The sequence below is a fragment of the Mycolicibacterium diernhoferi genome, from assembly GCF_019456655.1.
In the GTDB taxonomy this organism is placed as follows: Bacteria; Actinomycetota; Actinomycetes; order Mycobacteriales; family Mycobacteriaceae; genus Mycobacterium; species Mycobacterium diernhoferi.
Map to the genome: position 1 here is coordinate 4687086 of NZ_CP080332.1, position 56656 is coordinate 4743741.

The 56656-nt window shown below is 68.6% G+C and carries 58 protein-coding genes (1 of these 58 running past the window's edge); 21 read left to right on the forward strand and 37 right to left on the reverse strand.

Annotated features, from left to right (window positions below; genetic code table 11):
• Positions 1-944: the 3' portion of a PucR family transcriptional regulator gene (locus tag K0O62_RS22120; protein WP_073858791.1), read on the forward strand. The gene continues 259 nt to the left of window position 1, outside the view; the window shows 944 of its 1203 coding nt (coding positions 260-1203); the start codon falls outside the window, past its left edge; its stop codon occupies positions 942-944.
• A 21-nt stretch (positions 945-965) separates the two neighbouring features.
• Here the strand turns inward: K0O62_RS22120 and K0O62_RS22125 are convergent, their stop codons facing one another.
• Positions 966-1331: an Rv1152 family transcriptional regulator gene (locus tag K0O62_RS22125; RefSeq protein WP_205870769.1), complete on the reverse strand. Its 366-nt coding sequence runs from the start codon at positions 1329-1331 to the stop codon at positions 966-968.
• Positions 1332-1367: 36 nt separating this feature from the next.
• Between K0O62_RS22125 and K0O62_RS22130 the strand changes: the two genes are divergently transcribed.
• Positions 1368-2081: an NAD-dependent deacylase gene (locus K0O62_RS22130; RefSeq protein WP_205870768.1), complete on the forward strand. Its 714-nt coding sequence runs from the start codon at positions 1368-1370 to the stop codon at positions 2079-2081.
• Positions 2082-2084: 3 nt separating this feature from the next.
• On the opposite strand, the gene K0O62_RS22135 is transcribed toward K0O62_RS22130, so the two are convergent.
• From K0O62_RS22135 to K0O62_RS22145, 3 genes are read right to left on the reverse strand one after another with little or no spacing between them, the layout of a single operon-like run.
• Positions 2085-2714, reverse strand: a complete 630-nt coding sequence (locus K0O62_RS22135) for a class I SAM-dependent methyltransferase (RefSeq protein ID WP_073858789.1) — start codon at positions 2712-2714, stop codon at positions 2085-2087.
• The gene (locus K0O62_RS22140) at positions 2707-3408 is read right to left on the reverse strand and encodes a TetR/AcrR family transcriptional regulator (protein ID WP_073858788.1); all 702 of its coding nucleotides are present in this window, start codon (positions 3406-3408) and stop codon (positions 2707-2709) included. The genes K0O62_RS22135 and K0O62_RS22140 overlap by 8 nt, the downstream gene beginning before the upstream one ends.
• 1 nt (position 3409) lies before the next feature.
• Positions 3410-5710, reverse strand: coding sequence for an MMPL family transporter (locus K0O62_RS22145; RefSeq protein WP_073858787.1), 2301 nt, complete (start codon positions 5708-5710; stop codon positions 3410-3412).
• 524 nt (positions 5711-6234) lie between these two features.
• Between K0O62_RS22145 and K0O62_RS28920 the strand changes: the two genes are divergently transcribed.
• Positions 6235-6357: a hypothetical protein gene (locus K0O62_RS28920; RefSeq protein ID WP_087026186.1), complete on the forward strand. Its 123-nt coding sequence runs from the start codon at positions 6235-6237 to the stop codon at positions 6355-6357.
• A 129-nt stretch (positions 6358-6486) separates the two neighbouring features.
• Here K0O62_RS28920 and K0O62_RS22150 read toward each other — a convergent pair whose 3' ends face one another.
• Genes K0O62_RS22150 through K0O62_RS22160 form a run of 3 tightly spaced genes read right to left on the reverse strand, consistent with a single transcriptional unit; the run spans position 6487 to position 9378 of the window.
• Positions 6487-7488 (reverse strand): NAD(P)H-dependent flavin oxidoreductase, encoded by a 1002-nt coding sequence (locus K0O62_RS22150; protein WP_073858786.1) that lies wholly within the window; start codon positions 7486-7488, stop codon positions 6487-6489.
• Between the two features lie 8 nt (positions 7489-7496).
• Positions 7497-8252 (reverse strand): 3-hydroxyacyl-CoA dehydrogenase, encoded by a 756-nt coding sequence (locus K0O62_RS22155; protein ID WP_073858785.1) that lies wholly within the window; start codon positions 8250-8252, stop codon positions 7497-7499.
• 43 nt (positions 8253-8295) lie between these two features.
• Entirely contained in the window at positions 8296-9378 is a 1083-nt protein-coding gene (locus tag K0O62_RS22160) for a CaiB/BaiF CoA transferase family protein (protein WP_073858784.1), read from the reverse strand.
• Between the two features lie 135 nt (positions 9379-9513).
• Here K0O62_RS22160 and K0O62_RS22165 point away from each other — a divergent pair, with 135 nt between their 5' ends.
• A complete protein-coding gene (locus K0O62_RS22165; RefSeq protein ID WP_073858852.1) occupies positions 9514-10308 on the forward strand; it encodes an enoyl-CoA hydratase in 795 nt (264 codons plus the stop codon).
• A 65-nt stretch (positions 10309-10373) separates the two neighbouring features.
• Positions 10374-11639, forward strand: coding sequence for a tetracycline efflux MFS transporter Tet(V) (tet(V), locus tag K0O62_RS22170; RefSeq protein WP_073858783.1), 1266 nt, complete (start codon positions 10374-10376; stop codon positions 11637-11639).
• Here the strand turns inward: tet(V) and K0O62_RS22175 are convergent, their stop codons facing one another.
• The 4 genes from K0O62_RS22175 to K0O62_RS22190 are packed head-to-tail and all read right to left on the reverse strand — an operon-like array spanning position 11640 to position 14993.
• On the reverse strand, positions 11640-12335 hold the full coding sequence (locus tag K0O62_RS22175; protein ID WP_079244136.1) for a CPBP family intramembrane glutamic endopeptidase: 696 nt from the start codon (positions 12333-12335) through the stop codon (positions 11640-11642).
• Complete coding sequence (locus K0O62_RS22180) at positions 12332-13459, reverse strand: NAD(P)H-binding protein (RefSeq protein WP_073858781.1); 1128 nt, start codon at positions 13457-13459, stop codon at positions 12332-12334. Before K0O62_RS22180 ends, K0O62_RS22175 begins: the two co-directional genes overlap by 4 nt.
• Before the next feature lie 38 nt (positions 13460-13497).
• A complete protein-coding gene (locus K0O62_RS22185; RefSeq protein ID WP_205870605.1) occupies positions 13498-14019 on the reverse strand; it encodes a gamma carbonic anhydrase family protein in 522 nt (173 codons plus the stop codon).
• A gap of 5 nt (positions 14020-14024) precedes the next feature.
• The gene (locus tag K0O62_RS22190; RefSeq protein WP_073858780.1) at positions 14025-14993 is read right to left on the reverse strand and encodes a GlxA family transcriptional regulator; all 969 of its coding nucleotides are present in this window, start codon (positions 14991-14993) and stop codon (positions 14025-14027) included.
• Positions 14994-15075: 82 nt separating this feature from the next.
• On the opposite strand from K0O62_RS22190, the gene K0O62_RS22195 reads away from it, so the two are divergent.
• Entirely contained in the window at positions 15076-16335 is a 1260-nt protein-coding gene (locus tag K0O62_RS22195; RefSeq protein ID WP_073858779.1) for an MFS transporter, read from the forward strand.
• Positions 16336-16492: 157 nt separating this feature from the next.
• The gene (locus K0O62_RS22200) at positions 16493-17281 is read left to right on the forward strand and encodes a fasciclin domain-containing protein (RefSeq protein WP_079244137.1); all 789 of its coding nucleotides are present in this window, start codon (positions 16493-16495) and stop codon (positions 17279-17281) included.
• Between the two features lie 69 nt (positions 17282-17350).
• On the opposite strand, the gene K0O62_RS22205 is transcribed toward K0O62_RS22200, so the two are convergent.
• From K0O62_RS22205 to K0O62_RS22215, 3 genes are read right to left on the reverse strand one after another with little or no spacing between them, the layout of a single operon-like run.
• Positions 17351-18493: an acyl-CoA dehydrogenase family protein gene (locus K0O62_RS22205; protein ID WP_073858778.1), complete on the reverse strand. Its 1143-nt coding sequence runs from the start codon at positions 18491-18493 to the stop codon at positions 17351-17353.
• Positions 18494-18508: 15 nt separating this feature from the next.
• A complete protein-coding gene (locus K0O62_RS22210; protein WP_073858777.1) occupies positions 18509-19312 on the reverse strand; it encodes a crotonase/enoyl-CoA hydratase family protein in 804 nt (267 codons plus the stop codon).
• Positions 19309-20466 carry a thiolase family protein gene (locus tag K0O62_RS22215; protein ID WP_073858776.1) on the reverse strand — a complete coding sequence of 386 codons (1158 nt, stop codon included), beginning with the start codon at positions 20464-20466 and terminating at the stop codon, positions 19309-19311. The genes K0O62_RS22210 and K0O62_RS22215 overlap by 4 nt, the downstream gene beginning before the upstream one ends.
• A gap of 210 nt (positions 20467-20676) precedes the next feature.
• On the opposite strand from K0O62_RS22215, the gene K0O62_RS22220 reads away from it, so the two are divergent.
• The gene (locus K0O62_RS22220) at positions 20677-21474 is read left to right on the forward strand and encodes a FadR/GntR family transcriptional regulator (protein WP_073858775.1); all 798 of its coding nucleotides are present in this window, start codon (positions 20677-20679) and stop codon (positions 21472-21474) included.
• Positions 21475-21490: 16 nt separating this feature from the next.
• On the opposite strand, the gene K0O62_RS22225 is transcribed toward K0O62_RS22220, so the two are convergent.
• Positions 21491-23254 (reverse strand): DUF3556 domain-containing protein, encoded by a 1764-nt coding sequence (locus K0O62_RS22225; protein ID WP_073858774.1) that lies wholly within the window; start codon positions 23252-23254, stop codon positions 21491-21493.
• A gap of 54 nt (positions 23255-23308) precedes the next feature.
• Positions 23309-23824 (reverse strand): DoxX family protein, encoded by a 516-nt coding sequence (locus tag K0O62_RS22230; RefSeq protein ID WP_264002262.1) that lies wholly within the window; start codon positions 23822-23824, stop codon positions 23309-23311.
• A 67-nt stretch (positions 23825-23891) separates the two neighbouring features.
• Between K0O62_RS22230 and K0O62_RS22235 the strand changes: the two genes are divergently transcribed.
• The gene (locus K0O62_RS22235; protein WP_073858772.1) at positions 23892-24305 is read left to right on the forward strand and encodes a RidA family protein; all 414 of its coding nucleotides are present in this window, start codon (positions 23892-23894) and stop codon (positions 24303-24305) included.
• Positions 24306-24317: 12 nt separating this feature from the next.
• On the opposite strand, the gene K0O62_RS22240 is transcribed toward K0O62_RS22235, so the two are convergent.
• From K0O62_RS22240 to K0O62_RS22300, 13 genes are all read right to left on the reverse strand, one after another.
• On the reverse strand, positions 24318-25586 hold the full coding sequence (locus tag K0O62_RS22240; RefSeq protein WP_073858771.1) for a WS/DGAT domain-containing protein: 1269 nt from the start codon (positions 25584-25586) through the stop codon (positions 24318-24320).
• The gene (locus tag K0O62_RS22245) at positions 25576-26484 is read right to left on the reverse strand and encodes an alpha/beta fold hydrolase (protein WP_073858770.1); all 909 of its coding nucleotides are present in this window, start codon (positions 26482-26484) and stop codon (positions 25576-25578) included. The genes K0O62_RS22240 and K0O62_RS22245 overlap by 11 nt, the downstream gene beginning before the upstream one ends.
• A 4-nt stretch (positions 26485-26488) precedes the next feature.
• Complete coding sequence (locus K0O62_RS22250) at positions 26489-27163, reverse strand: hypothetical protein (protein ID WP_073858769.1); 675 nt, start codon at positions 27161-27163, stop codon at positions 26489-26491.
• Positions 27160-27831, reverse strand: coding sequence for an Rv1363c family protein (locus K0O62_RS22255; protein WP_073858768.1), 672 nt, complete (start codon positions 27829-27831; stop codon positions 27160-27162). The genes K0O62_RS22250 and K0O62_RS22255 overlap by 4 nt, the downstream gene beginning before the upstream one ends.
• Positions 27795-29261, reverse strand: coding sequence for an MCE family protein (locus tag K0O62_RS22260; RefSeq protein ID WP_073858767.1), 1467 nt, complete (start codon positions 29259-29261; stop codon positions 27795-27797). Before K0O62_RS22260 ends, K0O62_RS22255 begins: the two co-directional genes overlap by 37 nt.
• A gap of 1 nt (position 29262) precedes the next feature.
• On the reverse strand, positions 29263-30402 hold the full coding sequence (locus tag K0O62_RS22265; RefSeq protein WP_272939034.1) for an MCE family protein: 1140 nt from the start codon (positions 30400-30402) through the stop codon (positions 29263-29265).
• A 14-nt stretch (positions 30403-30416) separates the two neighbouring features.
• The gene (locus K0O62_RS22270) at positions 30417-31751 is read right to left on the reverse strand and encodes an MCE family protein (RefSeq protein ID WP_073858765.1); all 1335 of its coding nucleotides are present in this window, start codon (positions 31749-31751) and stop codon (positions 30417-30419) included.
• Positions 31748-33118, reverse strand: a complete 1371-nt coding sequence (locus K0O62_RS22275) for an MCE family protein (protein WP_073858764.1) — start codon at positions 33116-33118, stop codon at positions 31748-31750. Before K0O62_RS22275 ends, K0O62_RS22270 begins: the two co-directional genes overlap by 4 nt.
• Positions 33115-34146 carry a virulence factor Mce family protein gene (locus K0O62_RS22280; RefSeq protein ID WP_073858763.1) on the reverse strand — a complete coding sequence of 344 codons (1032 nt, stop codon included), beginning with the start codon at positions 34144-34146 and terminating at the stop codon, positions 33115-33117. Before K0O62_RS22280 ends, K0O62_RS22275 begins: the two co-directional genes overlap by 4 nt.
• A gap of 39 nt (positions 34147-34185) precedes the next feature.
• Positions 34186-35655, reverse strand: a complete 1470-nt coding sequence (locus K0O62_RS22285) for an MCE family protein (protein WP_073858762.1) — start codon at positions 35653-35655, stop codon at positions 34186-34188.
• Position 35656: 1 nt separating this feature from the next.
• Positions 35657-36487 (reverse strand): ABC transporter permease, encoded by an 831-nt coding sequence (locus tag K0O62_RS22290; protein WP_073858761.1) that lies wholly within the window; start codon positions 36485-36487, stop codon positions 35657-35659.
• An 8-nt stretch (positions 36488-36495) separates the two neighbouring features.
• On the reverse strand, positions 36496-37275 hold the full coding sequence (locus K0O62_RS22295; RefSeq protein WP_073858760.1) for an MlaE family ABC transporter permease: 780 nt from the start codon (positions 37273-37275) through the stop codon (positions 36496-36498).
• Positions 37276-37441: 166 nt separating this feature from the next.
• Positions 37442-38092, reverse strand: a complete 651-nt coding sequence (locus tag K0O62_RS22300) for a TetR/AcrR family transcriptional regulator (protein ID WP_234800252.1) — start codon at positions 38090-38092, stop codon at positions 37442-37444.
• A gap of 101 nt (positions 38093-38193) precedes the next feature.
• Here K0O62_RS22300 and K0O62_RS22305 point away from each other — a divergent pair, with 101 nt between their 5' ends.
• Positions 38194-39045, forward strand: a complete 852-nt coding sequence (locus tag K0O62_RS22305) for an alpha/beta fold hydrolase (protein WP_276035760.1) — start codon at positions 38194-38196, stop codon at positions 39043-39045.
• A complete protein-coding gene (locus K0O62_RS22310; protein WP_073858759.1) occupies positions 39042-41900 on the forward strand; it encodes an aminotransferase in 2859 nt (952 codons plus the stop codon). The genes K0O62_RS22305 and K0O62_RS22310 overlap by 4 nt, the downstream gene beginning before the upstream one ends.
• Positions 41901-41968: 68 nt before the next feature.
• Here the strand turns inward: K0O62_RS22310 and K0O62_RS22315 are convergent, their stop codons facing one another.
• On the reverse strand, positions 41969-42139 hold the full coding sequence (locus K0O62_RS22315; protein ID WP_097933598.1) for a hypothetical protein: 171 nt from the start codon (positions 42137-42139) through the stop codon (positions 41969-41971).
• Between the two features lie 27 nt (positions 42140-42166).
• On the opposite strand from K0O62_RS22315, the gene K0O62_RS22320 reads away from it, so the two are divergent.
• Genes K0O62_RS22320 through K0O62_RS22330 form a run of 3 tightly spaced genes read left to right on the forward strand, consistent with a single transcriptional unit; the run spans position 42167 to position 44310 of the window.
• The gene (locus tag K0O62_RS22320; RefSeq protein ID WP_073858758.1) at positions 42167-42874 is read left to right on the forward strand and encodes a guanylate cyclase; all 708 of its coding nucleotides are present in this window, start codon (positions 42167-42169) and stop codon (positions 42872-42874) included.
• Between the two features lie 27 nt (positions 42875-42901).
• Positions 42902-43558 carry a UdgX family uracil-DNA binding protein gene (locus tag K0O62_RS22325; protein WP_073858757.1) on the forward strand — a complete coding sequence of 219 codons (657 nt, stop codon included), beginning with the start codon at positions 42902-42904 and terminating at the stop codon, positions 43556-43558.
• A complete protein-coding gene (locus K0O62_RS22330) occupies positions 43558-44310 on the forward strand; it encodes a DUF72 domain-containing protein (RefSeq protein WP_073858756.1) in 753 nt (250 codons plus the stop codon). The genes K0O62_RS22325 and K0O62_RS22330 overlap by 1 nt, the downstream gene beginning before the upstream one ends.
• Positions 44311-44314: 4 nt before the next feature.
• On the opposite strand, the gene K0O62_RS22335 is transcribed toward K0O62_RS22330, so the two are convergent.
• From K0O62_RS22335 to K0O62_RS22345, 3 genes are read right to left on the reverse strand one after another with little or no spacing between them, the layout of a single operon-like run.
• Positions 44315-44866, reverse strand: coding sequence for a GNAT family N-acetyltransferase (locus tag K0O62_RS22335; RefSeq protein ID WP_097933596.1), 552 nt, complete (start codon positions 44864-44866; stop codon positions 44315-44317).
• Positions 44867-44889: 23 nt separating this feature from the next.
• A complete protein-coding gene (locus K0O62_RS22340) occupies positions 44890-45453 on the reverse strand; it encodes a dihydrofolate reductase family protein (RefSeq protein WP_073858754.1) in 564 nt (187 codons plus the stop codon).
• A 29-nt stretch (positions 45454-45482) separates the two neighbouring features.
• The gene (locus K0O62_RS22345) at positions 45483-46310 is read right to left on the reverse strand and encodes a TspO-related membrane protein (protein WP_097933594.1); all 828 of its coding nucleotides are present in this window, start codon (positions 46308-46310) and stop codon (positions 45483-45485) included.
• 136 nt (positions 46311-46446) lie between these two features.
• On the opposite strand from K0O62_RS22345, the gene K0O62_RS22350 reads away from it, so the two are divergent.
• A complete protein-coding gene (locus K0O62_RS22350; protein WP_073858847.1) occupies positions 46447-47073 on the forward strand; it encodes a LysE family translocator in 627 nt (208 codons plus the stop codon).
• Positions 47074-47167: 94 nt separating this feature from the next.
• Here K0O62_RS22350 and K0O62_RS22355 read toward each other — a convergent pair whose 3' ends face one another.
• Together K0O62_RS22355 and ychF are read right to left on the reverse strand one after the other, a co-directional pair.
• Entirely contained in the window at positions 47168-47524 is a 357-nt protein-coding gene (locus K0O62_RS22355; RefSeq protein ID WP_073858752.1) for a zinc ribbon domain-containing protein YjdM, read from the reverse strand.
• Complete coding sequence (gene ychF, locus K0O62_RS22360; protein WP_073858751.1) at positions 47517-48590, reverse strand: redox-regulated ATPase YchF; 1074 nt, start codon at positions 48588-48590, stop codon at positions 47517-47519. Before ychF ends, K0O62_RS22355 begins: the two co-directional genes overlap by 8 nt.
• Before the next feature lie 83 nt (positions 48591-48673).
• On the opposite strand from ychF, the gene K0O62_RS22365 reads away from it, so the two are divergent.
• Positions 48674-49840 (forward strand): DUF6542 domain-containing protein, encoded by a 1167-nt coding sequence (locus tag K0O62_RS22365; RefSeq protein WP_220045471.1) that lies wholly within the window; start codon positions 48674-48676, stop codon positions 49838-49840.
• An 11-nt stretch (positions 49841-49851) separates the two neighbouring features.
• Here the strand turns inward: K0O62_RS22365 and K0O62_RS22370 are convergent, their stop codons facing one another.
• Together K0O62_RS22370 and K0O62_RS22375 are read right to left on the reverse strand one after the other, a co-directional pair.
• Complete coding sequence (locus K0O62_RS22370) at positions 49852-51612, reverse strand: penicillin-binding transpeptidase domain-containing protein (protein ID WP_073857922.1); 1761 nt, start codon at positions 51610-51612, stop codon at positions 49852-49854.
• Between the two features lie 19 nt (positions 51613-51631).
• Positions 51632-52633: a 4-hydroxy-3-methylbut-2-enyl diphosphate reductase gene (locus K0O62_RS22375; protein WP_073857924.1), complete on the reverse strand. Its 1002-nt coding sequence runs from the start codon at positions 52631-52633 to the stop codon at positions 51632-51634.
• A 53-nt stretch (positions 52634-52686) separates the two neighbouring features.
• On the opposite strand from K0O62_RS22375, the gene K0O62_RS22380 reads away from it, so the two are divergent.
• From K0O62_RS22380 to K0O62_RS22400, 5 genes are all read left to right on the forward strand, one after another.
• The gene (locus K0O62_RS22380) at positions 52687-53307 is read left to right on the forward strand and encodes a lipid droplet-associated protein (RefSeq protein WP_073857927.1); all 621 of its coding nucleotides are present in this window, start codon (positions 52687-52689) and stop codon (positions 53305-53307) included.
• Positions 53304-54551, forward strand: coding sequence for an exodeoxyribonuclease VII large subunit (xseA, locus tag K0O62_RS22385; RefSeq protein ID WP_073857929.1), 1248 nt, complete (start codon positions 53304-53306; stop codon positions 54549-54551). The genes K0O62_RS22380 and xseA overlap by 4 nt, the downstream gene beginning before the upstream one ends.
• Positions 54538-54750 carry an exodeoxyribonuclease VII small subunit gene (locus K0O62_RS22390; RefSeq protein ID WP_073857931.1) on the forward strand — a complete coding sequence of 71 codons (213 nt, stop codon included), beginning with the start codon at positions 54538-54540 and terminating at the stop codon, positions 54748-54750. The genes xseA and K0O62_RS22390 overlap by 14 nt, the downstream gene beginning before the upstream one ends.
• Positions 54751-54821: 71 nt before the next feature.
• On the forward strand, positions 54822-55919 hold the full coding sequence (locus K0O62_RS22395) for a 3-beta-hydroxysteroid dehydrogenase (RefSeq protein ID WP_073857933.1): 1098 nt from the start codon (positions 54822-54824) through the stop codon (positions 55917-55919).
• 10 nt (positions 55920-55929) lie between these two features.
• On the forward strand, positions 55930-56649 hold the full coding sequence (locus K0O62_RS22400) for an alpha/beta fold hydrolase (RefSeq protein ID WP_073857935.1): 720 nt from the start codon (positions 55930-55932) through the stop codon (positions 56647-56649).
• Positions 56650-56656: the final 7 nt, after the last annotated feature.

Sequence of the window (56656 nt, forward strand, 5' to 3'; positions counted from 1 at the left end):
TCGCCCGCGAGCTGGTGCGCCGCGGTATCGATGCGTTCCCCCTCGACGCCTACCGGGTCGGCGAGGGTGTGGCCTGGCGCCGGCTGATGGAGATCGCCTTCGAGCTGACCAGCGACCCCGCCGAGTTGCACGACGTGCTGCAGACCTGCTCGCGCTCCATCAGCGCGTTCGTCGATGCGACGTTGGCCGGCATCGCCGCCCAGATCGAGCTGGAGCGCGACGAACTGACCCGCGGCAGCCTCGCCGAACGGCGCGAGACCGTCACGCTGCTACTGGAGGGCGCCCCGATCCCCCGGGACCGCGCCGAGCACCGGCTCGGCTACGCGCTGACCGGCAGTCACACCGCGGCCGTCATCTGGACCGACAGTCACGCCGGGGACCTGGCGAGGCTGGACAGGGCCGCCGAGGCGGTCGGCCGTGCCGGCGGCGGGCGACCGCTGAGTGTGCTGGCCAGCACCGCGACCCGCTGGGTGTGGACGCCCGGCGGTGTCGACAGCGACGCGGTGGCGGCCTCGATCGCGGTGTACCCCGATGTCCGGGTCGCCATCGGCACCGCCGGTGACGGGGTGGGCGGGTTCCGGCGCAGTCATGTCGAGGCCATCACCACCCAGCAGATGATGGCGCGGCTACATTCACCGCAGCAGCTCGCGCGGTTCACCGACGTCGAGATGGTCTCGCTGATCACCGCAGACCCCGACCGGGCAGGCGAATTCGTCGGTCGGGTACTGGGCGACTTCGCCGGAGCCGGGGCCGAATTGCAGGACGCGGTCAGGGTATTCGTGGCCAGTCAGTGCAATGCCTCGCGCGCGGCGGCCCGGCTCTACACACATCGCAACACCCTGCTGCGCCGGCTCACCCGCGCCGACGAACTGCTCCCCGCGCCGTTGGCCCAGTGCAGCGTCGACGTGGCGGTCGCGTTGGATGTGCTGCGCTGGACCGGGTAGCCGGTCAGTCGACGGCCGCTTTCAGTCGAACGCAGCGTCGAGGTAGCGCAGCGCCTCGGCCTTGCTCAGGCCCTGCGCCCGGGCCGTCTCGGCGAAGGCGTGCGCGGCGGCGGCCATCGCGTTCTCGGCAGGATCGACGCTGGCCACGAAAGTGCCGAACCGGCCTCGGGTTTCGAGGACGCCTGCGGTTTCCAGCTCGCGGTAGGCCCGGGCCACGGTGTTCACCGCGAGGCCGACCTGCCCGGCGAGATCCCGGACCGTCGGCAGCCGGGTGCCGGGCGTGAGTCGTCCGTCACGCACCCCATCGATGATCTGCGTGCGCAACTGTTCGAACAGCGGAGATCCGGCCTGGTGATCCAGCCGCACCCATTCCCCCAGACCGCCCACGTGCCCAGTATGTCGCACGCGCGATAGTTTGGTCAGGTGCGAGTGACGTTGCTGAGCGGCGCGGGCATGTCCGCCGAGAGCGGTGTGCCCACGTTCCGCGATGTCGAGACCGGTTTGTGGGCACACGTCGACCCCTACGAGATTTCCAGCAGTGACGGCTGGCAGCGGCACCCGGAGCGGGTGTGGGCCTGGTATCTGTGGCGGCACTACATGATGAGCGCCGTCGACCCGAACCCCGGCCATCTGGCGGTGGCCGCCTGGGAGGACTACGCCGAGGTGCACGTCGTCACCCAGAACGTGGACAACCTGCACGAACGGGCCGGTAGCAGCCGGGTGCACCACCTGCACGGCAGCCTGTTCGAGTTCCGCTGCGACCGGTGCCACACCCCGTACAGCGGCGAGCTGCCCGCCATGCCGGAACCGGTCGAGATGATCGATCCGCCGCGCTGTTCGTGCGGCGGGCTGATCCGGCCCAATGTGGTCTGGTTCGGCGAGGGTCTGCCCGATGACGCCTGGGATGCCTCGGTGCAGGCCGTGGCCAAGGCCGATGTGGTGATCGTGGTCGGTACGTCGTCGGTGGTCTACCCGGCCGCGGGTCTGCCGGAGGCCGCGCTGGCCAACGGCATCCCGGTCATCGAGGTGAACCCGCAGGAGACGCCGCTGTCGGCGGCTGCCACCGCCGTGGTGCGGGAATCCTCGGCGACCGCCCTGCCCGATCTGCTGCAGCGGCTGCCCAAGCTGCTGAGCTGACCCCTACGGCCGGCTGGCACGCCCGAGGGCGAACTCGGTGACCGGCAGCGGTACCCAGGCCGGGAAGGTCTGCGCGCGCCGGGCGGTGGCCACCGAGAAGCCGGCCGCGGCGATCGACGCTTCGGTGTTGCGGTGGGTGTGGCAGTTGCCGAGCAGCCGCGGCCACACCGTCGCGTCGGCCACCTTCTGCAGCGTCCCGCGCGCCCCGACGCCGGCCACATGCTCCAGATACCGCAGTTCGCCACCGGGTTTGAGTACCGAATAGAGCTGGCGCACAACACCGTCGGGATCATCGACCGAACACAGCACCAGCGAGCACACCACGGCGTCGAACGACTGATCTTCCTCGAAATCCTCGATCGCGGCGGTACTGACGGTCACCAGCACCGGCGCGGTGCGGGCGGCCTGGCGCGCCACCTCGGCGAGCCGGCGTTCAGGTTCCAGGGCGACCACCTCGGTGACACCGGCCGGGTAGTGCGCGAAGTTCGTTCCGGTTCCGGCGCCGACCTCCAGGACCCGGCCGGTCAGGCCGGCCAGGTTGGCCGTCCGCAGCCGGCGCAACGCTTCCGGTTCGTGCCCGGACAAGGCGATCCACAGCCGGGCGAAGAAGGGGTTGTCCACAAGATCACTCATCCGGTTGCTCCTCGAGCTCCTTGAGTTTCGCGAGTTTCTCGATGGCCGCCCCGGGCTCGAGATCGGCCCCGATGAAGCCGATGGCGATGTGACCAGAGCATATCGACCGCAACACCCGGTCGGTGAACTCTTCGGCGTCACCCCAGGGCAGGTAGGGCTTGGCGATCAGCAGCGCCGCGACGCCGTGCGCGGCCGTCCACAGCTCCAGGGCCGCGGCCGTGGAATCCCCACGCGGGTAGACACCTTCATCCATCAGCCGCTCGATCGTGGCGCGCATGTGCACGAACGCCGAACTGGCCAGCGTCATGTCGACATCGCTGTCGGGCCGGCCCTCACCCATGGTCGCGATGCGGTACAGCTCCGGGGTCCGCCGCGCGAACCGCACATACGCCAAGCCCTGCGCGCGCAGCACCTCGATGGTCGAGCTCGCCTCGGTGGCGACGCGCTGCATCTCCTCGTCGAGCTGCTCGAAATACCGCGCGCAGACCGCGTCGAGCAGCGCGTCTTTATCGGCGAAGTGCAGGTAGATCGACGGCGAGGTCACCCCGACCCGTTGCGCGACGGCGCGGATCGCCACCGCCTTGGAATGCCCGGTCTCCAGCAGCAGATCGGTGGCGGCGTCGAGGATCTCCTCGCGCAGTTGCTCACCGGAGCCCCGCGCGGCTCTGCGGCGTTTGGGTGCTGGGGCGGACACGCTAACCAGTGTCCGCTACCGCCACGGGCTGCTTTTCCCGGCGGTCGGGCTCGGGGTCCCCGGACTCGTTGATCCCGATCCGGGCGTGCAGCCGGACCAGCGGCGCCGGAGCCCACCAGTTCCACCGGCCGAGCAGGTGCATGAAGGCCGGCACCAGCACCATCCGCACCAGGGTGGCGTCGACCAGCACCGCCAGTGTGAGTCCGACGCCGAACATCCGCATGAAGGACACCTCGGCGGCGATCAGCGCCGCGAAGGATATCGACATGACCAGCGCCGCGGCGGTGATCACCCGGCCGGTGCGGGCCAGCCCGAGCGCCACCGCCTCGTCGTTGTCGGCCCGCGCCGACGATTCGGCCCCGTCGGCCCGCGCCGACGATTCAGACCTCTCGCGGCGGGCCAGCCAGTTCTCCCGGATCCGGGCCAGCAGGAACACCTCGTAATCCATGGACAGGCCGAAGGCTATGCAGAACAGCAGCACCGGCATGTTGGCCACCAGGGTGCCGGTCGAGGTCGTGCCCAGCGCCCAGAGGTGCCCCTCCTGGAAGATCCAGACCAGGGCCCCGAACGCGGCGGTCAACGAGAGAATGTTGAGCGCAATGGCTTTCACCGGGAGCACGATGCTGCCGGTGAGCAGGAACAGCAGCCCGAAGGTGATGACGGCGATCAGCCCGAGCACCCACGGCAGCCGGTCGGTGATCGCCGTGACGCTGTCCCGGTTGATCTGCGCGATACCGGTCAGCTGCACGTCATGCCCGCCCGGCCCGGGCACCGCGTGCAGCGCGTCGAGCTGGGTTTCCGACGCGTCGGAGAACAGCGGTGCGCTGCTGCTGACGGTGAGGAAGGCGCTTCCGTCGGCGACGCCGGTCGCCGCCACCGGCGGCCCGGTCCTGGCACCGTCGACGAAGGTTCCGGTGGGAGCCGACACGGCGGTCACGGCGGCCACCTTCGACAGGCCGGCGGCGTAGTGCTCGAGATCGGCAGGAGCCAGCCCGTGCGCGTCGGGGACGACGATGCTCACCGCGGTCGCCGAGTTGTCCACGTAGTCGTTGCGCAGCTGATCGCCGACCTGATGCGCGGACGCCGACGCCGGCAGCACCCGGTCGTCGGGGAAGCCCCATTTGACCCCGAGGAACGGCGCGCCCAGCACCAGCAGCAGGGTCACGACGGCCAGCCCGAGCGGGACGGCGCGCCGCATCACCCGGTGCGTCCAGCGGTACCAGAACTGCTGCTCGACGGGTTTGGGCGCCGGGTCGGCCTTGCGGAACAGCCGCCGCACGTTCAGCGCGTCCATCCGGTCACCGAGCAGCCAGATCGCCGCCGGGGTGACGACGACGGCGGCCAGCGCCGCGAAGCCGACGGTGGCCACACCGGCGTAGGCGAAGGATTTCAGGAAGTACATCGGGAACAGCAGCATCGCCACCATGGACAGGGCGACCGTGGTCGCCGAGAACACCACGGTCCGCCCGGCGGTGGCCATGGTGCGGATCAGCGCCCGTTCCCGCGGGACGCCGTCGGCGAGTTCGTCGCGGTAGCGGCTGATGATCAGCAGGGTGTAGTCGATGGCCAGCGCCAGCCCCATCGCGATGGACAGGTTGAGCGCGAAGATCGAGACGTCGGTGCTGAAGGTGATGAGCCGCAACACCGACATCGACCCGAGGATGGCCATCCCGCCGACGGCCATCGGGACCGCCGCGGCGACCAGACCGCCGAACACCCACACCAGCACCAGGAAGCTGAGCGGGATGGCGATGGCCTCCATGCGCAGCAGATCCTTTTCGGTCTGGGCGTTGATCTGCGCGTAGACCATGGCGGTGCCGCCGGAGCGGATGGTCAGGCCGGGCCGGTCGTGGACGAGTTCGTCGGACAACGCCTTGGCGTACTTCTGGGCGTCGTTCTCCCCGCCGGTGATGCCCGCGACGATGAGACCGGATTTCTGGTCGGTGCTGATCAGTTCGGTCGAGGCGGGCGGCGGGACGGTCCAGGCCGAGGCGACCTGGGCGACGTGCGGCGAGTGCGCCAACCGGTCGGCGATGTCGGTGCCGGCGGCGGTGGCCGCCGGGCTGTGTACCCCGTCGTCGGAGGTGACGGTGATCAGCAGCTGCATGTCGCCCTGATCGAACTTCTCGGTGAGCAGTGCGGAGGCCTGCGCGGATTCCGAGGTGGGGTCCTGGAAGCCACCCGCGGACAGGGTCTTGGCGACCGGGATCCCGAAGATCGCGGCGGCGACCATGATGAGGGCCGCGATGGCGAGCACCCGGCGTGGGGCGGCTATCGCGAGCCGGGCGATTCGGTTCAGCACGAGCGGTCCCTCCGAAGTGGCATATCGCCGTTAAGTTAACAATGATAAGTCAGGCCGTCAACGCTGTCGCACCGCTCTTGATACGAGCGGACCCGGGCTCCGGTTCACCCCGGGCCCGGCGGCCACACCCCGCGGCCCCACGCCGAGCGTGAAGCCCCTGCGGGAATTCCCGGATTTCGCCGCAGAGGTTTCACGCTCACGTCCAGACAGGCGCTCGTCGACACCACCAGCACCATCAGTCACTTCTGTAACAGCGAAAATCGTCGACACGCGCCACTCGGCCTACTAGTGAGTAAGAATTTGCTGAGCGTCGGGGTGAAACCAGGGGTCCCGGCAAACTTTCAGCCACCTGGGGGCGACCTCGAAGGTCTGCCATATGCGCAGCTCAGGGGCCAGTTTGCAGCATATCCCCAGCCCGGTTCCCAGCTCGCCAGCAGCCTAAACCTACCCGGCGGTAAGAATTGCCACGAATTTCCGAACCTGAGCTCAAAGATCTCTTAATCGGCGGTCATACAGTTCTTGGCATGTGGATCGACGACACCAGCGCAGATGTCATCAAAGTTGATTTCGACGCCCTGTACCACGGGGATGTCCTGGTCGAGGGTGACACCTCAGAACAGTTCCCAGACCTCGCCACCGCGGTCTGACCCGACCGTCCCATGAGGCCGTACACGGCCTCACCGTGGCTCTGACAAGAACCGCCCGATCGAACACCGCGAGTTTCCTCGCGGGTCCGACCGGGCGGTCTTTGTCTCTACGGAGCAGGCCGGTACAGCTCAGGCGGAAGCCTGCTCCGGCTCGTCCAGGTTGATCATGTCGGCGAGGCGTCCGGTGATGATGTCCTCGGCCTCGTCCACGATGCGGCTGATGAGCTCATCGCAGGTCGGGATGTCGTCGATCAGGCCCATCACGGTACCCACGGTCCAGATGCCGGCGTCGATGTCGCCGTCGTCGAACACCTTGCGGCCACGCACACCGGCCACCAGATCCTTGACGTCCTCGAACTGCCCGCCCTTGTTCAGGATCTCCACCACCTCACGCGAGACGACGTTGGACGCCACCCGCGCAGTGTTGTGCAGGCTGCGGAAGATCAGCTCGGTGCCGCGCTCGGTGCCGGCCACGATAGCTTCCTTGACGTTCTGGTGGATGCAGGACTCCACCGTGCACATGAAGCGGGTGCCCATGTTGATCCCGTCGGCGCCCAGTGCCAGCGCGGCCACCAGACCACGTGCGTCACCGAAACCGCCCGAGGCGATCATCGGGATCTCGATCTCCTTGGCCGCCGCCGGGATCAGCACCAGGCCCGGGACATCGTCCTCACCGGGATGCCCGGCGCACTCGAAGCCGTCGATGCTGATGCCGTCCACGCCGAGGGTCTGAGCCTTCACGGCGTGCCGCACCGAGGTGCACTTGTGCAGCACCTTGATCCCGTTGTCGTGGAACATCGGCAGGTGCGGACCGGGGTTGGAGCCCGCGGTCTCGACGATCTTGATGCCCGAGTCGACGATCACCTGGCGGTACTCGTCATACGGCGGCGGGTTGATCGACGGCAGGATGGTCAGGTTCACCCCGAACGGCTTGTCGGTCAGATCCCGGGTCTTGGCGATCTCGTTGGCCAGATCGGCCGGGGTCGGCTGGGTAAGCGCCGTGATGAATCCCAGACCGCCCGCATTCGCGACCGCGGCCACGAGTTCGGCGCGGCCGACCCACTGCATACCGCCCTGGGCGATCGGATGCTCGACACCGAAGGCCTCGGTGAACTTGGTTACCAGTGCCATATCAATCCTTACCTAGGAGCCATACGGATAGCGCCATCCAGCCGGATGACCTCGCCGTTGAGCATCGGGTTTTCCACGATGTGCACGGCAAGTGCACCGTACTCGTCCGGGTCGCCGAGGCGGGCCGGATGCGGAACCTGCTGCCCCAGCGACTTCTGCGCCTCTTCGGGCAGCGAGCCCAGCAGCGGGGTCTTGAACAGGCCCGGGGCGATGGTGCAGACGCGGATCAGGTTGCGCGACAGGTCACGCGCGACCGGCAGGGTCAGCCCGACGACGCCGCCCTTGGATGCCGAGTAGGCGGCCTGGCCGATCTGGCCGTCGAATGCGGCCACCGAAGCGGTGTTGATGATGACGCCACGCTCTTCGTTCTTCAGCGGCTCGGTCTTCGCGATCCGCTCAGCGGCCAGCCGCAGCACGTTGAAGGTGCCGATCAGGTTGACCTCGACCACCTTGCGGAAGCCGTCCAGCGGGAACGGGCCTTCCTTGCCGAGCGTCTTGATGGCGTTGCCGATGCCGGCGCAGTTGACGTTGATGCGCACCGGGCCGAGCGACTCGGCCACGTCGAGGGCCTTGGTCACGGCCTCCTCGTCGGTGACGTTCGCGGCGACGAACTTGGCCCGCGGGCCGAGTTCGGCGACGGCTTCCTCACCCTTGAGGTCGATGACGACCACCGAGGCGCCGGCGTCGAGCAGTCGCTTGGTGGTCGCCAGACCGAGGCCCGAGGCCCCGCCGGTGACGACCGCTACCGAATCCTTGATTTCCACGTTTCGTACTTCCTTTCCGAAATTTTGACGAAGCGTTTGCTTTCTAGGCCCAGTCTTTGAGGACGGCGTCGTTGTCGGCGCCGACCGACGGCGGGGCCGACGGCACGTCGGGCACGCTGCGCGAGAACCGCGGGGCGGGCATCGGCTGCAGACCGTGCGCGGTCTCGTAGAAGGTGGAGCGCTCGGTGACGTGCGGTTCGGTGAGCACCTCCCCGAAGGACAGCACCGGCGTGGCGCAGGCGTCCGAGCCGGCGAAGATCTGCGCCCACTCGTCGCGGGTCTTGGTCTTGAACACCTCGGTGAAGGTGGTCCGCAGTTCTTCCCATCGGCTGATGTCGTTCTGGGCCGGCAGGGACGCCGGGTCCAGGCCCAGCTTCTCCAGCAGTTCGGCGTAGAACTGCGGCTCGATCGACCCGATCGCGAAGTACCTGCCGTCGGAGGTCTCGTAGGTGTCGTAGTAGGGCGCGCCGGTGTCGAGCATGTTGGTGCCGCGCTCGTCGGACCAGACGCCCTGGGCCCGGAAGGCCCACATCATCTGGACCAGGACCGAGGATCCGTCGATCATCGCCGCGTCGACGACCTGGCCCTTGCCCGAGGTCTGCCGCTCCCACAGCGCCGAGAGGATGCCGAGCAGCAGGAACATCGACCCGCCGCCGAAGTCGCCGGCCAGGTTCAGCGGCGGCACCGGCTTCTCACCCTTGCGCCCGACGGCGTGCAGGACGCCGTTCAGCGAGATGTAGTTGATGTCGTGGCCGGCCTGCTGGGCCCGCGGGCCTTCCTGGCCCCAGCCGGTCATCCGGGCGTAGACCAGCTTCTCGTTGACCTCGGCGCAGTCCTGCGGCCCCAGCCCGAGGCGTTCGGTGACACCGGGGCGGAAGCCCTCGATGAGCACATCGGCCTTGGCGACCAGTTGCAGCACCAGGGCCCGGCCCTCATCGGACTTGAGGTCCGCGGTGACCGAGCGCCGGTTGCGCAGCATCGGATCGCGCACCGCGCCGTCCTTGGCCGTCGGGCGCTCGATGCGCACCACGTCGGCGCCGAGATCGCCCAGGATCATCGCCGCGTGCGGGCCGGGGCCGATACCGGCCAGTTCGACGACTCGCAAACCTTGTAGAGGTCCCGCCATTGCTTCCGTCCTTCATCGTTTTTGAACGCCGCGGTGCCGGAGAACACCAATCGGTTGACCGGTGACATAGCTTACTTGTATAACCAAGTCGACCGGCCGCGGGTCAACTTACCCGCCGAACCTGAGGGCGTACTGATGACGTATCGCAGCATCGACCAGTTGACCGTGGAACTCTCCGATGGCGTGTTGTCGGTGACGCTGAACCGCCCCGACACCCTGAACTCGTTGTCGGAGGCGATGCTGACCGGCATCGCCGAGGCCCTCACCCAGGCCGCCACCGACCCGGACGTCCGCGTCGTGAAGTTGTCCGGCGCCGGCCGCGGTTTCTGCTCCGGTGCCGGGATCAGCGCCGAGGACATCTCCGCCAAGAGCGTCAACGGCCCCGAGGTGGTGCTCGACGCCGCCAACGACGCGGTACGCGCCATCGTCGCGCTGCCCAAGCCGGTGGTCGCGGTGGTCCAGGGCCCGGCGGCCGGGGTCGGGGTATCACTGGCTACCGCCTGCGATGTCGTACTCGCTTCGGAGAAGGCGTTTTTCATGCTCGCCTTCACCAAGATCGGTCTGATGCCCGACGGTGGCGCCTCGGCGTTGATCGCCGCGGCGGTCGGCCGCATCCGCGCCCAGCGGATGGCGCTGCTCGCCGAGCGGATCACCGCGGCCGAGGCCTACGACTGGGGTCTGGTCACCTCGGTGCACGCCCCCGAGGAACTCGACGCCGCGGTGGACAAGGTGCTGGCCACCCTGTCCGGCGGGCCGGCCGTCTCGCTGCGCAAGACCAAGCAGGCCATCAACGACGCCACCCTCACCGAACTGGAAGCGGCCATTGCCCGCGAGCGCGAAGGGCAGCTGATCCTGCTGACCTCCAAGGATTTCGCCGAAGGCACCAAGGCCTTCCAGGAAGGCCGCCGGGCCACCTTCAGCGATCACTGACCACCGCCGGCCCTCGGCCGGGAAAACCATTGGACTGAGCCGATCCCGTCGGGCACCATCGACGGGTGAGTACGCAAGTGGGCGGTTCGGGCTGGCGGGTACTCGCACCCTTCAAGTTCCGTGACTACCGACTGCTGATCGCCGCGGTCGCGTGTTCGATCTTCGCGACCGGCATGTGGACCGTGGTGATGGCGCTGCAGGTCATCGCGATCAGCAATGATCCGGCCGCACTGTCGCTGGTGGCCACCTGCCTGGCCGGCGGTCTGGTCGCCTTCGTGCTCGTGGGAGGCATTGCGGCCGACCGGTTTCCGCAACGTCGTATCATCATCCTCGTCGAGGCGGTGAACACCGTCGCGGTGAGTGCGGTGGCGGTGCTGGGCCTGCTCGGCTCGTTGCGACTCTGGCACATGGCGATCGCCTCGGCGGCGCTCGGGATCGCGGCGGCCTTCTTCTTCCCGGCCTACAGCGCGTATCTGCCCCGGCTGCTACCGGCCGAACAACTGTTGGCGGCCAACGGAATCGAGGGCGTCATGCGCCCGACGCTGCAGCAGGCCATCGGCCCGGGCATGGCCGGTGTGCTGATCGGCGCCACCTTCCCGACCGTCGGCGCTGTCATCTGTGCGGTGCTCTACGGCACCGGGTTGACACTGCTGATCGCCACCCGTCCCGTCGTGCATCGGCCGGAAACCGAGTCCGCCAAAACCCGGGTACTCACCGATCTGCGCGAGGGATTCCGGTTCATGGTGCGGACCCCGTGGCTGCTGGCCACGCTGCTGTTCGCCAGTGGCTTCGTGCTGTTGATCATGGGACCGATCGAAGTCCTGTTGCCCTTCATCACCAACGCGCGCTTCGAAAACGGGGAACGAACCTTCGGTTTCGTGCTGGCCGCGTTCGGCGCCGGCGGCGCGGTCGGTGCGCTGGCGGTGTCCACGTGGCGGCTGCCGCGCCGCTACATGTCGGTGCTGATGTCGTGCTGGTGTATCGGCAACCTGCCGATCATCGTGCTGGGCTACACCTCGTCGTTTCTGCTGATGTCGTCGGCATCCTTCGTCATCGGCGTGACCAGCGGTGCGGCCATGGTCATCTGGGGCACCCTGTTGCAGCGCCGGGTGCCGCCGCAGATGCTGGGCCGGGTGTCCAGCCTGGACTTCTTCGTCTCCCTGGTGTTCATGCCGGTGTCGATGGCGGTGGCCGGGCCGCTGTCCAAGGTCATCTCGATCGAGACGATCTTCCTGATCGCGGGGGTGGGACCGGTACTGCTCGGATCGGTCGCCTACCTCGCGGCGCGGATGTTCCGCGACGAGATCGAGCATCCGCTCGACGTCCGGTGATCAGACACCGAACAGGGGCGGCAGCACCAGCACCATCGCCAGCCCCCACCAGAAGTGGGTCAGCATGGGCGCCAGCACACCGCCGGTGACCCACCGCTCGTAGGCGCACACCGCGCCCAGCAGGACCGCCGCGAAACCGAGCATCGGGTTGCCGGAGGCCAGGGTGGTGAAGATGTAGATGATCGTCGACACGATCGCGGGATAGAAGGTGCCCAGCGCGGTGTACAGCGCGCCACGGAAGAACACCTCCTCGGCGAGACCGTTGATCACCGTGATGAACACGACCAGCGGCAACGCCCCCTGGTTCGCGAAAACCAGTACGTCGGTGATGTATTCACGCACACCGGGGATCTCGCGGGCCACCAGTGCACCGGCCACGAACGCGGCGGCCACGATCAGGCCGACGGCGGTGCCGGCCAGCGCCGGCGACCGCTCCTGCCCCGCGTAGCGCACCGCGCCCAACTGCAGTGGGCCCGAGACGATCCCACCTCCGATCCAGACCGCGGCCATCGCCAGCGTGAGCCAGTAGAACGAGGCGTCGCCCGGCGACCGGGTCAGCGAAAGGCTCAGCAGGACGGCCCCGATCACCAACACCACCGACACGGTGATGCGGCGCCTGCGCACCACCGACGGAGGTTCGGACACGCCGACGGCCGGGGTCCGCCACCAGGGCTGCGTCAATACCGGATCACTCAACGCGGATCCACCTTCGCTGCCAGCCCGGCCAACACATCGAGCCCGGTGCGAACCGCCGCCTTGGCCGGCCCCGGAAGGGGGGCCAGCATGCTCAGCGCGGGGCGCGCAATCCACGGAGTGAGCTGCCGGATCCGGGCCACATCGCCGCCCGCCCAGTCCGGGTCGGTGTCGGCGAGATGATGCGAATCGGCCAGCTTGTCGACCGGACGGCGCGGATGCATGGCCAGCGCACGCAGCATGGCGTCCTCCACCGTGAGCAGGCCGCCATCCGGGTCGGGCACCAGAGCGCGCAGCCCGTCATCGTTTGCGGTCATCGGATAGTCCAGGGAGGCAGTCAGATCCGCTGTCAGACCGCCGGGCACCGGCAGCACCGCCGCCGACACCCGGGACACCAGCGCGGTGGGCACAGCACCGACCGGGACCTCGAACTGCCGATTGCCGCTGAGTCGGGCGTAGGTCAGGAGCAGGTCGCGGTAGGTGGTGGTCTCCGGCCCACTGATGTCATAGGAGCCGGCCGGGACCAGGTCGGGATCGGCCGCGGCGACCAGGTAGTGCAGCACATCGCGGATCGATATCGGGTCGATCGGATTGGACATCCAAGAGGGCAGCGGCAGGACCGGGAACCGGTCGCTGACATAGCGCAGGATCTCGAAAGAGGTCGATCCCGCACCGATGATCAGCGCCGCACCCAGCCACACGACTTCTGGGCCACCGTCGACGTGCAGTGCCTCGGCCACCTCGGCACGGCCGGCCAGATGATCCGACAGCGTATCGGCGCCGGGCACGAATCCGCCCAGGTAGACGATGCGTCGCACCCCGGCGGCGCGGGCCACCTCCCCGACATTTCCCGCGGCGCGGTTGTCCGATTCCCGGAAACCCGGGTCCCCGATCCCGTGCAGCAGGTAGTACACCACGTCGATCTGGCCCGCAGCCTCGAAAGCAGCAGTGGTGGAACGGGATTCACGCGCATCCATCGGCACGGCGGTGACACGGGAGTACCAGCCGTAGTCGGCCAGCCGTCCCGGGTCACGGCTGGTGACCGCCACCTGATGACCTGCTTCGAGGAGTTCGGTGACGAGCCGCGAGCCGATATAGCCGGTGGCACCGGTCAGCAGGATCCGCATAGCCCCAACGTACCCAGGAGTCAGCGGCTGAAACCGGACTACCGGTGCAGTTCGATGAGCCCCTGGTAGACCTGGGCGTTCACGATGTTGTGGGCCTTCTCTTCGTCGGTCAGCTCGCGACGGACCTTGCCCGGCACCCCGGCCACCAGCGATCCGGGCGGGATGACCGCGCCCTGCGGGACCACGGCGCCGGCCCCGACCAGCGAACCCGCGCCGATCACCGCACCGTTGAGCACGATCGCACCCATCCCGATCAGGCAGCCATCCTCGACGGTGCAGCCGTGCAGCACCGCGTTGTGCCCGACGCTGACGTTGGATCCCACCCGCAGCGGGAAACCCGGATCGACATGGGCGGTGACGCCGTCCTGCAGGTTGGAGCCGACACCGATCTCGATGGGTTCGAACTCCGCCCGCAGGGTGGCGCCGTACCAGACACTGGCCTTCGCGGCGAGGATGACCTGACCGATCACGCTGGCGTTGGGCGCAACCCAGGATTCGGCGTGCAGTGCGGGAGCTCGGCCCTGGATGGGAATGATCAGCGGTTCAGGCATGGCCGTCATCGTAGTCAGACTCGGCCCTGAACACCCTGATACACCTTGCGGTAACTCGTCGGGGACATCCCGACCCCGCGCCGCAGGTGATGTCGCAGATTTCCGCCGGTCCCCAATCCGGACAACCGGGCCACCTCGTCGACGGACAGATCCCGGGATTCGAGCAGTTCTCGGGCCCGGTCCAGGCGGCGGTTACGGATCCAACTGCCCGGCGCCTCACCGGTTTCCGCGCGGAACCGGCGGTTGAAGGTGCGCGCGTTCAGGTGTGCATGCCGGGCCAGCACCTGCACGGTCAGTTCCTCGCCGAGATGAGCCAAGGCCCACTGCCGGGTGGCGGCGGTGGAGGCCTGATCGGTCACCGGCAGCTGATGGTCGATGAACTGGGCCTGGCCGCCTTCACGCCACGGCGGCACCACGCAGTACCGGGCGACGTCGTTGGCCACCCGGGCGCCGTGGTCGGCCCGGATGATGTGCAGGCACAGGTCGATTCCCGCCGCCAGCCCCGCCGAGGTGAGTACGTCACCGTCGTCGACGAACAGGACGTTCTCGTCGACCCGCACGCGGGGATACAGCGTCCGCAGCGCATCGGCGTGCCGCCAGTGGGTGGTGGCCGGGCGCCCGTCGAGCACCCCGGCGGCCGCGAGCACGAAGGCCCCGGTGCAGATGGACACCAGCCGGGTGCCGGGCCGGATCGTCTCGAGTGCGGCGACCACCTCGGGTTCCAGCGCGCCGTCGACACGGGCGGGCGGATACCGGGTGCCCGGGATGACGACGGTGTCGGCTTCGGCCAGCGCCTCCGCCCCGGCCGCCGGGAGCATCGCGAAACCGGTGGTGGCCGGCACCGGTCCGGCGGTGACCGCACACGTGGTCACCTCGTACAGCGCGGCGCCGCGCTCGTCGGTGGCACTGCCGAACAGCGTCGGCGCGATGGTGGCGTCGAAACCCACCACCGGCGGCAGCCACAGAACGGCGACCCGATGCATGCCTCAGTTTGGCATGTTTTTGACGAGTGCTGTCATTCATGCCACTTGGCGGGGGCGGACCACGCCCGCCAGGATTCGACGCATGACAGTTCTGCGCGCCCCCGGACGGCTGCACTGGGCCTGGGTGGTGGCCGGCGTCAGCTTCGTGGCGATCCTCGGCGCGGCCGCGTTCCGGTCGGTGCCCGGGGTCATGATGAACCCGCTGCACCAGGAGTTCGGCTGGTCGCACGGCACGGTGGGTGTCGCGATGGCCGTCAACATGACGCTCTACGGCGTCACGGCGCCGTTCGCCGCCGCGCTGATGGACCGCTTCGGCGTGCGCCCGGTGCTGTCCGGCGCCCTGCTGCTGATCGCGTCCGGCTCGGCGCTGAGCGTCGTGATGACGGCGAGCTGGCAGCTGGTGCTGCTGTGGGGTGTGCTGGTCGGCATCGGCACCGGCGCCATCTCGATGGGCTTCGTGGCCACCGTGGCCACCCGATGGTTCGAGGCGCGCCGCGGCCTCGTCACCGGGGTGCTGACGGCGGCCAGCGCCACCGGGCAGCTGATCTTCCTGCCGGTGGTGGCCGAGGTGACCACCCGGCACGGCTGGCGCTGGGCGTCGCTGATCGTGGCGGCCGCGGCGCTGGCGGTGGTGCCGCTGGTCGCGGTGTTCATGCGCAACCATCCGCGCGACCTCGGCCTGACCGCCTACGGTGCCGACACCGGCACCGGGGCCGAGGTGGCGACCGGGACGTTCCGGGCGGCCTTCGACGGGCTGCTCATCGGGCTGCGGTCCCGGCCGTTCTGGCTGCTCGCGGCGTCCTTCGCGATCTGCGGGATGACCACCAACGGGCTGATCGGCACGCATTTCATCCCGGCGGCCAACGACCACGGCATGCCGACCACACTGGCCGCCGGGCTGCTGGCCACCATCGGGATTCTCGACGTGGCCGGCACGGTGTTCTCCGGCTGGCTCACCGACCGGGTCGATCCGCGGCTGCTGCTGTGCGTGTACTACGCCGGGCGCGGCATCTCCCTGCTGCTGTTGCCGTCGCTGCTGTCCCCGCAGGCCGAGCCGGGCACCTGGGTGTTCATCATCTTCTACGGGCTGGACTGGGTGGCCACCGTGCCGCCGACGATCGTGTTGTGCCGTGACTTCTTCGGCTCCCGGTCGCCGGTCGTGTTCGGCTGGGTCTTCGCCTCCCACCAGCTCGGCGCCGCCGTCGCGGCCGCCGGCGCCGGCTGGATCCGCGACCTGCAGGGCACCTATGACCTGGCGTTTTACCTGGCGGCGGGGTTGTGCTTCGGGGCTGCGATGCTGTGCGCGGGGGTGCGCCGCCCGGTATCGGCGGCACAGGGGTGATCGGGCCAACATTTGGCTGGGCTCACCAGGCCGCATACGATTCAACCGGCGCCGCGGGGACGCCGAGGCTTTGACACATCGGTCAGCCGCGTCTCCGCTGATGCGCGCCGACCAGCTGAGGTAACCATCACCCAGTCATGAGCGGGAGGAAAAACAAGTGCACGCTCGCACCGGCAAGCTCTTCGGCGTCGCGGTCGCATCCGCGGCCATCATGGTCGCAGGGACGACCGTCGTGGCCCAGGCCGAACCCGAAACACCGACGTCGCCGATCGCCGAACCCAAGGGCCCGGCCTGCGACGCCACCGTGAAGGCGGTGTCCTCGGGCCCGGGTTCACTGGCCGGCCTGCAGAAGGCACAGTCGTCCGTCGCACTGGCGAGCATCCCGGAGATCTCCACCTTCTCCGAGGCCGTCTCCGGCCAGCTCAACCCGGCCGTGAACGTCGCCTCGGTGCTCGACAACGGGCCCTACGTGGTGTTCGCGCCGACCAACGAGGCCTTCGAGAAGCTGTCGCCCGAAGAGCTGGAGACGCTCAAGACGGATCCGGTCGCGATGACCGCGCTCGTGTACTACCACATGGCGCTCGGCATCCTGGGCCCCGATGACATCGAGGGCACCTTCAACACCCAGCAGGGCAAGCCGGTCAAGGTGAAGGGCAGCGGTGGCGACATCACCGTCAACGACGCCAAGGTCGTCTGCGGCGGCATCGGCGCCGATCACATGCGCATCTACATGCTGGACACGGTGCTGGACCCGAACAACGCGCCGGACCCGATCTCTCCGGCCGGCACCAGCACGACCAGCACCACGGCCACCGAGACGACTGCGGCCGAGACCACCGAATCCTCCGAGGCATCGGAGACGGTCACCGTCACCGAGACCACCGCAGCGGAGGCGGCGGCCGCCGAGAGCACCGTCACCTCGACGACGGCCACCCCGGCCGGCTGATCCCGACCCGATACGCAAAAAACGGCGCCCACTCGCACAGAGTGGGCGCCGTTCTTTTTGTCCGTCGGACTAGACCCCCAGGTCGCGTCCGATGATCTCCTTCATGATCTCGGTGGTACCACCGAAGATCGTCTGGATGCGGCCGTCGACGTAGGCGCGCGCCACGCGGTACTCCAGCATGTAGCCGTAGCCGCCGTGCAGCTGCACGCAGTTGTCGATGATCTTCTTGGCGGTCTCGGTGGCGAACCACTTGGCCTTGGCCGCCTCGACGGCGGTCAGCTCACCGTCGACCACGCCCTGCAGGCAGCGGTCGATGTAGTTCTCGGTGACGTCGAGCTCGGTCTCCATCTCGGCGAGCAGGAAACGGTTGTGCTGGAAGCTGCCGATCGGCTGCCCGAACGCCTTGCGATCCTTGGCGTACTGCAGCGTCTCCTGGAACACGGCGCGGGCACCGGCGATCGCGGAGATGGCGATCGACAGGCGCTCCGACGGCAGGTTGGTCATCAGGTGGTAGAACCCGCGACCTTCCTTGCCGAGCAGGTTGGCGCTCGGCACCCGGACGTTCTCGAAGTGCAGCTCGGAGGTGTCCTGGCTGTGCAGGCCCATCTTGTCGAGCTTGCGGCCCCGGGTGAAGCCCTCCATACCGCGCTCCACCACGAACAGGGTGAAGCCCTTGTGGCCGGCTTCCGGATCGGTGCGGGCCACCACGACGCACAGGTCGCAGTTGATGCCCGAGGAGATGAACGTCTTGGACCCGTTGATGATCCAGTCGTCACCGTCGCGCACCGCCGAAGTGCGGATGCCCGCCAGGTCGCTGCCGGCGCCGGGCTCGGTCATCGCGATCGCGATGATCAGCTCGCCGCTGGTGATGCCGGGCATCCAGCGCTGCTTCTGCTCGTCGTTGGCCAGCTCGTTGAAGTACGGGCCGACGACGTCGTTGTGCAGGCTGAGCGCCGGGCCGTGCACACCGGCCTTGGCGATCTCCTCGTCGATGATGGCGTTGAACCGGAAGTCGTCCGAGCCGCCGCCGCCGAACTCCTCGGGCATGTTGAAGCCGATGAGCCCGTACTTGCCGGCCGCGGTGTACGCGGACCGGTCGACCAGGCGCTCGGTCTCCCACTTCTCCGAGTTGGGCACGAGCTCACGCTCGATGTAGTCCTTGACGGTCTGGCGGAAGGCTTCGTGCTCCGCCTCGTAGATCGTTCTCTTCATTGACTGCTCGGTTCCTTACTTTGCTTTCCAGACCGGTTCGCGCTTCTGCGCGAAGGCCATTGGCCCTTCCATGGCGTCCTCGGTCTTCAGCAGCGTGGAGAACTCGCTGAAGGTCTGCTTCCAGAACGGCTCGTCGGCGGCGACGACGCCGTCGATCGCTCCGTAGGACACCCGCTTGCTGGCGCGAACGGCCAACGGCGCGTTCACCGCGATGCGTTCGGCGAGCTCCAGGGCCGCGTCCAGGACGGTGCCGTCCGGCACCACCTTGTTGATCAGGCCCCACTTGAGTGCGTCCTGCGAGGACAGCGGTTCACCGGTGTACACCAGCTCCAGAGCCAACTTCTGCGGCAACTGCTGCACAATGCGGAACACTCCACCCGCGCCGGCGATGAGGCCGCGCTTCACTTCGGGCAGACCGAATTTCGCGCGCTCCTCGGCGACCACCAGGTCACTGGCCAACGCCAATTCGGTACCGCCGCCCAGTGCGGTGCCGTTGACCGCGGCGATCGTCGGCTTGTCGACGAAGTGCCGCACGTAGCCGGCGAAGCCCCACTCCGGGTGATCCGGGTGAAAGAGGTTCTCGCCGCGGGAGATCGCCTTCAGGTCGGCACCCGCGCAGAACGACTTGTCCCCGGCACCGGTCAGCACGATGGCCCGGATCTCCGGATCGTCCTGGGCGGCCGCCAAGGCATCACCGACGCCGATGGACACCGACGCGTTGACCGCGTTGCGTGCCTCGGGCCGGTTGATCGTGATGATCAGGACGTTGCCCCGGCGCTCGGTGAGGGCGCCGGGTTCGGTCACGGCCTCGGTGCTCACAGCAGCTCGAGGATGGTCGCGTTGGCCTGGCCGCCGCCTTCACACATGGTCTGCAGGCCGTACTGAATGTTGTTGTCGCGCATGTGGTACAGCAGCGTGGTCAGGATGCGCGCACCGGAGCCGCCGAGCGGGTGGCCCAGGGCGATGGCGCCACCGTTGGGGTTCAGTTTGGCCTCGTCGGCGCCGATGTCCTTCAGCCACGCCATCGGAACCGGGGCGAAGGCCTCGTTGACCTCGAAGGCACCGATCTGGTCGACGCTCAGGCCGGACTTGGCCAGGGCCTTCTGGGTGGCCGGGATCGGCGCGGTCAGCATGATGACCGGGTCGGCGCCGGCGAGCACCGCGGTGTGCACCTTGGCCAGCGGCTTGAGGCCCAGGTCCTTGGCCTTCTCCGCCGACATGATCAGCAGCGCGGCCGAACCGTCGGAGATCTGGCTGGAGTTGCCGGCGTGGATCACACCGTCTTCGCGGAAGGCCGGCTTGATCTTGGCCATCGACTCGACGGTGCCGCCACGACGGATGCCGCCGTCTTCGAGCACGACGGTGTCGTTGCCGTCGGCGTCCTTGGTCTTGATGCCCACGATCTGATCCTTGAATGCGCCGGAATCCTGTGCGGCGGCGGCCTTCTCATGCGAACGCAGGGAGAACTCGTCGAGCTGGGTGCGGGACAGGCCCCACTGCTCGGCGATCATCTCCGCACCCACGCCCTGGTTCGGGGTCTGGGTGTAGCGGGCCTTGAACGACTCACCGTAGGGGTTGCCGCCGTTGGCCAGCGAGGAGCCCATCGGGGTGCGCGACATCGACTCGACGCCACCGGCGACGACGACGTCGTAGTGCCCGGCCACCACACCGGCAACGGCGAAGTGCAGCGACTGCTGGCTGGAGCCACACTGGCGGTCCACGGTCACGCCCGGGACGGTCTCGGGCCAGCCGGCGGACAGCACCGCGGTGCGGGCGATGTCGAGCGCCTGCTCACCGGCCTGCATGACGCAACCCCAGATGACGTCGTCGACGAGGGCGGGGTCGACACCGGCACGCTCGACGAGGCCGTTGAGGACCTGGGCCGACAGCTCGGCCGGGTGGATACCCGACAGGGCGCCGTTGCGCTTGCCGACTGGTGAGCGAACTGCCTCGACGATGACCGCTTCAGCCATGAACTTCTCCTTCGAAGGTGTACTGCTGGATGCCGCTTTGTCTACATGAACGATCTGAGAGAACGATATAAGTGAAGGTAGAACAGAAGGTTTACTAGGTCAACCTACTGGTTGGTGGAGGGCCTGCATCCGCAGGTGCACGCGTTGGATACCGCTACATGGTTTACTGAGTTGAATACCTAAGCAGTTTATTCACGAGGGAGTCTCACGGTGGCCGGCAGTACCCCGCTCTCGCCGATGATCGGCCGCAGTGCCGTCCCGGCGGTTGCCGGAGCGCCCATCAGGTCCCCCAAGACCGCGGAACTGGTGGCCGGCACGCTGCGCCGGATGGTCGTCGACGGCCAGCTCAAGGAGGGCGACTTCCTGCCCAACGAGGCCGAACTGATGGCCCATTTCGGGGTGAGCCGCCCGACGCTGCGCGAAGCGGTGCGGGTCCTGGAGTCCGAACGCCTGGTCGAGGTGCGCCGCGGTTCCCGTACCGGCGCGCGGGTGCGGGTGCCGGGACCGGAGATCGTGGCCCGTCCGGCCGGCCTGCTGCTGGAGCTGTCCGGGGCGACCATCGCCGACGTGATGACCGCCCGCTCGGGCATCGAGCCGATGGCGGTCCGGCTGCTCACCGAGTCCGGCAACACGCAGGCCTATGACGAACTCGACGCGATGATCGCCGACCACGTGCCCTCCGGGCGCGACACCGGCCGGATGGCCGAGACGACCGGCGACTTCCACCAGCGCATGGTGGAGCTGTCGGGCAACGCGACGCTGACCATCATGGCCGGCATGCTGCACGAGATCACGGTGCGGCACACCGCCTTCGCCATGAAGGAGAACCGGCCGCTGTCCAAGACCGACTACGAACTGCTCATGCGGTCCTACAGGCGGCTCATGACGTTGATGCGTTCGGGTGACGGCGCGGCGGCCGAGGCGCACTGGCGCAAGCATCTGGACACCGCACGCGAACTGCTGCTGAAGGGCCTGGAGACCGTCAAGGTCCGCGACGTGATGATCTGACTCTGCGCTGCGGGCGTCACCCACTCGCACTTTCGCGCCCGGGACGCAGCGTCGATGAGCTCTGGACGTCATAGACCGGCACGGTGTCATCCCACGGCTGGCGGGTCACCATATCGGCCACCTTCACGTAGCCGCGCTCGAACTCCCCGGTCGCCGCGTCGACCAGCCGGTATTGCTGGATCTGCCGGTGGATCGGCTGCGCGTCGAGCATCACGATGCGCACCTCCCCCGGCTCGAAATGACACCGCGACTGCAGCGCGGCCACCAACTGCTCGTTGCTCATGTGGCCGTCCCCGAAGTTCCACCCGATCGCGGTGGACACGATGCGTTCCCCGTCGGTGAGGGTGTAGTCGTCCTCGTTGTGCCCGGCCATCGCCCGGTGCGCCAGGGTGAACAGCGCCCGGCCGTGAGTGTTGAAGGAGCGGAACGCATATCCCATGTACATCGGGATCTGCGCGGCCTCCTTGCTGCCGTAGAACTTCTCCAGCTGCGCGGCCGGCATGCTGGCGATCGCGACGACGCCCTCCGCGATCTTGGCGTCCGCCGACGGTTTGATGCACCACAGCGAGGTGTCCCAGTTCCCGGCGTAGTAGCGCATGCCCGGCAGGAAGGAGATCTTGCGCGGGAACAGGTTTCCCAGCACGACCGTGCCGGCGACCACCACCAGCAGCAGTACCGGCCACGGGCTGGACAGGTCCCCTAAACCGACGCCGGGGTGCCCGACGAACAGCGCCAGCACGCTGAACATCATGAACACGTTCCATTCCAGTGGGACGCCCATCGGGATCGAGGACAGGATCCCGAAATGGAAGATCAGCATGATGGCGGCGGCGATGGCGCCGACCGTGCCGCCATGGCTGAAGAACAGCACCAGCGGGACGAGTCCCTCGACGGCCGTGGAGAAGTGCCCGAGGAACCGGGACGGACGGCCGGGACGCAGATCATCGGGGAAGCGCTCGAAGAACTTTCGTTTGATGGCCGGCGACCGGAAGACCGGGTTGTTGCTCATCATGGTGGAGATGACGAACGGGAAGTGCTTGTTCAGTTTGGAGGTCGCGGCCCCCAGCCAGATGACCAGGCACACGAACTTCGCCGCGAGGATGATGTCGGCGCCGCTGAACAGGAAGCACACCGCCAGCGAGCCGTACACCTCGCCGCGGGCGGCCAGGAAGATCACCTTGTCGCGCAGGCCGGCCAGCGCCAGCAACCCGAGGATGGTCGCGGTCTGCCAGACCGGCAGCACGCCGACCTCGGTGCCGAGTTCCGGGATGGGTCCGGTCCCCTGGGAGAACAGGGCGACCAGCAGCGCCACCAACAGCGCACCGTAGAGCACCACGTCGAGGAGGCCGCGGGTGTCGCCCTTGGTCAGCGGGATCCTGTTCGGCCAGGGTGGCAGCCGAATCGTCTTGGGCCGCAACCAGTACAGGATGGAGCCCAGCGGCGGGAAGAACCGGTTGTTGAGCGGGCCGAAGCCACAGCCCAGGCCGACGACCTCGAACAGCATCGTGTAGAACACGACCTTCTGATAGAGGATCGGCTCGTTGTACCAGGCGGAGACCTCGGTGAACCCGCCCAGACCGTCGGTGGTGGCCAGCACCAGCACCCAGGCGATGACGATGTAGGCGAGGATCTTGACGACGTAGAACAGGTGCAGTGCGACCGGGGTGCCGAAGCCGACCTCGGCCCAGTGCCGCGCCATCGGGACGATCTTCTCGGCGCGGGTGCCCTTGCTCCACTCCTCGAAATCGATCACCGGAGTGTTCTGCTTGAGGAATCCCATACCGGTCAGACTAGAACGTGTTCCAATTCCTCTCCGGCGAACACACGCAAAAGGTCAGGAGGTCTTCACGGGCGGGCGGAAGAAGATGACGAGCTGCCCGATCCCGCCGAGCAGGCCCAGCCCCACGGCGATGGCCAGCCCACACCAGCCCGACAGCCAGTGTGCGACATCGGTACCGGAGAACAACAGGTGATCCAGGCTGTAGCGCCCGGCGCCGGTCCCGGCGATCGTCACCGCCGCCACCGCCAGCACCAGGTTGTACTCCCAGCCCTCCTTGACGATGAAGAAGCCGTTGTGCCGGTGCACGGTCCAGGCGGCCACCAGCATGAGCGCCACGAACCCGGCAGCCGGGACCGGGGTCAGCAGACCCAGAGCGAGCCCCAACCCGGCGGCGATCTCGGTGCTCGCCGCCACCCGGGCGTGGAACAGACCCGGCTTCATGCCGATGCTGTCGAACCAGCCCGCGGTGCCCGGGATACGCCCCCCGCCGAAGAACTTGTTGTAGCCGTGCGCGGCCATGGTCAGACCGAGGACAACGCGCAGAATCAAGATCGCAGTATCAGAAGCCACGTAACAGAATCTAGGGCATCTGTTAAGCCGATGCCCAGCTACCCGCCGGTACTGGACACTGATCCACATGCCCCGCCTCCCCATCCACCGCTCCGTGCCCGATATCGGCTACCTGAGTGCGCAACTGTTCGACGACCTTGGCATCGTGCAGACCGTCGTCGCCGGCGACACCGTGTACGTCTCCGGGATCGCCCCGCTGACCGATACCGGCGGGGCGGTGGACGTGGTGAGCACCGATCTGGCCGAGCAGCTCACCTACGTGCTGGACGTGCTCGACCGCTCACTGGCCTCGGCGGGCACCGACCGCAGCGGACTGGTGGCCTGGACCATCTACACGACCGATATGCCGGGGCTGGCGCAGTGCGTGTCCATCCTCAAGGACTGGGTCGGCGAGCACCGCCCGACGAGCACCTGGATCGGCTGCGCGAGCTTCATCCACCCCGACCAACTTCTGGAGCTCACCGCCACCGCCGTCCGCTAGACCTGCGGTTTGTCACGAAAGGGCGGCCTCCAACCGGCGCACGTAGGCGTCGATGTCCCCGATCGCCGATTCGGCGGCGAACACGCTGAGGGTGATGGTGTCCCCCACCCCGGTCACGCAGTGCGTGATCCCGATCATCGGGGACAGTCCGGGAAATGCCGCGGCCAGCCGGACCGGCGCACCGGCGAAGCTGAAATCGGCCGCCCCGCAGTTCACGCTGGACACCACGGTGTTGCCGGTGACCGTCGCCGACCGTGCATCGGGGTTGAAATGGCTTATCCCCCAGCGCAACAGCCGGGCGGGCGTGGCGTCGAAGGCTCGTTCGGAGGCCCGCATCGCCGGATGGGCGGCCCGTTTCTTGCGGGCCGCCAGTTCGGCGGCGATCGCGGCGCGACGGTCCTCGCGCGGCAGCTCCGGGCGCAGGCCGATCCCGACCGTGCCGAAATGGTTGTAGGACCGGCGCGGCCCGGCCTTGGCCATGGTGACCTCGGCGCCGAGCGCACCGAGCATTGCGGGATCGGTGCCGAGGTCCCGCAACTGGCCGGCCAGCGCCTCGGAGATCGCGGCCAGCGCGGCGACGGTGACGGTGGCCCCGGCCAGCTGGGCGCGGTCACGCACCACGGTGCGCATGCTGCGCAACCCCGCCGGCGGGTCGTTGGTCCGCAGCGGCGCGCATTGCGCGGCCGCCGGCGGCACGCTGCCGGTCAGGGTGTCGCGCATCAGGTGCTGATGGGTACGCGCCGCCTGCAGGCTGCGCCACGGCAGGGTGAGCGGATTCCCGTGCACCGGTGTCACGGCGGGCACCTCGGCGTCGCGGCCGAACATCACCGCGGCCGGGCCGCAGGTCCGGCCCCCGCCGCCGAGCACGTGAGTGATCTGCAGGACCGCGACGGTGGCGGGGCCACCGATCTGCGGGACACCGTGCACCCCGGGGAAGACATGCAGCCGCCAGGGCGTCACGGCGGCGTCGAGCTGGTCGTCGACCAGGGCGACCACGGCGGCCAGGCAGCCCGCCCACGAACTGTCCGCGAGGTGGTGCACCCGGAACTGCGCAGCGTCGACCTGATGGGGCACCCACCTCGGGTAATGCCACGGTTCGTCGTCGCTGACCCGCCGGGTCAGATCCGGGCTGCGCCCCGCCGCGGCCGCCAGCTCGGCCAGCGCCGCATCCAGATCTGTTGGCACACCCTCGAATCCGTACAGCAGGAAGGTGTCGTTGGGCATCCTGGAGGACATCCAGAACATCTGCGCGTCGACCGCGGTGAGCCGGTTAGCTGCCACGTCCGATGAAATCCACAATGCGGGCGGCGGTGTCGGCGGGCCGGTCGAGTTGCAGGAAATGCCCGCCCCCGTCGACCACGTGCGCCGCACTCCCGGCCGGCAGCACCCGCCGCACCCATTCGATGTAGTCCGGTGACGCACAACCGTCATCACTGCCGTGCAGGTACAGCGTCGGCAGCACCGGCGCCTCCAGCCAGCGCTCGTGCAACTGGGCGTACCGCGTCGGCGGCCGGGAGCCCCGTACCGTCGCCCGGTAATAGCCCAGTGCGGCACGCCAGTTCGCCGGCTCACCGATCGCGTCGAGCACCAGAGCGACATCCTCGGCGCCGTCGTAGCCCGGGGACCAGTCCCGCCACAGTTTGGGCACCACCCGCGAGGCCGAACGCTCCGGCAGCCAGGGCAACTGGAAGAACAGGATGTACCAGCTGCGCAGCAATTGCCGGGGCAACTGGGCGGCCAACTTCGCCCCGTCCGGCACCCGGCCCAGCGGGCGGAACGACGCCGACGGTGGGACCGACATGATGACGGCCTTGTCGAACGGGCTGTCCGGCATCGCGGCCAGCCCGGCGCCGGCGATCGCACCCCAGTCGTGGCCGATGACGACGTCACGCCCGGTGGGGCCGGCCGCCTCGAGCACCCGCAGCGCGTCGTCCATCAGGGCGCCGACGTGATAGCTGCCGTCGGCCGACAACGAGGACGGTGCGTAACCGCGCATGAACGGGGCCACCACCCGCCAGCCGGCGTCGGCCAGTTGCGGTGCCACCTCCCGCCAGCCGTGGGCGGTGTCGGGAAAACCGTGCAGGCACACCGCAACCGGCGCGTCGGGGTTGTCCCAGTCACCCCAGGTCAGGGTGCGCAGGGTGACATCGTCGGTGACGACCTCGACGGAACCGGGCACGCCGCTACACCGGATCGAATGCGGAGATGAGCCAGCTGTCGCCGTGCTTCTCCAGTGTCACCCGCACGCTGGAGGCGGTGTCGGTCGGGGCGTCGGCGCCGACCACGACGGTCTGGTTGACGAACACCAGCACCACCGCCCGGTCCGGCTCGGCCGAGACCGAGGCCGCCGCCGGAACCGTTGCCACCGCAGAGATCTGCTTCTCCTTGGCGCCCGGGATGACGACGTCGGTGGTCAGGTCGGTGTAGGCCTGCGCGAAGTCACCGGTGAGCAGGGAACGGGCGTCGGTGAGCTGCTGCTCCACCGTGTCCGGATTGTAGGACAGCAGCGCCACGGTGCTGTCCTTGGCGGCCTGCACGGACTCGATGCGGGCGGTGTCGCCGTCCCGCACCGAATTGTCCTGCCACTTCAGGTAACCGGCGCCGATGGCCAACACCAGGGCGAGGGCGGGCAGGATGCCGTAGGCCAGCACCCGCGACCAGTCGGTGGACCGCTTCTCGGGGGCATCGGCGGCGACCGTGTCGCTCACCTCGGTCGCCTCGGCCGCCTCGGCGACTTCGGTGGCCTCGGCGGGTTCCGTCGTCTCGACGGTCTCGCCTGCCTTGTCCAGTTCGACCGCGGTCGATTCGGCGTCGACGGTCGGCTCGACCGCGTCGGACTCGGTGTTCTTCTCGGTCACGGTACGAACTCCACGTTGGAAACCTTCACCTGGTCATCGCCCATGTCCTGAACGGTGACACGCATCCGCCACAGTCGCGGTTGTTGTTCGAGCGCACCGGCATTGGATGTCTTGACCGTCACCGCGAGCAGGACCTGCCCCTCGGTCTCGGACTCCGATTCCAGGCCCGCCTCGGTGACGGTGCCGACCGACTTCGACTGCGCCTGCTTGACCACCTCGACGAACGGGGCGGCACGCTGCTGGAAATCGTCGTAGAACGTGCCGGTCGCCGAATCCAGGATGCGCTGCACGTCGGCTTCGGCGTTCTCCCAGTCGATGGTGGTCAGGTTGATCGCGCCCTGCCTGCCGACCTGGAGGAACAGCTCGCGCTTGGCCTCCAGGTTCTTCGACTCGTAGGTGCGGAACCCGAGCCAGCCGACCAGGCCCGCCAGCGCGAGCACCACCACCAGCCCGACGATGGTCGCCAGCCGGACATGCGACATGGCCGGCGTGGCGGTCGCTGCCGCCACCGCCTCGTCGAAATCCTCTACGCCCTCGGCATCCTCGACAGCGTCGTCCTCGACGGAGGCCTCGGAGGTCTCCTCGCCGGCTGTCGGTTCAGCTGATGGGTCGGTTTCGGATGCGGACTCGCTCACTTCCCCGGAGGGGGTAGCAGCATCGTCTGCCATGTTTGCTCCTCGTTCGCGGTACGGGCCAGGTTCGATTGCGTGTACACCTGACCGTCCGGTCCAACGTACGTGCCGCTCTGCTGGTCGTACTCAGCGGATGCGATCGGTGGTGCGGCCGGCGCCGGGGCCGGAGCCGTTTCCGCAGGCTGTGAGCCTGGCCACAACTGCGGGACGGCCTGACCCGACAACGTCGCGTTCGGATCGCCCTTCCAGTTGAAGCCGTCGTTGAGCGGGATGTAGTTCTCGTCGCTCTCGCACATCTTCCAGTTCGGGGCGCGTTTGCCCGGCACCGTGATGCACGGCAGGTTGCGGGCGCCGCGCACGTTGAACGGCGAATCCTGCGGCACGCGGCAGTAGATGTCGCCCGCGGGCCGGTCCGGATAGTCCTGCAGGGCCGGGGCGCGGACCTGCTGTGCGGGCAGGAAGCCGGTGTTGCATGGCGGCGGCAGGTTCAGGTTCAGGTTGAAGTTCAGGTAGGCGCCCTTGTAGTCCTGCTTGGTGTGCCGGCCCGCCAGACCGGTGGCCTGGTTGACCGCGGTGCCCTGCGGGAACAACACCAACAGCTGTTCCAGCGCCGGCTTGTAGGCCAGCGCGACCTCGCCGACGCTGACCAGGTTGGCCAGCACGACGGGCAGCGTCGGTTGCAGGCGATCGAACAGCGCGCGCACCTCTTCGGCGGCGCCGGGGCCGCGCTCCAGCACGCCGCGCACCGCATCGTCGTGGTCACGCAGTTCATCGGTGATGGTGGCCAGGTTCGAGGCCCAGGCCCGCACCGAGTCACCGGTGTCGATCTGGGTGTCCAGCACCGGCTTCGACTGGTCGATCAGGGTGACCAACGGATCCAGGTTGGCCCGCGCATCGATCGCCAGCTGGGTGGAACCCTTGACCAGCCGGGCCAGATCCGGCCCCAGCCCGCCGACCGCGAGGTAGGCCTCGTCGACCGCGGTGCGCAGGTTGTCACCCGGAATGGCCTCCAGGCCCCGGTTGGTGGCGTCCAGCAGGCTGTTGACGTCCGTGGGCACCGTCGTGTTCTCCATCGAGATGACGTCGCCGTCGCGCAGCGCCGGTCCGCCCCCGCTGCGCGGCAGCAGTTCGACGTACTGCTCGCCGACCGCGGAACGGCTGTGCACCTGCGCCTCCAGGTTGGCCGGGATGTCCACGTTGTCGGTCAGCGACAGCTCGGCGACAACGGTGCCCCGCTCGGTGAGCCCGACGCTCTCCACCCGGCCCACCTGGGTGCCGCGATAGGTGACGTTGCTGCGCGGGTACAGGCCGCCGGTCTCCGGCAGCTCCAGGCTGACCCGGTAGTGCCCGGCGCCGAAGAGCAGGTTCGGCAACCGCATGTAGCCGAAGGCCATGATGCCGATCGCGACGACGGAGATGGCGATGAAGATCGCCAGCTGGGCGAGGATCCGTCTGGTCAGAATCATGTCAGCGCCCCTGATCCCAGCGGTACGGAACGAGCAGCGGGTTCGCCCCCGTGTAGGGACTGGGCAGCTGCCCGATGGTGCGGCCCCACTGCATCTCCAGTTCGGTCAGGTCGCCCTCCCAGCGGGTGCCGGTGAAGATGCCCTGGTCGATACGGCTCAGGGTCAGGTCCACCACCAACGTGAGGTTGGCGTAGTCGCCGCGCATCCAGTTGGTCAGCGTCTCCTTGGGGAACGGGTAGGTGGTCAGGATGCTCAGACCACGGGTCAGCGCGGGCCCGGCATTGGCCAGCTCCTGCAGCGTCGGCCCGAGCGCCTTGAGCTGTGCGACAAGGGATTCCTTGGTCTGGTTGGCCGAATCGGCCGCCAGCGCACTGAACCGGCCCAGCTGAACCAGGGCCTCGGACAGTTGATTTCGCTGATCCTTGAGCACCTGCAGCGCGTCGGGAATGGTCTCCAGCGCCCGATCCACCACCGGCTTCTGCTCGGCGACCTGGCCGACGAGAGAGTTCAGGCTCTCCGCCGCGGCGATGATGTCGCCCTTCTGGTCATTGGTGTAGGCGATGAACTTGTCCAGCTCGGTGATCAGACTGCGCAGGTCGGCCTCGCGACCGGTGAACGCGGTGCTGAATGCCTGGGTGATGTCCTGCACCTGGCCGACACCACCACCGTTGAGCAGCAACGAGACTGCGGCCAGCGTCTGCTCGGTGGTCGGGTACGCGCCGGCGGATTCCAGCGGGATCACCGCCCCCTGCTTCAGCCGCCCGGTGGGCTCGGCGTCCGTGGGCACCGCGAGTTCGATGTGCTGCGAACCCAGCAGGCTGGTCTGCCCGAGGGTGGCGGTGGCGTTCGCCGGCAGCACCACGTCGCCGTTGAGGCTCATGGTGACCAGGGCGTTCCAGCCCTGGAGCTCGATACCGGTCACGTTGCCGACGGTGACGTCGTTGACCCGGACCCGGGAGTTCTGGTCGAGGTTGTCGACGTCGGGCATCTGCGCCTGAATCGTGTAGGCGCCCGGCCCCTTTCCTTCCACGCCGGGCAGCGCCACCGAGTTGAGGCCCTTCCACGAGCATCCGGTGGCGGCCAGCCCCACGGCGAGCACACCGATTCCGAGGCGAGCCGTGACATTCCCCGGTCGCTGCACTCCAACCCTCCGCATCACGACCCCGCTCCGTGCTGCACCATCATCCCGGGCAGTCCGTCGGCCGGGTTGGTGGCCGCGACCGTTTCGGCGGCCAGCGGCGGCCCGCCCGGAACGGGCGTGGCCGGTGCGGCGGGCGGCGCTGCGGGCGCCGGGGCCGGCGGTGGGATGTAGTCCGGGCGCAACCAGTCCTCGCTGTAGGTGATCTCGTTCGGCCGGGCGAAGGCGCCGACCGCCAGGTTCTGCCCGATCGGCGGGAAGTTGTACTGGCGGTTCTTGATGATCGGCGCCAGGTACTGCACGCACAGCTTGGACGACTGCTCGGCGCCGAGGCGCGAGGCCGCCTGCACCGCACCGCACAGGAAGGTGATCGGGTTGGCGAAGTTGTTGATCACCGGCACGGTGGACATCGCGCCCTGAGCCGGCTGGTAGGCGTTGATGTAGTTCTGCAGTGTCGTCGGCGCCACGTGCAGGAACTGCTTGACGTCGGCGAGGCTGTCGTTGAGCGCCTGGCTCACCCCGGCCAACTTGTCCGATGTGGTGCCCAGGGTTTCGCGGTTGTCGGCCACGAAGCTCTGCACCAGCCCGACCGTGTCGGCGAGGTCCTGTACCGCGTTGCCGACCTCGTCGGGGTTGTCTGCCAGCGTGCCCGACACCGAGGCCAGGTTCTGATTCAGCTGACGCATCACGGTGGTGCTGTCCTGCAGCGCGGACACCAGGATCGACAGGTTCTTGACGGTGGAGAACACATCGGTGCTGTGGTCGCCGATCGCCGAAAACGCTTGGGACAGCTTGACCAGCGTCGCGCGGATGTCCGCGCCCTGCCCGCGCAGGTTGTCCGCGGCGGTGTTGATGACCGACCCGAGGGTGCTGACACCGCCGGGTTCGGTCGGCTGCAGGTTCTCGGTGATGCGCTCCAACTGCGCACGGAAGTCGTCGTACTCCACCGGGACGACGGTGCGCTCCTGCGGGATGACGGCGTCGTTCTCCATCACCGGACCGCTGCCCGAGTACGTCGGGGTCAGCTGAATCGCCCGCGAGGTCACCAGCATCGGCGACAGGATCGCAGCGTTGGCCTCGGCCGGCACCTTGTACTTGCTGTCGTACCAGAACGAGATCTTGACCCGCTCCGGCTCCGGCTCGATCTTGTCGATCCGGCCGACCGGCACCCCGAGGATGACCACATCGTCACCCTCGAAGATGCCGTTGCTGTTGTCGAAGTAGGCCACGACGTTGGTGCGGTTGAACGAATCGGTGACCCGGGTGACCGCGAACACGCCCGCGGCCAGGATCAGCACCAGCACCACCAGCAGCGAGATCCGCTTGGTGCTCTGTTTCGACGGTGTGCTCATCGGCCTGCCCCCGGTTCGGTGCCGAATCCGGCGCCGTGCGGCACCGGCTCACCCGGAGCGGGCACCAGCACCGGCTGCGGGCCGACCGGCGCCGAGCCCATGCCCGGCGGCGCGACGGCCGGCGGACCGGGCGGCGGTCCACCGGGCGGACCCGGCGGAATCGGCTCGCGGTACGGGTAGCAACCGGTCGGACCCGGCAGCGGGATGCCCGGAGGCCCACAGCCCAGGTCGCCCGGGTTGCCGGTGATGGCGTCGGGCAGCGTCATGCGCGGTTCGCCGCCTTGGCCGGTGCGCGGGAACGGAATCGGCATGGCCGGGGTGCCCGCCTGGCCGACGCCCGGGTCGTGACGCTCGGACGGCAGCAGCACGTTCGGGTCCAGACCCAGGTCGGAGAACGCGGCGTCGACGAACGGCTGCACGAACTGACCGGGCAGCAGGTTGGCGACGTAGGACTTGAAGAACGGGCCCGACGCCGCGGACTCACCCAGGGACATGGCGTAGGCGTGCATCAGGCTCAGCGACTTCTGCAGCCGTTCCTTGCGGTTGTCCAGGATGGTGAGCACGCCGTTGAGCTTCTCCAGCGCCGGCTTCATCGTCTCGTCGTTCTCGTTGATGAAGCCCTGCAGCTGCCGGCTCAACGCCGAGATGTTGCCCGAGATCGCGTCCAGCGCAGCGGTTTGGCTGCGCAGTTCGGCCAACAGCGCATTGCTGCTGCGGACCAGCGTGACGATCTGGTCGCTGCGCTCGGCGAGCACCGTGGTGGCCTTGTTGGCGTTGCTCAGCAGCCCGCGCAGTTCGGCGTCGCGCTCGTTGAGGGTCTCGGAGAACCGGGCCACGCCCTCGATGGCGACCTTGAGATCGGGCGGGGTGTCGGCGAACGTCTCGGAGATCACCCGCAACGAATCCGAGAGCTGATCGGTGTTCAGACCGCTGATGGTGGTCGCCAGATCGCCCAGGGCGTCCGGCAATTGGTAGGCGGGCGTGGTGCGATCGGCCGGGATGGTGCCGCTCTGCCTGCCGTCACCGCGCGGAGTGACCTCCAGGATCTTGGTGCCCAGCAGGCTCTTGGTCCGCACCGCGGCCTCACTGCGGTCACCGATGCGCACATTGCTGTTGACGGTGAACTTCACCAGCACCTGCTGACCGTCCAGTTCGACGGACTTGACCTGGCCGACCCGCATCCCGGACACCTGCACCGAGGCGCCGCTGCGGATGCCGCCGGCCTCGACGAAGTACGCCGAATAATCCTTGCCGCGGTTGAGGAACGGCAGCTTGTCGTAGTTCAGCGCGCCGAGGATGATCGCGGCGATGATGGTCAGGCCGACGGCGCCGACGATCAGTTGGTTGCGTTCTGCGAAGGACTTCACTTCGGCGCACACCTCCCGGTGCTCTGCCCGGCCGCCTTCACATACACCGGCTGGCCGCCCTTGCCGTTCAGCTTGAGCACGATGTCGCAGAGATAGAAACTGAAGAAGTCACCGTAGATTCCCTGGCGTGCCAACGCCTGATAGGCGTCGGGCAGCGTGTTGATCAGGTTGTCGAAGTACTCGTGGTCGGCGAGCACCACGCCCGCGGTCCGGTCGGTCTCGGTGATGGTCTTGGCGAACGGCGGGCGGGCCTCGGCCAGCAGGTCGGCGATGCTGCCGGCCGCGGCGCTGGCGTAGGCGACCCCGTTGGCGATGTCGGTGCGCCGTTCGGCCAGCCCGTCGATGAGTTCGGAGAGCCCGTCGACGCCCTTGGCGAACTGTTCGTTCTGATCGCCGAGGGAACCCATCACGGTGTTGAGGTTGACGATGACCTCCCCGATCAACTGGTCGCGGTCGGCCAGCGTGTTGGTCAACGCGGCGGTCTGGGTGAGGAACGACCCGATGGTGGCGCCCTGCCCCTGCAGCGCGCTGATCAACTGGCCGGACAGCGCGTTGATCTGGTCGGGGTCGAGCGCCTTGAACAGCGGCCGGAAGCCGCCGATCAGCGAATCGAGATCCAGCGCGGGTGCGGTGCGCGCGAACGGGATCGTGGCGCCGGGCTTGAGCCGGTCGGTGTCCCCGGTGCCCTCTTCCAGCGCCAGATAGCGGCCGCCGATGAGGTCGTCGTACCGGATGATGGCGCGGGTGCCCTCGGTGAGCACCACCGACTCGTCGACGGTGAAATCGACCAGGACACTGCCGTCGTCACGCATCGCCAACTTGCCGACCTTGCCGACCTCGACGCCGGCGATCCGGACGAAGTCGTCGGGTTCCATGCCACTGACATTGGTGAACTCGGCGCGGTATTGCGACTCTCCCTCGCCGAATCGCAGCTGGGAGAAGATCGCGAACAGGCCGAAGACACCCAGCAGACACACTGCCAGGAAAATGGTGAGGCGCCAGATGGCGCCCCCCAGATTGTCTTTCATGGCTTGCAGGTTCTCCTCAACGGTGTCTGTCGATAACGGTCAGGGGCCGGGTGCTGCCGGTACGGGCAGCGGTGTCGGGGGCAGCGGCGTGGGTTGCACACCGGGTGCGAGGACGGTGAACGGTTCCGAGCCCGGGGTCGGTCCGGGTTCGCGCGGCGCGCCCGGCGGCGGGGCGGGCGGCAGACCCGGCCACAGCGGGGTGCCGTCCGGCGCATACAGCTGGGCACCGTATGCGGGTGCCCCCGGGTACGGGATCGGTCCGATCGCCGGTCCGCCCCAGGTGTTGCGGATGCTCGGCGGTTCGGGCACCGCGCGGGTGACCGGCAGGTAGTTGCCGTAGGCCGGGAACGCGATACCGGGGTTGGGCCGCAGGTCGATTCCGGTGCCGAAGCCGGTGTTGGTGACCAGCTGACGCACCGGCCAGTTGTCGTCGACGATCGGCAGCGAGCCGCAGCTGGGCTTGCCACCCGGTCCGCCCTTGGCGCCGACGACGGTCAGGTGATGCGGGTAGCGGTACGGGTCGTCGCCGAGGGCGATGGCGGCGTCCAGGATGAGGGACTTACCGTTGCCGCCGGTGGCCTCGTAGCCGCCATGGTCCAGCAGGTACTTCGCGCCGGTGAACAGGCAGGTGTAGGTCGGGCTGTACTTGTGCAGCAGATCCACCGTCGGCCGCAGCGTGTTGACGGCCTTGATCAGGTTGTCCTTGTTCGGGGCGAGCAGCTCGATGCCCTTGTTGGACAGGCCCGTTGTGGCCAGTAGCAGCGCATCGAGTTGGCGGGCTCGCTCGGACACGGTCACCGAGGTGGTGGCGGCGGCGTCCAGGGTGGTCAGGATGTTCTGTGCCGCAGCGCTGTACACGTCGGCGGCGCCCTGCAGTGCCTGCCAGTCGGCGCGGACGGTCTCGGCGCGCGGGTTCAGGGCCAGCAGCACCTGATTGGCGTCGGTGGTGGCCTGCCCGATGCGCTCACCCTGGCCGCGCACACCTTCGGCCAGTGCGGTCAGCGTGCTGTTCAGCTTCGCGGTGTCGATCTGGTTCAGGACACTGACCAGGTTCTGGAAGACCGTGTTGACCTCGGTGGTGACGTTCTGCGATACCAGTACCTGGTTGGCCTGCAGGCGTTCGGAGACCGGGGCCTCCGGGAACACCAGGTCGACGAACTTGGCGCCGAAGATGGTGGTGGCCCGGATCCGGGCCTCCACGTTGGCCGGGATGTACTGGATCTGGTCCGGGTAGATGTCCAGTCGCAGCTGAACCGGGTGGACGCTCTCGGCATTCCCGCCGCTGATCCCCACGACCCTGCCGACCTGCACACCGTTGAGTTTGACCTTGGCGTTGGTCTCCATGACCAGACCGGACCGGTCGGCGGTCAGGGTGACCGGGACATAGCTGCGCAGCGTGCCGGTGAACAGCGAGTAGGACAGCCAGATCGCGGCGATCACCAGGATCACCAGCACGAGGGTCCACCAGCCCGGGGCCAGTCCCTTGTTTCGTTTCGCAGTCGTCGTCATATCAGCCGGCCAGGTTGAAGTTGCCGGACTGCCCGTACACCGCGAGCGAGATCATCACCACGACGAACGCGGAGATGATCAGCGAGGTGCGCACCGCACGGCCCACCGCCTCACCGACACCCGCGGGGCCGCCGCTGGCGGTGAACCCGTAATAGGTGTGCACCAGCATGATGACGATCGCCATCGCGATCGACTGTACGAACGACCAGATCAGGTCGGTGGGGTTGAGGAACGTGTCGAAGTAGTGGTTGTAGACACCGGGGGACTGCCCGTAGATGGCGGTGGTGCCGAACTTGGCCGCCCAGAAGGAGGCCAGCACACCGACGCAGTACAGCGGGATGACGACGATGACGCCGGCGATCACCCGGGATGACGCCAGATAGGCGATGCTGCGGATGCCGATCACTTCGAGGGCGTCGATCTCCTCGTTGATCCGCATCGCACCGAGCTGGGCGGTGGCGCCGGCGCCGATGGTGGCCGACAACGCGATGGCGGTCGTCGCGGGCGCGATGAGCCGGACGTTGAAGAAGGCGGAGGCGAACCCGGTCAGCGCCTCGACGCCGATCTCGGAGAACTGGTTGAAGCCCTGCACGGCGACGAGGGCGCCGGTACTGACGGTCAGGAAGCCGACGATGGCGACCGTGCCACCGATGATGGCCAAAGCGCCCGCGCCGAGGCCCATCTGGGCGATCAGCCGGATGAGTTCCTTCGGGTAACGGACGAAGACGTCGCCGATGGAGATCAGGGTGCGCCCGAAGAACTGGGTCTGCTCCCCCACCTGATTCCAGCTATGGACGACTCCGTCGACGCTTCGCTTGACCCGCAGGCCCATTGTGGTTGTCACGTCCCCGCCTTCACACCGACGGCGGTGGCGACCACGTTGATGGCGAACAGCGCCATGAAGGTGAACACCACGGTCTCGTTCACCGCGTTACCGACACCGGCCGGTCCGCCGCCCACCGAAATGCCCTTGTAGCAGGCGATCAGGCCGGCGGTCAGGCCGAACAGGGCCGCCTTGATGAGGGCGATGAACACATCGGTGGGGCCGGTGATCAGGGTCAGGCCCGCCACGAACGCGCCCGGCGAGACGTGCTGGACGTAGACGCAGAACAGGTAGGCGCCGGTGAGTCCGACCAGCACGACGGTGGCCGACAGGGCCAGCGAGACCGTGGTCGCGGCGAACACCCGTGGAATCACCAAGGCCTGAATCGGATTCACGCCCATCACCCGGAGCGCGTCGAGCTCTTCGCGGATGGTCCGGGCGCCCAGGTCGGCGCACATCGCGGTGGCGCCGGCACCGGCGATCACCAATACCGTGACGATCGGGCCGATCTGGGTCACCGTGCCCAGCGCGGCACCGGTGCCGGAGAAGTCGGCGGCGCCGAACTCGGTGAGCAGGATGTTGAAGGTGAATGTGAGCAGCACGGTGTAGGGCACCGTCAGCATCAGCGTCGGCAGCAGCGAAACCCGTGCGACGAACCAGGACTGCAGGATGTACTCGCGCCAGGCGAACGGGGGCCGGAACATCAAGGTGAAGACGTCGAGCGTCATCGAGAAGAACCCACCGAACGCGCGCACCGGCTTCGCGACCACATTCGGGATGGCGTCTTGGGCCGCCATCAGGTGACCGGCCTAGACCTGCGCGGTGCACGCATAGCCATGCATTCCTTCCGAGAGCTCACTGTTCGAACCACCATATGACCAGAGTCACCGCCATGGATGCGGAAGAACGTACATAACGATTTTGTCGGCAGCAACACCCACCACCCGGTTGGGCGGGCCGTAGTTACTGTGCAGTAGTGTCGCTACCCACTGTGTTCGCTACCACGACGCCCAGCGCGCGCAATGCGAAGCGCTCCACCCGGGCCCGGGCCACCGGAATCTGTGCCGGGTCGTAGATCCGGGCCGAGGTCAGCTCCCGGCTCACCAGCGCCGCGATCGCGATCGCATCCGACTCCGGCTCGGTCAACGGGAACGACCCGTCCTCCCGTCCCATCGCCAGAATGTCTACCAATGAGGATTCCCGACGCGCCCGTGACTGTTCCCGCGCATCCCGGTAGCCCTTCGCCGAGCGCATCTCGTCGCAGTCGACGACAGCCAGATAGGGGTGCAGTTCGGTATCGCTGGCCAGCGTGAACATCCGGTCCAGCCAGGCTCGCAGCCGGGTCAGCGGATCCGGGCCACCGGCCGCGTCCGGCCCCGCGATCTCGTCGAGTTCGACGGCCAGGCGCTCGGTGACCTGCCCGAGCATGGCCAGGAACAAATCGTCCTTGGACTCGAAATGCCGGTAGAACGCCCGACTGGACACTTCGGCCCGGGTCAGGATCGCCGAGACATGCACCGGGCCCTCGTGCGGTTCGGCCAGGCAGGCAAAGGTCGCTTCGACGATTCGGTCGCGTTCTTCACTGCTGGGTTGCCCGGATGGCACAGACTGCACGACCACCGATTCTAGTGACCCCCGGAACCCCGGCCCGACACCAAATCGGGGCGGCCGGTCAGTAACGTGAACCGCAGGCCGGCGAGAGGATGTTCGTGAGCATGGCGAAGAGTGCACCGCAGACCGTGACGTTTCGCGGCGTCGACGACCTGATGTTGGTCGCCGACGAATGGAATCGGGACACCGAGGTGACCGGCCCGACCGTCCTGATGTTGCACGGCGGCGGCCAGAACCGGCACTCCTGGAAGAACACCGGCCAGATCCTCGCCGACCGCGGCATGCATGTGATCGCCCTGGACAGCCGCGGGCACGGCGACAGCGACCGCTCCCCCACCGCGAGCTATGACGTGGAGACACTGAGCTCCGATGTGCTGCAGGTCCTTTACCAGATCGGCAGGCCCGTCGCGCTGGTCGGCGCCAGCATGGGCGGACTGACCGGCATCCAGGCCGCCCATGAGGCCGGCCCCGAATTGGTGACCAAGTTGATCCTCGTCGATGTGGTGCCGCGATTCGAAAAGGGTGGCAGCGCCCGGATCCGGGATTTCATGTTCAGCAATATCGACGGATTCGACTCCCTGGAGCAGGCCGCCGACGCGGTGGCCGCCTACCTGCCGCACCGTCCGAAGCCGCGCAGCACCGAGGGTTTGAAGAAGAACCTCCGGCTGCGCGACGGCCGGTGGTACTGGCACTGGGATCCGGCGTTTCTCACCAAACCCGGCGATGACCCGTTCGCGCGGTCGGACAGGTTGGAGACCGCCGCGACGAATCTGACGGTGCCGATCCTGCTGATCCGCGGCAGGCTCTCCGATGTGGTCTCCGAGGAGGGCGTCCGCGACTTCCTGCAGAAGGTGCCCCAGGCCGAGTTCGTGGAACTCTCCGAGGCCGGCCACACCGCCGCCGGTGACGACAACGATGCCTTCACCGAGGTTGTCGTGAGGTTTGTCGACAGGTGAGCGACAAGTCGTCAGGCTGCTCAGGCTTTAACTTCCTGGAGCAGCCCGCCCTGCCGGCACCTCGGCTCACCGAAGCCCAGGCCGCCGAGCTGCTGGTCCGCCGGTACGGCTCCCGCGGTGAGGTGACATCTCTGGGCAGTCAGCAGGACTGCAACTTCCTGGTGTCCGAGGGCGGCGATCCCGTCGCGGTGCTGAAGATCGCGAACCCGGCCTTCACCGAGGCCGAACTGGCCGCCCAGGACGCCGCCGCGGAGCTGATCGCCCGGAGCTGCCCCGAATTGCGGGTTGCCACACCGCTGCCCGCCGACGACACCGAGCCCGCCCCGAATGTGCGCTTGTTGCCGTTTCTGGCCGGTGGCACCCTCAACGACCGCGGTTACCTGCCGCCCGCCGTGGTCGCGGCGATGGGTGAGCTCGCCGGCCGGGTGAGCCGGGCACTGGCCGGGTTCGGCCACCCCGGGCTGGACCGGATCCTGCAGTGGGATCTGCGGTACGGCAACGAGGTCGTCACCGAACTCATCGCACACGTCCCGCGGCAACGCGACCAGATCCTGGCGGCCGCCGGCGAGGCGTGGTCCGCCATCGCCCGGCTCGCCGACGAATTGCCCCGCCAGGCGGTGCATCTGGACCTGACCGACGCGAACACCGTGGCCGGCCCGGACGGGCTGCCCGACGGGGTCATCGATTTCGGCGACCTGTCCGAGACCTGGGCGGTCTCCGAGTTGGCGATCACCCTGTCCTCGGTACTCGGCCATGCCGGAAACGGACCGGCCTCGATCCTGCCGGGTGTCAAGGCCTTTCACGCGGTGCGCGCCCTGCAGCGGGTGGAGGCACAGGCGCTGTGGCCGCTACTGGTGCTGCGCACCGCGGTGCTCATTGTCAGCGGCGCCCAGCAGGCTGCGCTGGACCCGGACAACGCCTACGTCACCGATCAGTCCGAGGAAGAGTGGCGGATGTTCGCCCAGGCCACCGCGGTGCCGATGGCGGTGATGACCGCGCTGATCCTCGCCGAACTCGGATTCTCGGCCGAGCGACCGGACATCCAGATCGAGAACCGGCTGATCGCCGGCCTCGAACCCGAAGCCGTGCTGACCCTGGACCTCTCGGACACCCTGGAGCACGCCGACACCCTGGCCGCCGCCGCTGTGCGGGACGGCGCCGAACTGGTGCTCACCAGCTTCGGCCGGCCCCGCCTGAACCGCGCTCCGCTGCTCTCACAGGCCGGCCCCGACACCGTCGAGACCGGCATCAGCCTGTGGCCTGCCGCCACCACTCGGGTGCTGGCGCCCTGGGACGGCGAGGTGATCGGACGGACCGATGATCGGATCACGTTGCGGGGGCTGGATTTCGAGCTGACTCTCACCGGGGTTGCGTCGACCACCGCGCCCGGACATGTGCACGCCGGGGAGCATCTCGGGGTGATCGGGCAGGGCGGCTGGACCCGGCTGGCGGTGCGGCCATCGGGTGCGCCGGTCGCACCGGAGTTCACCTCGGCCGAACTGGCCCCCGGCTGGCTGGCGCTGTCCCGGGATCCCCGAACGGTTCTGGGACTCGATCCACTCACCGACACCGCGACGCGGGATCTGTTGGAGCGTCGCGACGACAGCTTCGCCAAGGTGCAGGAGCATTACTACTGCGAGCCCCCGCAGATCGAACGCGGGCACCGTCACCATCTGTTCTCGACGGCGGGCCGGGCCTACCTCGACATGGTCAACAACGTCACCGTGCTCGGCCACGCCCACCCGCGGGTCGCCGACGCCGCGTCCGCACAGCTGCGCCGGCTGAACACCAATTCGCGGTTCAACTATTCGGCCGTCGTCGAGTTCAGTGAGCGGATCGCCGCGACCCTGCCCGACCCGTTGGACACCGTGTTCCTGGTCAATTCCGGTTCGGAGGCCAGCGATCTCGCGATCCGGCTGGCGACCGCGGTGACCGGGCGCCGCGATGTGATCGCGGTGCGCGAGGCCTACCACGGCTGGACCTACGCCACCGATGCGGTGTCCACGTCGATGGCAGACAATCCGGACGCGCTGGCCACCCGACCCGACTGGGTGCACACCGTGGAATCCCCGAACAGCTTCCGCGGCAAGTATCGCGGCGCCGAGGCGCACCGGTACGCCACCGAGGCGGTGGCCCAGATCGGGCAGATGACCGCCGACGGCCGGCCTCCCGCGGCCTTCATCTGTGAACCGGTGTACGGCAACGCCGGTGGGATGGCCCTGCCCGACGGCTATCTGCAGCAGGTGTACGCCGCGGTGCGGGCCGCCGGCGGGATCGCCATCGCCGACGAGGTGCAGGTCGGCTACGGCAGGCTGGGCCAGTGGTTCTGGGGTTTCCCGCAGCAGCAGGTGGTGCCCGACATCGTGTCGGTCGCCAAGGCCACCGGCAACGGCTACCCACTGGGCGCGGTGATCACCACCCGGGCCATCGCCGATGCGTTCCGGTCGCAGGGGTACTTCTTCTCCTCCACCGGCGGTAGCCCGCTGTCCTGCGCGATCGGCCTGACCGTGCTCGACGTGCTCGCCGAGGAAGGCCTGCAGGACAACGCCCTGCGCGTCGGCGAGCACTTGAAGAGGCGTCTGCTGGGACTGCGCGACAAGCACCCGCTGGTCGGCACCGTGCACGGAATGGGCCTGTATCTGGGTGTGGAACTGATCCGCGACCCGGTCACGCTGGAGCCGGCCACCGAGGAGACGCGGGCGATCTGCGAGCGGATGCTCGACCTCGGCGTCATCATCCAGCCGACCGGCGATCACCAGAACATCCTGAAGACCAAGCCGCCGTTGTGCATCGACATGGCCGGCGCGGACTTCTACGTGGACACCCTGGACCGGGTGCTCACCGAGGGTTACTGATCCCCCGCGAGCGTGCGAGTCTGAGGCCGACACGCCGCAGTTTCAGGCGAGCATCCGCACGTTCGCGGCTACTCGGTGGCGTCAGGCCTTTCGGCCTCGGCGAGACGCTGGTGCAGCCGGGCCCGGATGTCCTCGGGCGTGTATGACTTGCGGACCCGCTGATCCCGGGCGACCAGCACCCCACCGGCGACGACTCCGGCGACACCAGCCAGCCCGACCCACTTCCAGATGCCCTTCATGGACGAGATTCTGCCTAAGCTGCGGTCGTGAACGCGAACACGGTGTCCCTGTCCCAGGCGCTGGAGGAGACCCGCACCGGCGACATCTGGCTGTTCCGCGGCGGTTCCGGACCCGACCGGGCGATCCAGACGCTGACGAACGCACCGGTGAACCACGTCGGGATGACGGTCGCGATCGATGACCTGCCGCCGCTGATCTGGCATGCCGAACTCGGCCAGAAGCTGCTCGATCTGTGGACCGGCACCCACCACCGCGGGGTGCAGCTCAACGACGCCCGCGAGGTCGCCGAACGCTGGGTGCACGAGTACGGCCAGAAGGCCTGGTTGCGCCAGCTCACCCCGGCGGTCACCCGCGAGCAGGAGGACCGGATGCTGCAGGTGGTGGCCCGGATGAACGGCACCGCCTTTCCGTCCACCGCACGCCTGACCGGACGCTGGCTGCGCGGACGACTGCCGATCGTCAGCGATTTCACCCGCGGCCTGCCTGTCCTGCATCGCAAGGTGCGCGAATCCGCGGAGCGGGACAAGCAGCGGCGCCGCGCGGCCGGACTGGAGACGGCGTACTGCGCGGAGACGGTGGCCATCACCTACGAGGAGATGGGTCTGCTGTCCACCGAGAAGCGGGAGAACTACTTCGACCCGGGCAAGTTCTGGAGCGGGGACCACCTGTCGCTCGCGCCGGGCTACCGCCTCGGTGCCGAGATCGCGGTTCGGGTGGACCCGGTGCGCGTGTAGCAGCCGCCCCGCGGGTATCCGCCCGTCATGGCCGCAGCATCGGGCGGGAGCGCCCAGGACTACCTGCCGGACTCACGGGACCTGGTCTCGCTGGCCGACGCCGCGGCCGGGTGCCGGGGGTGCGACCTGTACCGCGACGCCGAGCAGACGGTGTTCGGCGCCGGCCCGGCGTCGGCGCGGATGCTGTTGGTCGGTGAGCAGCCGGGTGACCGGGAGGATCGCGCCGGGGAACCGTTCGTCGGGCCGGCGGGACGACTGCTCGACAAGGCACTGTCCGCCGCGGCCATCGACCGCGGGCAGGTGTATCTGACCAATGCGGTCAAGCATTTCAAGTTCACCCGCGCATCCGGGAGCAAGCGCCGTATCCACAAGACGCCCAGCCGAACCGAGGTGGTGGCCTGCCGGCCGTGGTTGTTCGCCGAACTGCAGGCAATCGAGCCGGAGGTGGTGGTCCTGCTAGGCGCGACCGCCGCAAAAGCACTGCTCGGTACCGATTTTCGCCTGACCGAACACCGAGGTGAGGTTCTGCGCGCACCGGAGGCGGATTATGCCGTGGTCACCACGCCGCACCCGTCGTCGGTGCTGCGTGGGCCGGCGGAGCGACGCGCCGCCGGGTTCGGCGATCTGGTCCACGACCTCGGCACAGCTGCGGGACTGCTGGTCTCGACCGGGCGGCGTCGCTGATGGTGGTGCGGATCGGCACGTCGGGGTGGTCCTACGACCACTGGAAGGGGGTGCTGTACCCGCCGGGCCTGCCGACGGCGCGGCGGCTGGATGTCTATGCCGCCGAGTTCGACACCGTCGAACTGAACGCCAGCTTCTACCGGTGGCCAAAGCCGGCCACCTTCGCCGGATGGCGGGAACGACTGCCCGAGGGTTTCGTCATGACGGTCAAGGCATCTCGTGGCCTGACGCACGCCCGTCGGCTCAAGGAGCCGGAGCAGTGGATCGAGCGGATGGCCGCGGGGTGGGCCGAACTCGGCAACCGCCGCGGCGCACTGCTGGTGCAACTGCACCCCGCCCAGGAACGCGACGACGACCGGCTGGACCACTTCCTGACCGCCATGCCCGACGGCATTGCGGTGGCGATGGAACTGCGTCATCGGTCCTGGGATGCGCCGGCGGTGTACGACATCCTGCGCAGGCATTCGGCCGCCTATGTCGTGATGAGCGGCCCGGGCCTGCCCTGCATCGTCGAGGCCACCGCCGGCCTGGCGTACCTGCGGTTGCACGGGCCCGGTGACGCCGCCATCTACGCGGGCAGCTACAGCGCCGCCGAGCTGCGCCGGTGGGCCGAGCAGATCTGCGTGTGGGATCGAGAGGGCCGAGATGTGCTGGTGTATTTCAACAATGACCTCGGCGGGCACGCGGTGCGCAATGCGCGGCAACTGTCGGCCGTGCTCGGGGAGCGCGTGGCTCGGCGCCGAATCGAGTAGAAATCTACGACCGGTGTCGCAGCATCGAATAGACCACCGGCCCCCGCTCGATCCGCGTGATGGCTGTGACGGCGAACCCGGCCCGCTCGTACAGTCGCACGTTGCGCTCGTCGGAGGTTTCCAGGCCCACCGCGGTGTCCCCGACCGCGGCGAGACCGGCCTCGATCGTGGCGCCCCCGAGACCGGCGCCCTGACTGTCCGGGTGCACACCCACGGTGGCCAGGTTCCACGCACCGGCCGGCTGCGCCGGAATATCTGCTGCGGCAAGGACACTGAGCCTTTCCCCGTGCAACGCGGCCACCTCGTCCTGCATGCCGGCGGCGGGTTCGGGCGCATCAGGCGGGAGCAATGCGATCACCGCGCGCAGATCGTCGTCGACCAGCACGATGCCCTCGTCGAGGGCGTAGCCGAGATAGAGCCGCTGCAGCTGACGCAGCCGATCCGGGTAGCCGTCCTGCGGGATCGACCATCGGGTCCACGGATAGGCGTCGAACGCCGCGGCCAAGGTGGCGGCGGCACCGTCGAGGTCGGAAGCTGTCGCAGGTCGGATCGTCACGGGAATCGACCGTATCGGAGCCCCTACCGCGGCAGGTAACGCAGATAAGCGGTGCCGTCGTCGAACGTCCGGTGTTCGGCCGGCCGCAGGTCGAGGTGCACGCCGTCGGGCAGCGCACGCAGGCCGCCGCCGATCATCTTGGGGACGACGAAGAACCGGAAGTCCCGCACCATGCCGGCCCGGATGGCCGCGGCCGCCGTGGTGGGCCCGAAGATCTCGACATGGTCGGGCACCGAATCGACGATCTGCTGCAACTCGCCCAAACTCAGCTCGGGGACGAGGCGGACCGGTTCCGGCCCGAGTTCGGCGGGGGTCAGCGTCGAGGACACCACCACCTTGTCGATGTCCTTCCAGCGGTGCGCGAACTCCAGCTCGCCCGGAACCGCCTCCTCGCCGTCCGGGTAGGTCTCCCAGTACCGCATCAGCTCATAGGTCTTACGCCCCATCACCTCCGTCGACACCTCCGCCATCCGAGCGAGGTGCAGGGCGAAGACCGCTTCATCCGGGGCGCCCCACTGAAAGTCGCCGTTGGCGTCGGCGATGTACCCGTCGATGGACACCGACGTGGTGTAACTCAGGATTCCCATATGGCTCTGACCTCCGCGGCCGGGAAAACTCACCGGCGCAGCGCCGGTGAACTCACCAGTGACGCCGTCCTACGCCGCCCTCGGACCAGGATGACCCCGGCGGCGACCACGAAGACCACCAGGCACGCCACGACCGTCGCGGCGACCTGGGGGTACTCGCCGGCGAATCCGTCGGCGGACCGGTGCTTGACGAGGATCGCGGTGAAGGCCCACAGCAGCACCGCCCCGTAGGCGAGGTCGTTGTTGTGCAGCATCGCCACCGTCCCGATCCCCGCCGCCACCAGCAGAATGATGACGGCCCAGGTGGATTCGGCCAGACCGAAGCCATCCCAGCCGAGGCTGACCAGGAACACCGTGATGTTCGCGACCGTCGCGACGGTGATCCAGCCGAAGTAGACGCTGAACGGCACTGCGACCAACCACTTCTCGCGGGTGTTCAGGTCCGCAGCCCTGATGGTCTGCACGATGACCGCCAAGCTGGCCAGGATCACCAGCATCAGCAGCACCGACAGCGCGATCAGGTCGAAGTGCCAGGCCAGGATCCAGCCCGCATTGGCCAGCGAGGAGACCGCGAAGAACCGGCCCACCTTGTCCAGCAAGGCCGTGTCGGCGCCGGCGGTGTCGGTCCGGAACAGGCCGAACTGGTAGAGCACGTGCAGGAGCAGCAGCAGGTAGATCACGCCCCAGATGGAGAACGCGTAGCCGGCGGGCGCGAACAGGTTGGGGTACGCGTCGGACACGTCCCCGGTCTGAATGCCGTTGATCGGCAGCGCATTCGCCAGGCCGTTGATCGCCACCATCACCAGATACGTTGCCGCCACCAGCAGGCTGATCGGCCGCACCGCCGTGTTCGTCATTCCAGGATCCATCCGTTCCTCGAGGTGCCGTGCTCGGTCGCAAGGCCGATCTTTGATACCCGCAATCGCCGCGTTTCACACCTGCCGGCCACCTCGGGGCCAGGTGCATCACGACCCGGACGCCTACGATGAGCGCGTGCTGGCCTCCCTCCTGGCGTTCACCGCGGCCGCGGTGATGATCGTCGTGCTGCCCGGGCCGGACACCCTCGTCGTGATGCGCAGTATCGTGCGCGGCGGACGGGCCGAGGGGATCCGCACCAGTCTGGGTGTGCTGTGCGGGCTGATGGTCTGGGTGCTCGCGGCGGTGCTGGGCGTGTCGGCGATGCTGCAGGCCAGCCAGGTCGGCTACGACGTCCTGCGGATCCTCGGTGCGTGCTACCTCGTCTGGATGGGCGTGCAGACGATTCGGTCGCTGCGCCGTGAGGCGCCCACCGAGTTCGCGGAGCCGGCGGGGTCCTCACGTCTGCTGACCTCGAGCGGGTTCACCGCCGGGTTCCTCACCGATCTGCTGAACCCGAAGGTCGGCGTGCTGTTCATCAGCTTCCTGCCGGGATTCGTGCCCGAGGGGTATGCGGTGACCACGACGACGCTGGGCTTCGGCGCGCTCTACGTGGCGCTGACGGCGGTCTATTGCGCCGCACTGGTCGCGGCCTCCGGGAAGATCCTGACCGCGATGCGCACCCCGCGCATCCGCCGCCGGATCGACGGGGCGGCCGGGCTGACGCTCATCGGGTTCGGCGTGCGGATCGCCACGGAGCGCTAGCGATGGCCACCCGCTCGGTCCGCGGCGATCCCGTACGACGGCCCCGGCTCCCCTTTTCAGCGCTCTCAGCCGGACATTACGAGCGGCCCCGCGCTCAGAGAACCTTCTTCACCACGCTGGACTTCAACTGCATCTGTCCGAAACCCGGCACCTTCGCATCGATGTCGTGATCGCCCACACCATCGGTGATCAGGCGGATGCCGCGCACCTTGGTGCCGATCTTGACGACCCCACCGCCGGCGCCCTTGACCTTCAGACTCTTGACGATGGTCACGGTGTCGCCGTCGGCCAGCGGGTTGCCCACCGAGTCGGTGACCACACCACCGGACTCGGCGGCCTCATCCTCGCCCGGCGCCCACTCGTGGGCGCACATCGGGCAGATCAGCAGCGCACCGGACTCATAGGCGAACTCACTCGCACACGCCGGACACGGGGGCAGAGCGTCAGACATTGAAGCGGAACTCCACCACGTCCCCGTCGGCCATCACGTAGTCCTTGCCCTCCATCCGGACCTTGCCGGCGGCCTTGGCGGCGGCCATCGACCCGGCCTCCACCAGGTCGTCGAAGGACACGACCTCAGCCTTGATGAAGCCCTTCTCGAAGTCGGTGTGGATGACACCGGCCGCCTTGGGCGCGGTGTCGCCGCGGTGAATCGTCCACGCACGGGCCTCTTTCGGGCCGGCGGTCAGATACGTCTGCAGGTTCAGGGTGTGGAAGCCCGCCCGCGCCAACGCATCCAGCCCGGGCTCGGTCTGGCCGATGGACTCCAACAGCTCCGCCGCCGACTCGTCGTCGAGCTCGATCAGCTCGGACTCGATCTTGGCGTCCAGGAACACCGCATCGGCCGGGGCCACCAGCTCACGCAGCTCGGCCTTCTTGGCCTCGTCGGTGAGCACCGACTCGTCGGCGTTGAACACGTACAGGAACGGTTTGGTGGTCATCAGGTTCAGCTCGCGAAGGACCGCCGCGTCCGCCCCCGCCGAGAACAGGGTCTTGCCCGAATCCAGCACCGCCTGCGCGGCCACCGCCGCCTCCAGCACCGGCTTGCGGTCCTTGTTGTTGCGGGCCTCTTTCTCCAACCGCGGGATGGCCTTCTCCAGGGTCTGCATATCGGCCAGGATCAGCTCGGTCTCGATGACCTCGATATCGGAGCGCGGGTCCACCCGGCCGTCGACGTGCACCACGTCGTCGTCGGCGAACGCCCGCACCACCTGGCAGATCGCGTCACATTCGCGGATGTTGGCGAGGAACTTGTTGCCCAGCCCGGCACCCTCGGAGGCGCCCTTCACGATGCCCGCGATGTCGACGAACGTCACCGGCGCCGGCACCGTCTTCTCCGAGCCGAAGATCTCGGCGAGCTTGTCCAAGCGCGGATCGGGCAGCGCGACCACGCCCTCGTTCGGTTCGATCGTCGCGAACGGATAGTTGGCGGCCAACACGTCGTTGCGCGTCAGCGCGTTGAATAGTGTCGACTTCCCGACGTTCGGCAGACCGACGATTCCCAGGTTCAAGCTCACGGACTCCAGAGTCTAGAGGTTGTGACGGGGTCCTCCGCGCGTGCTGGCAACACGTCGCCAGGAACAGCCGGTACGGTCAACGTGTGCCAGGTCAGTCCGCGGAGCCGACGGAGTCGGTGACCCGCCGCTCAGCGCCGACTCCAGAGTCGGCGGCTCCCCTATCCGTACTCGCCGACGCGCAACGTCTGGTCGCCGAGCTGCCGGACCGGCTGCCGGTGAAGATCCCCTGGTGGGGCGCCATCCTGCTGGCGGTGACGTTCACCGCGGTCGGATTCGCCTATGACGCGGGCGCCGGCAATGGTGAGCTCGGTTCGGTGTTCGCCACCTTCTACGTGCTCGGCTGTTTGCTGGCGGTGGTGCTGGTGCAGCGCTCCGGGTTGTTCACGGCGATGATCCAGCCGCCGCTGATCCTTTTTGTGGCGGTCCCCACGTCTTACTTCTTGTTCCACAGCTCACAGATCGACGGGCTCAAGGACATCCTGATCAACTGCGGCTACCCGCTGATCCAGCGGTTCCCGCTGATGTTCTTCACCGCGCTGGTCGTCCTCGCACTCGGCCTGGTCCGCTGGTACCTGTTGCGCGGCGTCGAGGACACCGACGACGACGCGGTGGCACCGGCCCCCTCCCCGCGCCGCGCGGCCCGCGCGGCCCGCCGCTCAGCCCGGACCGACGCCGCAGCCGACGAGACCGAGGCGCCGCGCGCCGCGCGCCGGCCGCGCCGCGAGGCCGCCGAGGCTGACGAGCGGCCGCGCCGAACCCCACGCACCGGTGCGCCGTCGCGGGCCCGGCACAACCGTCCACCGGCCTCCGATATCGCCGCCTCGGCTGCCGCGGCCGATCGCCGTGAGCGGGCCGCCGCCCGCGACCGCTCCGGCCGCCCGCGTCGGCATCCGGAGGCCCCGGTGGACCCGACCCGGCAGTCCCGCCGCGCCCGCGATCCCCGGGACCCACGCGAGCCCCGGCGTCGCGGCGCCTACGACGGCCCCTACGGCGCCCCGTTCGAGGCACCGGACTCCTACGAGCGGCCGCGCCGCCGTCCCCGGCCGGAGGGCTATGAGCCCCGCTTCGAGGAGCCGCGCTACTCCCCTCGAGGCGATGACCGCTACGCCGATCCGTATGCGGAGCGGCCCCGTCGCCCGGCGCCGGACCCCAGCCACCACCCGGTTTCCCGGGTGCGCTACCGCAGCTCCGAGGACGAGCCGCGCAGCAGCCACCGCCGCGACGCGGAGTTCTGGGACAGCGACAACTGAGCCGAGGCTCCTCACGCGGAAGCGCGCAGGAATCCCCCGGCCGCGTCCACCGCGGGCGCCGAGCTCCCGGCGTCGCTGACGAACACCGCAAGCGCAAGATCACCGCGGATCCCGACGAACCAGCCGTGCGCGTGGGTGTCGTCGATGTACTCCGCGGTGCCGGTCTTGCCGAGCAGGTCCGGGATGTCCTGCAGCGCGGTGGCGGTGCCGCCGGTGACGGTCTCGCGCATCATCGCCCGCACCTGCTCGTCGACACCGCCGGGCAGCGGCTCGGGAGTGCGGTCGGCGACGCCGGGTGCGCCCGCCACGATGGTCGGCGCGGGCACCGACCCGCGCGCCAGCGTCGCGGCCACCAGCGCCATCCCGAACGGCGAGGCGGTGACCTTGCCCTGCCCGATGCCCGCCTCGACCCGCAGCGCGGGGCTGTCGGCGATCGGCACCGAGCCGGTGACGGTGGTCATGCCCGGCGCGACGTAGTCGATGCCGAGGCCGAGTTGCGCCGCCGCCTCGGTCAGGCCGTCGGGCGGCAGGTTCACCGCGAGCCGGCCCATGGTGGTGTTGCAGGACCGCGCGAACGCGGTGTGCAGCGGGACGTCGCCGAGTGCGAAGTTGTCGTCGTTGGGGATCTGGCGACCCTCGATGTTCTCGGTGCCCGGGCAGCCGACGATGCTGTCGGGGGTGACCTGCCCGGCCTGCAGCGCCGCGGACACCGTGACCGTCTTGAACGTCGAGCCCGGCGGGTAGAGGCCGGTCAACGCGATCGGGCCCTGGGCGTCCGCGGGCGCGTTCTGCGCGACGGCGAGCAGCTCACCGGTGGACGGCTGGATGGCCACCAGCGCCGCCGGGGTGACCAGCGGTGCCAGCGCCGCTTCGGCGGCCAGTTGCATGCCGATGTCCAGGGTGGCAGCGATGTCACCGACCGGCTCGGCGTCCTGTCCGCCCACCCGCCTCGGTCCGGACGCGGTGTCGGCGGTCACCGCCCACCCGGCGGCGGCGTCGGTGCGCTGCTGCCATAGGTCCGAGAGCCCGGCCAGGGCCGGAGAGGTCAGCGCGCGGTCGGTGGCCAGCAGCCGGGTCTGCGGGCGCAGCGTCACGTCCGGCTGCGCGGCCAGCTGCTCGCGGATCGGGGTCAGGTCCTCCTCGCGCAGGGTGACGGCGGTGACCGGCCTGCCGGCGGCGAGCTGCCCGGCCAGCGAGTCGGCGGTGATCGTCGGCGCGATCGGATTGAGCAGGGCGGCAACGGCATTCACGTCGACACCGGGTGCGATGTCGACCAGGGTGACGATGTGCTGGGTGAGCAGGTCCGCGCCGGTGCGGTCGAGCACGCGGGCGGCGGGCTGCGGGGCGAGGGTGCTGTAGGACAGTGCGCCCGCAGCCAGGCCCGGAGCGACGGTGGCCGGATTCCACCGGATCTTCCAGTCGTCACCGTCGGCCGCGGCCGTGCCCTCGGTCGTGTACGCCCATTCGGTCTGCTTCTCGGGTCCGAACCGCCACGTCGCCGCGAGCGTGAACGTCGCCGCATCCTCCTCGCGCCGCACCTGCGACACCTCGAACCGGACGTCGGTGCCCAGGCTGGCGTAGAGGCCGTCGAGGGTGCCGGTGGCGGCAGCCTGCTCGCTGGTCAGTGCCGCCGCGGCGGCCGCGTCGCCACGGTTGAGGGCCTCCGCGAACCCCGCCAGGGTGGTGTTCAGCCGGTCTTCGGCGTCAGCGCACCCGGCGAGCACCAGGACGAGCGTGAGGAGGACAGCCGGGAAACCGCGAAGTGAGCCCACAGGGCTCGAACGTACCGCCTCAGCTACGCGGGGGACGGATCTCGCGGGGCAGCGCGAACACCAGCGTCTCGTTGGCGGTGGTCACCGGTTGCACGGTGCCGTAGCCGTATTCGGCGAGCCGGTCCAGCACGCCGCGCACCAGGATCTCGGGCACCGAGGCGCCGGAGGTGACGCCGACGGTGGTGACCCCGGAGAACCAGGCCGGGTCGATGTCGTCGGCGTAGTCCACCAGGTAGGCGTGCTGCGAACCGGCGTTCAGCGCCACCTCGACCAGCCGCACGGAGTTCGACGAGTTCTTCGAGCCGACCACGATGACCAGCTCGCACTCCGGCGCCATCGCCTTCACCGCGACCTGGCGGTTCTGGGTGGCGTAACAGATGTCGTCACTCGGCGGGTCCTGCAGCGTCGGGAACTTCTCCCGCAGCCGGCGCACCGTCTCCATGGTCTCGTCGACGCTCAGCGTGGTCTGCGACAGCCAGATGACCTTGTCCGGGTCGCGCACCGTCACCTTGTCGACCGCGTCCGGGTTGTCGACGACCTGGACGTGGTCGGGGGCCTCACCGGCGGTCCCGACGACCTCCTCGTGGCCCTCGTGGCCGACGAGCAGGATGTCGTAGTCGTCGCGGGCGAACCGCTTGGCCTCGTTGTGCACCTTGGTGACCAGCGGGCAGGTGGCGTCGATGGTCTGCAGGTTGCGGGCCGCGGCCTCCTCGTGGACGGTCGGCGCGACACCGTGCGCGGAGAACACCACGATGGCGCCCTCGGGCACCTCGTCGGTCTGCTCGACGAACACCGCACCGGCCTTGGCCAGCGTGTCGACGACATACCGGTTGTGCACGATCTCGTGCCGCACGTAGATCGGCGCGCCGTGCTTCTCCAGGGCGCGTTCGACGGTCTCGACGGCCCGGTCCACCCCCGCGCAGTAGCCGCGCGGCTCGGCGAGCAGGACGCGCTTGCCGGCAACGGGCGACGCCACCGAGCTCGTCGCGCCCGGGATTCCCATGTTGACGGTTGGTGGCATGCATCAAGGGTACTTACCCGCACCGCGGCCGGGCCAGCCGTAGGCTGGCACCCATGTCAACTGCACCGTACGGAGTCCGACTGCTGGTAGGTGCGGCGGTAACCGCACTGGACGAGACGCGCAAGCTCCCCCACACCATCCTGACCTACCCGATGACGGTGGCCAGCCAGCTGGCTCATCTGGTGATGAAGGTGCAGCAGGACGTCGCCGACCTGGTCAACCGCGGTGACGAAACCCTCGAGGAGCTCTTCCCGCCCAAGGACGAGCAGCCGGAGTGGGCGACATTCGACGAGGACCTGCCGTCCCATCCGTTCGCCAACCTCTCCGAGGACGACGACCCGGTCCAGGACGACGGCGAGACCGCCACGGTGACGCGTCTCACCGGAGACAAGGTCGCCAATCGCACCGAAGGCCGCTTCGCACTCTTCAGCGAGGGCGAGGCCCCGCCGGCGGACCCGGACGAGCAGCACACCCCGTCCACCAACGGTTCGGCCCCGGCCATCGTCGACGACCTCGGCTACGAGTCGCTGACGCTGGCGCAGCTGCGGGCCCGGCTGACCTCGCTCAAGCTCGCCGACCTGGAGGCCCTGCTGGCCTACGAGGAGGCCAACAAGGCGCGCGCGCCGTTCCAGACCCTGCTCTCCAACAGGATCACCCGCGCGTCGGCGAAGTGACTGAACCCGGCCAGTCCCCGGAGAACCCGTGGCCGGTGCGGGCCGTGGCCACCCGGGTGGCCAAGTGGATCGACCGGCTCGGCACCGTCTGGGTGGAGGGTCAGATCGCCCAGCTGAACGTGCGCCCCGGATCCTCGACCGCCTTCCTGGTGCTGCGTGACCCGGCCGCGGACATGTCGCTGTCGCTGACCTGTCCGCGCGATCTGGTGGTCAACGCACCGGTGCGACTCGCCGAGGGTGTTCAGGTGATCGTCTTCGGCAAGCCGCAGTTCTACACCGGGCGGGGCAGTTTCTCGCTGCGGGTCAGCGACATCCGCGCGGTGGGGATCGGCGAATTGCTGGCCCGCATCGATCGGCTGCGCCGGCTGCTCGAGGCCGAGGGACTGTTCGACCGGCGGCTCAAACGCCCGATTCCGTTCCTGCCCAACACCATCGGGCTCATCACCGGCCGTGCCTCGGCCGCCGAGCACGATGTGATGTCGATCGTGTCCGCCCGGTGGCCCGCGGCGCGGTTCGCGGTGCGCAACACCGCCGTACAGGGGCCGAACGCGGTCGCCCAGATCGTGGAGGCACTGGCGGCGCTGGACGCCGACGACGGAGTCGACGTCATCATCATGGCCCGCGGCGGCGGCAGCGTGGAGGACCTGCTGCCGTTCTCCGACGAGACGCTGTGCCGGGCCGTCGCCACCTGCCGCACACCGGTGATCAGCGCGATCGGGCACGAACCGGACAACCCGATCTGCGATCTGGTGGCCGATCTGCGGGCGGCCACCCCGACCGATGCGGCCAAACGGGTGGTGCCCGACGCCGCCGTCGAGCAGGCCGGGGTCGAGGATCTGCGGCGGCGCAGCGCGCAAGCCCTGCGCAACTGGGTCCGTCGCGAGCAGCACATCGTGGATCAGTTGCGGTCCCGGCCGGTGCTGGCCCGGCCGTTGCAGGCGCTGGAGGCCCGCGCCGAGGAGGTGCACCGGGCCCGGCGGACCGCGCGCCGGGACATCGGCCGACTGATCGCCGCCGAGAGCGACCGCCTGGAACATCTGTCCGCCCGGCTCACCACGCTCGGTCCGGCGGCCACGCTGGCCCGCGGCTACGCGGTGGTTCAGGTGGTGGGAGCCCAGCAACAGGGCGAAGACCGCCCGATCCTGCGGTCGGTCGACGACGCTCCGGCGGGCACCCGGCTGCGGGTGCGCGTCTCCGACGGTGCCATCACAACAGTCAGCGAGGGTCCAGATGAAGCCCATTAGTCAAATGGGGTACGAAGAGGCACGCGACGAGTTGATCGAGGTGGTCCAGCAGCTCGAGCACGGCGGGCTGGACCTCGACGCGTCGCTCAAGCTCTGGGAAAGGGGCGAGGAACTGGCCAAACGGTGCGAAGAACACCTGGCCGGCGCCCGCCAGAAGGTGGCCGACACCCTGGCCGCGGGCGAGGTCGAGGAAAGTTGAGAACGCAAGCAGATTGAGGACCTGCCGCGAAGCCCTTCAAAACTGGAACACGTTTCAGTTACTCTCGTCAGATGGCTGACCCAACACTGCGCACCGATCTGGGCCGCGTCCTGGTGACCGGGGGCTCCGGCTTCGTCGGCGCCAACCTGGTGACCACCCTGCTGGAACGCGGACTGGCGGTCCGGTCCTTCGACCGGGTGCCGTCGCCGCTACCCGCGCATCCCCAGCTGCAGACCGTCGTCGGCGACATCACCGATGCCGCCGATGTGGCGGGAGCGGTCGAGGGTGTGGACACCATCATCCACACCGCGGCCATCATCGACCTGATGGGCGGCGCGTCGGTCACCGAGGAGTACCGCAAGCGCAGCTTCGACGTGAACGTCGAGGGCACCAAGAACCTCGTGCGGGCCGGGCAGGCCGGGGGCGTGCGGCGGTTCGTCTACACCGCGTCCAACAGCGTCGTGATGGGCGGCCAGGACATCCGCAATGGCGACGAAAACCTGCCCTACACAAGCCGTTTCAACGATCTGTACACCGAGACCAAGGTGGTCGCCGAACAGTTCGTGCTCGAACAGAACGGCACCGCGGGCATGCTCACCTGCTCGATCCGGCCCAGCGGCATCTGGGGTCGCGGCGATCAGACGATGTTCCGCAAGGTGTTCGAGAATGTGCTGGCCGGGCACGTCAAGGTGCTGGTCGGCAACAAGAACATCAAGCTCGACAACTCTTACGTGCACAACCTGATCCACGGGTTCATCCTCGCCGCCGAACACCTCGTCCCCGGCGGAACGGCCCCCGGCCAGGCCTACTTCATCAACGACGGCGAACCGCTCAACATGTTCGAGTTCGCCCGTCCCGTGGTCGCGGCCTGCGGGCGGACGCTACCGCGGTTCCGGGTGTCCGGAAAGCTGGTGCACAAGGCGATGATGGGCTGGCAGTGGCTGCACTTCAAGTACGGCATCCGTGAACCGCTGGTCGAACCGCTTGCGGTGGAACGGCTCTACCTGAACAACTACTTCTCCATCGACAAGGCTCGCCGCGACCTCGGCTACCGGCCACTGTTCAACACCGAGCAGGCCATGGACGAGTGCCTGCCCTACTACACCGAACTCTTCCGGTCGATGGAGTCGCAGAACGCCGAGGCGGTCACCGCCGCGTCCCGGGCCTGAGCGCAGGCGTATGCCGACGTTCCGGACCACCGCCAACGGGGACGCGACGATCCGCTACCTGGACTCCGGCGGCGACGACGCAGGCGCGCCAATAGTTTTCGTCCCCGGATTCACCTGTGTGGCCGAGGACTACACCGAGATGCCGGCGCTGCTCGGTCGGCGGACGGTCATCGTCGAACTCCGCGGCCACGGCGGCAGCACGGCTCCCGGCGGCCCGTTCGACTCCGCGGCGATCGCCGGCGACGTCGGCGCGGTGATCGACGCCGTCACCGACGGCCCGGTACACGTGATGACCTTCTCCCGTGGCACCACGTATGCACTGACTTGGGCGCTCGCGCACCCGGATCGGGTGCGCTCGATCTCGATCGGCGACTACACCCCCGCGGAGATCAAGCTCACCGAGGACGCGATGCTCGGCCTGCTCGAGGGCAGGTGGCGCGGCACCCCGGTCGGCGAGCGGGTCGACCGCGCGGCGGCGCTGGCCACCGTGCACGCGGCCCGCGCGCAGTCGCTGTGGGGACCGTTGACGCACTGGCAGCCACCGTTGCTGGCGGTCCGCAGCCCCAACGCACCGGTGGTCGACGACGCGGCGTGGGGCCGGTACCGGCAGTTGTTCCCGGATGCTGCGCTGCACGAGTTCGTCGACTCCCCGCACGACATCTTCCGGCCCGACCGGGGGCGGTACCCACTGCTGGTCCGCGCGCTGTCCGACGAGGTCGACCGGGCCTAGACATGGA

Coding starts and splice junctions, on each gene's coding strand:
- K0O62_RS22135 (WP_073858789.1), bottom strand. CDS start 2,714: ATGAGTGATCTTGTGGACAACCCCTTCTTCGCCCGGCTGTGGATCGCC.
- K0O62_RS28920 (WP_087026186.1), top strand. CDS start 6,235: ATGTGGATCGACGACACCAGCGCAGATGTCATCAAAGTTGATTTCGAC.
- K0O62_RS22150 (WP_073858786.1), bottom strand. CDS start 7,488: ATGGCACTGGTAACCAAGTTCACCGAGGCCTTCGGTGTCGAGCATCCG.
- K0O62_RS22160 (WP_073858784.1), bottom strand. CDS start 9,378: ATGGCGGGACCTCTACAAGGTTTGCGAGTCGTCGAACTGGCCGGTATC.
- K0O62_RS22165 (WP_073858852.1), top strand. CDS start 9,514: ATGACGTATCGCAGCATCGACCAGTTGACCGTGGAACTCTCCGATGGC.
- K0O62_RS22180 (WP_073858781.1), bottom strand. CDS start 13,459: ATGCGGATCCTGCTGACCGGTGCCACCGGCTATATCGGCTCGCGGCTC.
- K0O62_RS22185 (WP_205870605.1), bottom strand. CDS start 14,019: ATGACGGCCATGCCTGAACCGCTGATCATTCCCATCCAGGGCCGAGCT.
- K0O62_RS22190 (WP_073858780.1), bottom strand. CDS start 14,993: ATGCATCGGGTCGCCGTTCTGTGGCTGCCGCCGGTGGTGGGTTTCGAC.
- K0O62_RS22195 (WP_073858779.1), top strand. CDS start 15,076: ATGACAGTTCTGCGCGCCCCCGGACGGCTGCACTGGGCCTGGGTGGTG.
- K0O62_RS22205 (WP_073858778.1), bottom strand. CDS start 18,493: ATGAAGAGAACGATCTACGAGGCGGAGCACGAAGCCTTCCGCCAGACC.
- K0O62_RS22215 (WP_073858776.1), bottom strand. CDS start 20,466: ATGGCTGAAGCGGTCATCGTCGAGGCAGTTCGCTCACCAGTCGGCAAG.
- K0O62_RS22225 (WP_073858774.1), bottom strand. CDS start 23,254: ATGGGATTCCTCAAGCAGAACACTCCGGTGATCGATTTCGAGGAGTGG.
- K0O62_RS22235 (WP_073858772.1), top strand. CDS start 23,892: ATGCCCCGCCTCCCCATCCACCGCTCCGTGCCCGATATCGGCTACCTG.
- K0O62_RS22255 (WP_073858768.1), bottom strand. CDS start 27,831: ATGGCAGACGATGCTGCTACCCCCTCCGGGGAAGTGAGCGAGTCCGCA.
- K0O62_RS22260 (WP_073858767.1), bottom strand. CDS start 29,261: ATGATTCTGACCAGACGGATCCTCGCCCAGCTGGCGATCTTCATCGCC.
- K0O62_RS22270 (WP_073858765.1), bottom strand. CDS start 31,751: ATGAGCACACCGTCGAAACAGAGCACCAAGCGGATCTCGCTGCTGGTG.
- K0O62_RS22280 (WP_073858763.1), bottom strand. CDS start 34,146: ATGAAAGACAATCTGGGGGGCGCCATCTGGCGCCTCACCATTTTCCTG.
- K0O62_RS22285 (WP_073858762.1), bottom strand. CDS start 35,655: ATGACGACGACTGCGAAACGAAACAAGGGACTGGCCCCGGGCTGGTGG.
- K0O62_RS22290 (WP_073858761.1), bottom strand. CDS start 36,487: ATGGGCCTGCGGGTCAAGCGAAGCGTCGACGGAGTCGTCCATAGCTGG.
- K0O62_RS22295 (WP_073858760.1), bottom strand. CDS start 37,275: ATGGCGGCCCAAGACGCCATCCCGAATGTGGTCGCGAAGCCGGTGCGC.
- K0O62_RS22305 (WP_276035760.1), top strand. CDS start 38,194: ATGGCGAAGAGTGCACCGCAGACCGTGACGTTTCGCGGCGTCGACGAC.
- K0O62_RS22315 (WP_097933598.1), bottom strand. CDS start 42,139: ATGAAGGGCATCTGGAAGTGGGTCGGGCTGGCTGGTGTCGCCGGAGTC.
- K0O62_RS22325 (WP_073858757.1), top strand. CDS start 42,902: ATGGCCGCAGCATCGGGCGGGAGCGCCCAGGACTACCTGCCGGACTCA.
- K0O62_RS22330 (WP_073858756.1), top strand. CDS start 43,558: ATGGTGGTGCGGATCGGCACGTCGGGGTGGTCCTACGACCACTGGAAG.
- K0O62_RS22340 (WP_073858754.1), bottom strand. CDS start 45,453: ATGGGAATCCTGAGTTACACCACGTCGGTGTCCATCGACGGGTACATC.
- K0O62_RS22345 (WP_097933594.1), bottom strand. CDS start 46,310: ATGACGAACACGGCGGTGCGGCCGATCAGCCTGCTGGTGGCGGCAACG.
- K0O62_RS22355 (WP_073858752.1), bottom strand. CDS start 47,524: ATGTCTGACGCTCTGCCCCCGTGTCCGGCGTGTGCGAGTGAGTTCGCC.
- K0O62_RS22375 (WP_073857924.1), bottom strand. CDS start 52,633: ATGCCACCAACCGTCAACATGGGAATCCCGGGCGCGACGAGCTCGGTG.
- K0O62_RS22380 (WP_073857927.1), top strand. CDS start 52,687: ATGTCAACTGCACCGTACGGAGTCCGACTGCTGGTAGGTGCGGCGGTA.
- K0O62_RS22390 (WP_073857931.1), top strand. CDS start 54,538: ATGAAGCCCATTAGTCAAATGGGGTACGAAGAGGCACGCGACGAGTTG.
- K0O62_RS22395 (WP_073857933.1), top strand. CDS start 54,822: ATGGCTGACCCAACACTGCGCACCGATCTGGGCCGCGTCCTGGTGACC.
- K0O62_RS22400 (WP_073857935.1), top strand. CDS start 55,930: ATGCCGACGTTCCGGACCACCGCCAACGGGGACGCGACGATCCGCTAC.